Source organism: Alphaproteobacteria bacterium (genome assembly GCA_035625915.1).
GTDB lineage: Bacteria > Pseudomonadota > Alphaproteobacteria > JACZXZ01 > JACZXZ01 > DATDHA01.
In genome coordinates this window covers 1-44477 of record DASPOR010000188.1, presented here as the reverse complement: position 1 = coordinate 44477, position 44477 = coordinate 1, and the positions used below count along the sequence as shown (strand labels likewise).

Genomic DNA, 44477 nt, shown 5'->3' with positions numbered 1-44477 from the left:
CATGGCCGTGCGAGGAGTCGAAACAGCCGGTCAATCCTTCGGGCCTCTTGGGCTACGATTTTCGCAACGAGCGGATTGCGAAATACAACGACGCCTATGAGACGCTCGCGCGTGAGCTTGATGTTCCCTATCTCGATCTCTACCGGGCGCTCAGAGCCGATCCGCGTTGGCACGCGCCTTCTCAAGCGGGGGACGGCATACATCCGCCGGCGGAAGGCTATAGCCTTGTTGCCGAGGAAATCGCCGCGTGGTCGGCCTGGCGCAAGTGGCTCGATTGAGTGCCGCAGCAGCTTCGGCATACGGCCGAGGGTGCGCCCGGAAGGGAGACGCCCGGTACGAGATGCGCGCGGTGACCTAATCCCCGACCTTCACGAGCTTGCCTCGCACGACGCGGATCGGCTCGCCGTCCCGCACGTCGGTGAAGGTGAGCTCCATCCCGCCGGCGACGAGCGTGCGGTCGTAGCGCTGCACTTCGTAGCGTCCATCGGGATCGATCGTCAGCATATACACGGTGAGCTTGGTGTCCTCGAGTCGCGCCCAGGCATAGGGATTGCCGCTCATTGGATCGGGCATTTGCGTTGCATGCCATTGGGCGACGCGGCTCGGTTGGGTCCCGCCCGAGACCGGCACGAAGCTGAGCTTGTCGGCGCGGTGCTTCACTTTGGGATTTTGGACGTTGCCGCCCGCGTGCAACACCGTCGTCCAGCTGATGGAAAAGCCGTTTCCTTCGGGATGAATAACGACGCCGATGTCGCGATCTGTCACGCCGAAATAAAGGCTGTCCGCGTTTTTGGCGATCCCGCTTCCTTCATAGGTTCCGTAGAAAGCTTTGATTGTGATCGACTCTGCATCCGCCGCCGAGTGCGACAGCCCGATCAAAAGCAAGACAAGAAACCCCCACCGCACGCCCATGCGCCACCCCCCTTTTCATATCCTGCGTCCGATACATTAGCGAATTGCGTATATGCGTGCGAGGACCGCGTGGGACTGCCATTAGGGCCAGGCCGCAAGGGGGGGCAGGGACATGAGTATTGCTTCCGTATTTCCACCGGTCATCAGACCGAATCTCGTTCCCCTGTCGTAAAGCAGGTTGAATTCGACGTAGCGGCCGCGGCGCACGAGCTGGTGCGCGCGCTCGGCCGGGGTCCACGGCTCATTCATTCGACGCCGGACGATCCTGGGATACACGTCGAGGAAGGCGCTCCCGACACGGCGCGTGAAGGCGAAGCGGTCCTCCCACGGGCCCTCCTCCAGATAGTCATAGAATATCCCGCCAATGCCGCGCGGCTCGCCGCGGTGCTTCAGGAAGAAATACTCGTCGCACCATTTCCTGAAGCGCTCGTAATACCCCGCGTCGTGCGCGTCGCAGGCGGCCTTCAAGGCGGAGTGGAACGTAGCGGTATCGATCGAATCGGCAGTCATCGGGGTCAGGTCGGCGCCGCCACCGAACCAGCTTCTCGAGGTGACGACATGGCGCGTATTCATATGGACCGCTGGAACGTGGGGCGAGTGCATATGCGCCACAAGGGAAATCCCTGACGCCCAGAACCGGGGCTCCTCTTGGGCTCCCGGGATCTCCTTGCGGAATTCGGGCGAGAATTCGCCGAAGACGGTCGAGATGTTGACACCCACCTTTTCGAAGACTCGTCCGCGCATGACAGCCATCTCGCCTCCCCCGCCACCCTCGCGAACCCAGCGCTCGCGCACGAAGCGCCCAGCGGGCCGGTCGGCAAAGGCGCCGACATGCTCGTCCTCGAGCCGCTCGAACGCAGCGCAAATATCGTCACGCAGACGCTCGAACCATGACTTGGCCTCGGCCTTACGGGCGTCCATTACATTCGCACTATCGGCTTCTGCACTCATTCCACTCCCCTCATCGACCCGCCCGTGGTGGCAGCATTCCCGTCTGCCGCAACGCCTCACCGAGTACCATGGCCGCGGCAGCCGCCACATTCAAGGAGCGCAGCCCCGGGACGAGCGTGATCCTGAGGCGCGCGTCTGCGCTTGCATGGACCGCGTCGGGCACGCCCGCCGATTCGCGCCCAACCATGATCAAGTCGTCGAAGTCGTACACAAAATTCTGGTAGGCGACCTCGCCCTTCGTCGTCAGCAGCAAAAGTCGCGCGCCGGGCGCTTGATCGTGCCGCCAGGCCTCGAACCGAGAGAAGGAGCTATGCCGCGTAAGTGTCACATGCTCGAGGTAGTCCATTCCGGCACGCCGCAAATGCCGGTCGGAGAAAACGAACCCACAAGGCTCGATGAGCTCGACCGCCACACCCAAGCATGCGGCTAGCCGCATCATCGTGCCGGCGTTTTGCGGGATATCGGGTTCATAAAGGACAAGGCGCATGGCGAAGACCGCGGCTCCCTCGCGGCCTATCATCGCAGAGACAGGCACTGGCGTTCCAGCGGGTCGAACGCCCGCCCGACAGTGCGCAAAGCTGGGTCGGCCGGGCGGATTCGGTGGGCTGGTCGATACCCGCGGCGACCGGTAAAGCCCGCGCTTTGCAAGGCGGGCGATTTGCATTATATCCGACGCCCAACAGGTCAAACCGAGGGGAGCGCATTTTCGGAGTTTTCTGGGCTGGTGCGGCAGGTTGTCGCATTGTCTCGGCACCTCCGGTCTTTAGAACCAATCGCAAGGTGTGGCGCCTCGAGGTGCTGCGCCCTCGAGATCGGACATCGGGAAAGGAGCCAGCATGGCGTCAAGCGCGCAATCGGGCGCTCACGGTGCGCAGGGTGCGGGTGTGAAGCGCCGCGATTTCCTATACCTGGCAACGGGTGCGGCCGGAGCCATCGGTGCTGCAATCGCGGCCTGGCCGTTCATTTACAGCATGAACCCTGCGGCCGATGTTCTCGCCCTTTCTACCGTCGAGGTCGATCTCGCGCCGGTCCAGACCGGCCAACGCATCACCGTCAAATGGCGCAGTCAGCCCGTTTTTGTGGCCCACCGCACGGAAGACGAGGTCAAGGCGGCGGATGACGTCAATCTCGAGGAGCTTCGCGACCCACAGGCCGATTCGGCGCGCGTGAAAAAGCCCGAGTGGCTCATCATGGTCGGGATTTGCACACATCTCGGTTGCGTGCCGCTTGGCCAGAAGCCAAGCGATCCACGCGGCGAGTGGAAGGGCTGGTTCTGTCCCTGCCACGGCTCCCAGTACGACACGTCCGGCCGTATTCGCAAAGGCCCTGCACCAGCCAATCTCGCCATACCGCAATACGCGTTCTTGACCGATACAACAATCCGGATCGGCTAGGGAGTGCCATCATGAGCGAACCCGCCTGGAAAAATCCGGCCGTAAAGTGGATTGACGAGCGCATGCCGATCTTCACGGTGATGCGGCACAGCGCGATCGAATATCCGACTCCGAAGAATCTCAGCTATTGGTGGAACTTCGGCTCGCTCTCGGGATTCATGCTCGTCCTCATGATCGCGACGGGCGTCGTTCTCGCGATGCAATACACGCCGAACAGCGAACTTGCCTTCGACAGCGTCGAACGCATCATGCGCGACGTGAACTACGGCTGGCTGCTGCGCTATGTCCACATGAACGGCGCCTCGTTCTTCTTCATTGCGGTTTACATCCACATCTTTCGCGGCCTCTACTACGGCTCTTACAAGACTCCGCGGGAGCTGCTGTGGTGGCTTGGCCTCGTCATCCTGATCTTGATGATGGCGACGGCGTTCATGGGGTACGTGCTTCCCTGGGGCCAGATGAGCTTCTGGGGTGCCACCGTGATCACGAATCTCTTTTCCGCCATACCGCTTGCCGGCAAGCACATCGTTACATGGCTCTGGGGCGGCTTCGCGGTCGACAATCCGACCCTCAACCGCTTCTTTTCACTCCATTACCTCTTGCCGTTTGTGATCGTCGCGGTCGTCTTCCTCCATCTCTGGGCGCTTCATACCTCGAAGTCGAACAATCCCCTCGGTATCGACACGAAAGGTCCGCAGGACACGATTCCGTTCCATCCCTACTACACAGTGAAGGACCTTTTCGGGCTGGGTGTGTTCCTCATCGTTTATCTCGGCGTCGTGTTCTTCGTGCCGAATTTCTTCGGTGAGCCGGACAATTTTATCCCAGCCAACCCCTTGTCGACGCCGCAGCACATCGTGCCGGAGTGGTACTTCCTGCCCTACTACGCAATTCTGCGCTCAATTCCCGACAAACTTCTGGGCGTGATCGCGATGTTTTCGTCGATCTTCGTCCTGTTTGCGTTGCCTTGGCTCGACTTCTCCCGGGTGCGGAGCGCGCGGTTCCGGCCGGTTTACAAGAAGGTCTATTGGCTCTTGTTGATCGACGTGCTGGTGCTCGGTTACGTCGGCGCCAATCCTCCTGAGGGCCCGATCCTGTATGTCGGCAGGATCGCCACAGCCTATTACTTCCTGCACTGGCTCGTAATCGTGCCGCTTATAGCGCTCTTTGAGCGGCCGAAGCCGCTTCCGACGAGCATCGGCACGCCCGTGCTCGGGGCCGCCGCAGCTGCCTCCGCCCGCACAATGGAGAAGGCATGATGCGCAAGACCATGTTCAAGAAGGCTGTGTTCGCAGTCGCCGCAGCGATCAGCCTCGGCTTGACCGTCTCGGCGCGGGCGCAGGACGAGCCGCACTTTTCAAAGCAGGATTGGTCTTTCTACGGCGTATTCGGCACGTTCGATCGGCCATCGCTCCAGCGCGGCTTCCAGGTCTACAAGGATGTGTGCTCGGCCTGCCATTCCCTGCGCCTCCTATCCTATCGCGACCTCGGAGGCGGAGGTGCCATCGATGGCGGAATCGGCCTTTCCACGGACGAAGTCAAGGCGATCGCGGCAAGCGTCCAGGTGACCGACGGCCCGAACGACCAAGGCGACATGTTCCAGCGCCCCGGCCGACCGAGCGATCGGTTCGTTTCGCCATTCCCGAACGAGCAAGCGGCCCGCGCATCCAACAACGGCGCCTTGCCGCCGGATCTCTCTCTTATCGTCGAGGCGCGGCCGGGCGGGCCGGACTACGTCTACGGCATCCTGACGGGCTTCAAGGATGCACCGGCGGGATTTACCGTCAATCAAGGCATGTATTACAACGAGACCTTCGCCGGCCATCAGATTGCGATGCCGCCCCCGCTCAGCGACGGCGCGGTCACCTACGCGGACAAGACCCAAGCGACAGTGCCGCAAATGGCGCACGATGTGGTGACCTTCCTGACCTGGGCCGCCAATCCGGAACTTGAGTCGCGCCATCGCATTGGCGTGAAGGTTATCATCTTCCTCGTGATTTTGACTGGCCTGCTCTATGCCGTAAAACGCAAGGTGTGGTCAGACGTGCATTGACGATTACATCCGGGCGGGATGGGAAAGGGCCGCGACCGAAACCGGGCGGCCCTTTCTTTATGGCGCGCGATCGCCGATAACATTGCCTCGTGTGGTATTCGGATTTGAAGTTCCTGAACGCGGATGCCACCAAAATGCTAGGAACTTCAAATCCACCACGACAGGGCGAAGCGGACATCGAATTTGAAAAGCGCGAGGGAAGCCATGGCGGCACGATCGACGACACCGGGAATGCCGCCCACGATCGGCATCATCGGCGGCAGCGGGCTCTATGACATCGACGGGCTCACGAACAAGCGCTGGGTCGCAGGCGACTCGCCGTTTGGAAAGCCCTCCGACGAGCTGCTGCTCGGTGAGCTCGGCGGGGCTCGCCTCGTTTTCCTTCCACGCCATGGCCGCGGCCACCGCATTCCGCCGAGTGAGCTCAACTTTCGCGCCAACATCGACGCGATGAAGCGCGCAGGTTGCACGGAAATCGTTTCGGTGAGTGCTGTGGGCTCGCTCAAGGAGGAGCTGCCACCCGGCACCTTCGTGATCGTCGATCAATTCATCGATCTCACCTTTGCGCGCAACAAGAGCTTTTTTGGCACCGGCCTCGTTGCTCATGTCTCGATAGCGGACCCCGTTTGCAAGCGGCTTGGCGATCAACTCGAGCGAACCGCGCGCTCACTGGGGATCCCAGTCAGCCGAGGGGGCACCTATCTCGTCATGGAAGGTCCGCAATTCTCGAGCCGAGCCGAGTCGCAGCTATACCGGAGCTGGGGCTGCGACGTCATCGGCATGACGAACATGCCGGAGGCGAAGCTCGCCCGCGAAGCGGAGGTTTGCTACGCGACCGTCGCCATGGTGACCGACTTCGATTGCTGGCACCCTCATCACGAAGACGCTTCCGTTGAGACCATTGTGAAAGTGCTGCACGCAAACGCCGGAAAGGCGCGAGAACTCGTGCGCGCGGTGTCTCCTGGCCTCGGCGCGCGGCAATCGAGCTGCTCAAGCGGCTGTCACACCGCACTCGAGAACGCCATTATCACGGCGCCCGAGGCGCGCGACCCGGCACTGGTAAGGAAACTTTCGGCTGTCGCAGGGCGTGTGCTTGGGTCGTGAACGCTTAACCTCGGTTCTCCATGCGAGGGCGCACAAAGTTGCCCCCTTTATGCGGCGCGGGTCTCTTGTGCCTCCTGGCGGCCGAACCTGCATGACCCAATCGATGCACAGAAATTGGCAAGGCTCTCGGCCCGGCGCAGGCGCTTGTCGAGGGCTGCCATCGTGCGGCTCAAATCCTCGCTGTCGTCGCCGAACCAGACCCGCATGGCGGCGAGATAGACAAGTGCCAACGCTTTCGCGCGCGCGCGACCGAGAAGACCGCTACTTTGGATACCCGCCGCTTCGAGCATCCACGCCATGGAGCGCTTTAACCGCAGTCCTCCACAAAGCACACCAATCGGGTCGGCGCTGCGGTCCCGAACGATCGCCTCGATCGACTTCTTGTGGGGATTGAGCGCCTCGAAGCGGCGCATGAGGATGTCGAACATTCGGTCGCGCGGGCTCTCGCCGTCGGAAGCGCCGCCCTCGAGCACTTTACGATCTATCCGGCGCACGAAGGCCGAAAGGATCGCTTCCTTTGAGCGGTATAAACCAAGAAGCTCTGCGAGCGATAGATTCGACGCCTCTGCGATGTCGTTCATCGTAATGCGCCGCCAGCTTCGCTCGGCGGCAAGCGCCAAAGTGCGCTCGACAACTCGGTCCGCCGGATCGTCCGGGCGTCGCGAACGCGCGGTTCTTGCGGTCTTCCCCGCTTTGGCGCCGGCTCTCGATCGTCTTGCGGATCTTGTTCCTTTTGCCATTACGTCACCTCTCGAATGTCGATGCGATCCGCCCCTCGTGTGGTGGATCTAAAGTTCCTAGCATTTTGGTGGCATCCGCGTTTAGGAACTTCAAATCCCAATACCACACTCGACACAATATATCTCACGTGTGGTTTTGAATCCGAAATTCGCTCCCGGTCCCGCCCCCTAATGTCATTAATTTCGGATTCGCCACACGAGGGGCGCTACCAAGTTTAGGCGGAACCCGCGTCCTTACAGCGTCATTTGATGTTGATCACGCTGCCGCCGGTCATACGCTTGAGTTCGTCCGGAGTCAGCTTGAAGACCGCGTTGGGCGTTCCCGCCGCTGCCCAGATTTCCGCGAACTGCAGCAAGTCCTCGTCGATGAAGATTTCAAGCATTTGTGCGTGGCCGACTGGTCCTACGCCGCCAATCGCGAAGCCGGTCCGTTCGCGCACGAAGTCGGCATCCGCCTTGCCGAGCTTCTCGCCGATTACAGCCTCGATGGCCTTCTCATTGACACGATTGGGTCCGCTTGCCACGACAAGGATCGGGCGGCCGGAGCCCTTGGCGCGGAAGATCACCGATTTCGCAATCTGTCCGATCGTACAGCCAACGGCTGCCGCCGCCTCAGCCGAACTTCGCGTAGTCTCTTCGCGCTCGATCACTTGGTTCGTATACCCGAGCGTACGAAGCGCTTCTTGAACCCTCGCAGCACTTGGGCTGAGCGGTTTCGTCATCGTCGGATCACCCCCGATTTGCAAATCAAACGCTTGCCCTCTTAGGGCGCATTTCGGATTCGCCGAACTAGCCAGCAAGCTCGCGTGCGCGGCGCGTCGCCGCCGCAATCGCCTTGTCGAACAGCGGCTGCAGCCCCTCTGGCGCCATGAGGATTTTGAGGGCTTCGAGCGTCGTCCCGCCCGGGCTTGTCACGTTTTGGCGCAGTACGCTCGGCGCCTCCGTTGAGCGGTGGAGGAGTTCCCCGCTGCCTGCGATAGTGGCACGCGCAATGCGGGCGGAGAGTTCGGCCGGAAGCCCCGCCTTCACTCCGGCTTCGGTCAAACACTCGACGAGCAGGAAGACGTAGGCAGGCCCACCGCCTGACACTGCGGTCACCGCATCGATAAGATCCTCCTCATCGACCCAGGCGACGTCACCGACGGCTTGGAGAAGTTCGGTGCATTGCCCCCTTTGTGCGGGCTGCACCCCCGGTCCGGCGCAACACACGCTCATGCCGCGTCCGACGGCGGCAGGCGTGTTCGGCATCGCGCGCACGATCGCGGCGTCCGAGCCGAGCTTCGCGCGAAAGTAGGCAATCGTCTTCCCCGCGGCGATCGAAAGGAAAACGACACCAGGGCCGCCATAGCGCGCGTAATGGGGTGCCGCATCGTCCATGAACTGTGGCTTGACCGCGAAGACGACGACGCTCGGCTTGAACGATTTTTCGACAGTCTCCGGCGCCGCATGTACGTCGACGCCGTGGGTCTTGCGAAGCGCCTCCGCCGGAGTGCTGGGTTCGACCACCAACACGTTCTCGCGGGGAAGTCCCCGTGAAAGCCAGCCTGCCAGCATGGCTCCGCCCATCTTGCCGCCACCGACGAGAAGTATGCGCGCGTTCATGGCGCAACCTTATAGCGCGGAGTAACGAGGCTTGGCGAGGTGCGCCTTTCGGGCTTCGCTTCGTGGTGCCAGGTGCTGCCTGAGTGAAAGCGCGACCTTGCTCGGCAGCATTCTTGGCGAGCTACGCCTCGCCCACGCAGTCGAGCAACGCCGCGTCGATTGCCTCGCGCGGTGTCTTTCCGCCCCAGACCACGAACTGGAAAGCCGGATAGAAACGCTCGCACTCGGTGATCGCGATGTCCACGAGATCTTCGAGCTGCTCGACGGTGGGACCGTGCGCGCCACGCAGGAGCGAAGTTTGCCGGAAAATCGGCAAACCATCGTCGTCGGACACGTCGAAATGGCCCAGCCAAAGTTTCTCGTTCACGAGTGCCAGGAGCTCGTGGACACCGCCGCGCTTCCCTTTCGGGATTTTCATGTCGAGAGCGCAGGAGAAATGCATGGCGCTCAAATCCTCGAGCCAGGCGAAGTGCAAGTGGTAATCGCACCATTGGCCCGCGATATCGACGACGATCTCATCTGTGCTGCAACGATCGAACGGCCAGTCGTGCGCACTGACGATTTCCTCAACAAGATCAAGCGGGTTGGGCAGGGAGCTGTGCGACTCTGCTAGGCGTGCTGACATTTAGCCCCTCCTCTCCAACAGGTGGCCGACGGCCGCGAAATACGCCATAGCGGAGCTAAGCGTCCAACCAACAGCTAGGTTTTGTAGAGATTGCGACCACGACGTACCATGGGAGGTAGCCTGACAAATTTGTGCAATAACTTCAAGGATGCCGTTACCAGATTTTGTTATTTTTTTGTTTCAGGCTCCAAGATTTAGAGTTACCCACAATATCTTGTGGATAAATGTTCCATTAATGCATTAAACCTCTAGGGCTTGTGGGACGCATCGGCTGTACCGGGTATGGAAATCCGTGCGGTCGCCAATGCGGCTTCGAGACGGGCGATCCGCTCGGCAAGCGCTTCCTGACCGTTTCGGGCATTGACGGCCACCGCCTTGACGGCATCGAACTCCTCCCGGCTCACCAGCTCCATGTCGGCAAGAAGCCGCTCCAGGCGCTGGCGTACCAATGCCTCGATCTCGGACCTGAGGCCGGAAAATGCACCGAGGGCCCCGCTCGCAAGGCGGGCCATGTCGTCGAGAAGGCGGTTGTCGGCCTGCATTTTTCAAGCTCCTCCAAGGATATTGACCGGGACCGGTGAAGTCCGCGCCAGTATGGTGGCGCGGCCCTCGGGCTGCAACGGGGTGAAGCTTGCAGGCCCCAAACTCGCCCCCTATAAGGGGTGCCGGTATTCCCGCCGGGCCTCGCACCGACCGCGGATGCGGGGAGAGCTTCGGAAAAAGCGGCATGATCATTCTGACCGGCGGCGCCGGATTCATCGGTTCGAACTTGCTCGCCGCACTCGAGGAACGAGGTTGCCGGGAAATCGTCGTTTGCGACCGCCTGGGCGAGGGTGAGAAGTGGCGCAACCTCGCAAAGCGCGAGCTGGCCGGCTTCATCGAACCCGATCGGCTCTTGCCGTTTCTTGAGCGCAGGGCGGGTGAGGTGGATACGATCTTCCATATGGGGGCCATCTCTGCGACCACCGAGCGAAACGCAGACCTGATCGTCGACACCAATTTCACATTCTCCACGACACTCTGGGACTGGTGCGTGCGCCATGACGCACGCTTCATTTACGCGTCCTCGGCTGCGGCCTACGGCGACGGTCGTGCCGGGTTCGACGATGATGGAAGCCCAGAGGCGCTCGCGCGGCTCAGGCCGATGAACGCCTATGGCTGGAGCAAGCTACTTTTCGACCGGCGCGTGGCACGCATCATCCGCGAGGGCGGCAGGCGGCCGCGTCAATGGGCGGGTTTGCGCTTTTTCAACGTCTACGGCCCGAACGAATACCATAAAGGCGGCATGCGCAGCGTGACCCTTCAAGTTCATGAGCGCGTCGCCGCCGGCGAACCTGCGGTGCTGTTTCGCTCCCATAATCCGAAATACTCGGATGGGGGTCAGCTTCGCGACTTCATCTGGGTCGGCGATTGCGTCGATGCGATGATGTGGCTTTATGACAGCCCCCAAGTGAGCGGGCTCTACAATCTCGGCACCGGTGCGGCGCGCAGCTTCGCCGATCTCGCAGCTGCCGTATTCGCCGCACACGGCAAACATCCTAATATCCGCTATGTCGACACGCCTGCGGAAATCCGAGACCGATATCAATACTTCACCGAGGCAAAGATGGATCGCTTGAAGGGTGCGGGCTACGGGAAGCCGTTTACCCGGCTCGAGGACGGCGTTGCACTGTACGTCAAGAACTTCCTCAGTCAACTCGACCCCTATCGCTGACCCACCTCAAAGTCGAGACGAGTGTCCGCATGACCCCCCTCCATTTCCCCGATATCGATCCGGTCGCGATCAGGCTCGGCCCTCTCGCCATTCGTTGGTATGCAATTTCTTATATTGCGGGCATCTTGATCGGGTGGCGACACGTGCGGAAAATAGCCGCGTCGGCGCCCAAAATCATGTCCGAGACGCAAGTCGACGACCTCGTTGTCTGGTGCACCTTGGGGGTCGTTCTCGGCGGTCGGCTCGGCTACGTCCTCTTCTATCAGCCGAGCGCCTATCTCGCGGACCCGGTTCAAATGGTTGCCGTTTGGCATGGTGGGATGTCGTTCCATGGCGGTCTCATCGGCGTGGTCACCGCGCTCATCCTGTTCTGCAGGCGCAACAGGCTTTCATTTCGCATGGTAGGGGACGCGGTGTGCTGCGCCGTGCCGATCGGGCTCTTTTTCGGTCGTCTCGCCAATTTCGTGAATGGAGAGCTGTTTGGCCGGCCGACGGACGTTCCGTGGGGCATGATCTTTCCCCAGGGCGGGCCCGAGCCACGACATCCCAGTCAGCTTTATGAGGCTTTTCTCGAGGGTGTTGTCCTTTTCACCATACTCTTCTTCATGCGCCGTGCTGGATTGCGCAACCGACCGGGCTTCATCGCAGGCGCCTTTTTGATAGGGTACGGTCTCGCGCGTATTACGGTCGAATTCTTCCGCGAGCCCGACTCATTCCTCGGTTTCCTCGTCTTTGGCATGACCATGGGCCAGATCCTTTCGATCCCGGTCATTCTCTATGGCGCCTGGCTGATCTCGCAAGCCAAGCCATTGGCGAAAGCGGCTTGAGCGGTCTCGGTGCTCACCTCGAGCGCCTGATTGCCCTCAAGGGCCCTTTGAGCCTTGCCGAGTTCATGTCCGAATCCCTTTGGCATCCAGGCGAGGGATACTACGCGCAGAGTGCTTCCATCGGTCGTGAGGGCGATTACATAACCGCACCCGAGATCAGCCAAATGTTCGGCGAGCTAATCGGCATCTGGTGTGTCGCCACGTGGCGGGTCATGGGCCGACCGGCTCATTTCATGCTCATCGAGCTCGGACCCGGACGCGGGACGATGATGGCGGATTTGCTGCGAGCAGCTCGGGTGGAGCCGGGATTTCACGAGGCGGCGCGAATTCACCTCGTCGAGGGGAGCGCGAGGCTCCGCGAAATGCAACAAGCATTGCTGCGGGATCGGGACGTGACATGGCACGGCAGCCTCGGCGCGGTGCCAGAAGGTCCGACAATTCTCCTCGCAAACGAATTCCTCGACGCCCTTCCCGTCATGCAATTCGAGAGGACGGAGAGCGGCTGGCGCGAACGGGTCGTCGAGTTCGACAAGGCGAGCGGTCAGTTCCGCTTCGTGCGTGCGCCGCATGAAACACCTGCTGCGGCCTTGCTGCCACCCGTATTCGCCTCGGCACCCGTCGCCAGCATCGCCGAGGTTTGCCCCGCGGGGCTTAGCCTCGCGGCGTCGATCGCCGAGCGGCTCGTATCGGAAGGCGGGGCCGCGCTCTTTATCGACTACGGACCAAGCGAGAGCGCACTTGGCGCCACGTTGCAGGCATTGCGCGGGCATCGCCGCCACGACCCCTTCGACGAGCCGGGTAGCGCTGACCTGACAGCTCATGTGGATTTTGCGAATTTCGCGCGCGCCGCGTCGCAAGCGGGTGCGACATGTTACGGCCCGATCGAGCAGGCGTATTTTCTCACCCGTCTCGGCATTCGTGAACGTGCCGAGCGGCTTTCTGCGGCGGCAAGTGCGACGCAAGCGGACGCAATCCAGGCTGCATTACGCCGCTTGATTGATGATGCGGAAATGGGCACGCTGTTCAAGGCCCTGGCATTGACCCATCCCCATCTTCCAATTCCTGCCGGATTCGAACAGGCGAAATGACGGCCCCATCCCCCATCGAGAGCGAGGTGCTGACGGCTTCGGCCGGTATACGTCATGGGTTCTTCACGCGCGAGGGTGGGGTTTCGAGCGGTGCGTACGCCACACTCAATTGCGGGCTCGGCTCAGGGGACGATCCGCAGATGGTGCGAGAGAACCGCCGGCGCGCGATGGCGGTGTTTGGGCTCGGAGGCGTGGCGCTCGTCACAGCCCACCAGATCCATTCGCCGACGGCACTGGTCGTCGAAACGCCTTGGCCGCTCGATGCGCGGCCGCAAGTTGACGGGCTCGTGACCCGACGACCGGGGATCGCCCTTGGCGTGCTCGCGGCCGACTGCACGCCCGTTCTCTTCGCCGCACCCGATAGCGCCGTCGTCGGCGCCGCCCACGCGGGATGGCGCGGCGCCTTGGGTGGCATCCTGGAAGCAACGGTCGATGCGATGGTGGGCTTGGGTGCTGACCGGAAATTGATCCGTGCTGCGATCGGACCGACAATCGCGCAAGCATCCTACGAAGTGGGGCCGGAATTTCCGGCGCCCTTCTTGGCGCGCAATCCGTCGGATTCGGCATTCTTCGCACCAAGCGCGCGAGCGGGGCACTTCATGTTCGATCTGCCGGGCTATGTCGCCAGCCGTCTTGGCGCGCTCAGCCTCGGCGCCGTCGATCAGTTAGCCTACGATACGTATACGGAACCGACGCGATTCTTCAGCTATCGGCGCAACACGCACGAAGGTATCAAGGACTATGGGCGCGGCCTGTCGGCCATCGCCCTGATTTGAGGGGACGGAGAGCAGCAACATGGCAATTCATTTCGAGCGGTCGGAGCTTGCCGAAAGACGCAATCGGGCATGCGCGGCGATGGTGAAGCGTGGCCTCGATGGGCTTCTGATGTTCCGACAGGAGAGCATGTACTATCTGACCGGCTACGACACCTTCGGCTATGTCTTTTTCCAGTGCCTTTATCTTGGCGCCGACGGCAAGATGACGCTCATTACCCGCGCACCCGACCTGCGCCAAGCACAGCACACCTCGGTGATAGACGATATCCGCATCTGGGTGGATGCGCCCGACGCCAATCCCGCCGTCGAGCTTCGGGATATCCTGGCCGAGCATGGCTGCAAGGGAAAGAAACTCGGCGTCGAGTGGGAGGCCTATGGCCTCACCGCCCGCAATGGCCAGCGCCTCGCGGCGGCACTTCAGGGTTTTGCAACGCTCGAGGACGCATCGGACCTTGTCTCCCGCCTCCGCGTCGTCAAAAGCGATGCCGAACTTCGATACGTCAGGCGAGCGGCCGAACTCGCGGATGTCGCTTGGGACGAGGCTCGACGTTTGGCGGCACCGGGCGCCTTCGAGGGGGATATCCTCGCGGCCATGCTCGCGGCCATTTACAAGGGAGGGGGCGACGACCCCGCAAATGAATTCATTATCGGCTCAGGACGCGACGCGCTGCTCTGCCGTTATTACTCAGGAAGACGCAAACTCGACAGGAACGATCAATTGACCCTCGAGTTCGCCGGCACCTACCGACACTATCACTCATGCCTGATGCGCACGTTGCGCATCGGCAAGCTGCCGGCCGAACAGGCGGACATGCATAAAGTTTCGAAGGAAGCTCTCCTGGCCTGCGAGGCGGCACTGAAGCCGGGCAATCGGGTGGGCGACGTCTTCGACGCTCACGCGCGCATCCTCGATGCAGCAGGATATGGCAAACATCGCATGAACGCTTGCGGATACTCGCTCGGCACGACTTTTGCGCCAAACTGGATGGATTGGCCCATGTTCTACAAAGACAATCCAGAGATTATCGAACCAGGCATGGTTTTCTTCCTCCACATGCTCATCCTCGACAGCGACAGTGGCCTGGCGATGACACTTGGGCGCACATCCGAAGTGACCTCGCAGGGTGCGAAAGTCCTGAGCAAGGCTTCGCTCGACATGGTGGTGAAGTAGGGCGAAGGGTGGGTCTCGCTGTGATAGGATAACCCATGCCCCATCTCTTCATGCTCATGGGCTTCGCGGCTGTCATCCTCTTGTTTGGCCTCCTGGTGAGCTGTGCGGCGTGATGTGCTTCTCGCGGCGGAGTTGGCGCTTTTCTCGCTCACGCTTGCGGGATGCGACGACACCGTGCACGTATTCCAGCCGGAGCAGAAGCCGCTACCGCAAGTGGTCGCAGCGCACCGGACCGATCCCGGCGTGATCACTGTGAGTCCCGTCCACGGCCTGCCCGACCCCGTAAGTCACCAGCTGGCCGACGCGATGGCGGAAGCCCTCGGCAAGGATAGCCTGCCAGTCGTGGTTGGCGGAGGCGACGGTGCACGCGTTCTCTATAGCGTCAGCGGCTGGTTCCAGCGTGAAGCGCCGGGAGATGCCGCCGGCTCGAATGTGGGAAATGCAGGCTCTCCGATGCTCACTTGGGAGGTGCGAGACGGCGAGGGCCAGCTCGTTGGCCGACAAAGTCAAATCCTTGCGCGCGAAACCGATCCGTTCGAGCCTGACGCGCGCGCGAAGCTCCTTGCCGCGGTGGAGGGCGAGCCAGCGCGGACGATGGCCAAGGGAATCGAGGGCGACGCGCCGATTCCAAAAGGGGATCCTTCAGTGCTCGCGGTCCATAACCCGGGCTCACGCAGCCTGGTGATCACGACGATTCGGGGATCCCCCGGCAAATCCGGCGACGCGCAACTTCGTCAGGCGATCGAATACGCCCTGAAGGTTGCCAACGTGCGTCTCGACTCCGAGCGGCGGCCGGGGAGCCTTTCACTCACTGGCACCGTCAACGTCGAGGATGTATCCGGAGGCATCCAGCACATCAAGGTGACGTGGTTGGTTTTGAAGCCTGACGGCAAGGAACTCGGCCAGGTGAGCCAGGAGAACAATGTGCCCTCCCGCATCCTCGAGCGCGTTTGGGGCGAGATCACCGCCGCGGTCGCTCAGAATGCGGCAGGCGGGATCGCCGCCATTGTCGGCGAGGCAGACCAGGCAAGCGCCGGCGGCTAACCGTCTCCACAGGTTGCGGCGGCAGCCGAGGCCAGCCTCACCCGACCCAAGGTTTACAGATTTGCGTCAGATTGATATAGAGGCGCCGCAAATGTGCCGGCGGTTGCGGTAATGCTCGGCAATCATGCGGGGCACAACTGGGAGAGGGCGAAATGAAGCTCCTGAGCGGCACCGCCAACCGGCCATTGGCCGAAGGAATTGCCCATTACATCGACGTGCCAATCAGCCAGTACAGCGTGCGTCGGTTTGCAGACAACGAGATCTTCGTCGAAATCCTCGAGAACATGCGGGGACAAGACGTCTTTCTTATCCAGTCGACCTCCTACCCCGCAAATGACCACCTGATGGAGCTTTTGATCTGGCTCGATGCCCTCAAGCGCGCCTCGCCCTCGCGCATCACGGCAGTCCTACCCTATTACGGCTATGCACGCCAGGATCGCAAGACCGGACCACGCACCCCCATCAGCGCCAAGCTCGTGGCGAACCTGATCACGACTGCAGGGGCGAACCGCGTCTTAACCCTTGATTTGCACGCCAATCAGATCCAGGGCTTTTTCGATATCCCGCTCGACAACCTCTATGCCGCCCCCGTATTTTACAACGATATTCGTAACCACTATAATGGCGATGATCTGGTTATCGTCTCGCCGGACGTGGGTGGGGTTGTCCGCGCCCGGGCAATCGCCAAGCCACTTGACGCGGACCTCGCGATCATCGATAAGCGCCGCGAGCGTGCGGGTGAGTCCGAGGTCGTCAATATCATTGGCCAGGTAAAGGGCCGGCGATGCATCCTGATCGACGATATCGTCGATTCCGCTGGCACGCTTTGCAACGCTGCTCAGGCGCTCGCCGATAAGGGCGCCACATGGGTGGCGGCTTATTGCAGCCATGGGGTGCTGTCGGGCTCGGCGGCCTCGCGCATTGAGGCGTCGCCGCTTGAGGCCGTGGTCATCACGGACAGCATTCAGGCGCGCGACGAGGTGAAGGCTGCGCGCAAGATCCGCCAGCTTTCGATCGCCCCCCTGTTGGGCGAGGCGATCCGGCGGATCAGCAAGGGCGATTCGGTGTCGAGCCTGTTCAGCGAAGGCGAGGTCGCCAAGCTTTCGGGTGTCGTCTCGGATTGAAGCCCGAAGAGCATCGTAGGAATTCGGCGCGGATGGCACCCCTGGAGGCCGTCCGCCGAATGCCCGCCCTACATTGGGGCGGGGTTGGTTTGGCAAAGGAGAGTAACATGTCCGACGAATTCGTGTTTCACGCGCAGCGGCGCGAGCGGGCAGGTAAGGGGGCAGCCCGCGCCGCACGACGCACAGGGCGCGTTCCTGCCGTCATCTATGGTGCCAAGAAAGCGCCCGCCCTCGTTTCGATCGACCCGAGCGAGCTTATGCCCGAGCTTCGCAAGACCGCCTTCTTCACGAACCTCTATGACGTCGAGGTCGAGAAAGACAAGCACAGGGTTTTGGTGCGCGACGTTCAATTTCATCCCGTGACGGATCGGCCGGAGCACGTGGACTTCATGCGCGTCGACCCGACCACGAAGGTAACCGTTCAGGTTCCGGTGAGCTTCGACAACGAGGCTGCCTCGCCCGGCATCAAGCGCGGTGGGGTGCTGAATATCGTGCGCCACGAGATAGAGGTCGTGTGCCTGGCGACTCAGATCCCCCATGAGATCCGGGTCGACCTCACTGGTCTCGATATCGGCGACAGCGTGCATATTCGCATGGTCAAGCTGCCCGAGGGCGTGCGGCCTTCGATCGCGCGCGACTTCACGGTCGCGACCGTGGCGCCGCCGAACACCCAGCAGACCGAGGCTGAAATCGCGGCGACTCCAGCAGCACCAGCCGAAGTCGAAGTCATTACCGCGAAGGAAACCAAGGACAAGGAAAAGGAAGCGAAAGAGGTCGTCGAGGAACCCAAGAAGGGCAAGGCGTAACACGCGGGTTTACCCATGCGCCTCATTGTGGGCCTGGGCAATCCGGGCCCGAAATATGCCGCCAACCGACATAACGTGGGTTTCATGGCGGTGGACGCAATCGTCCGCCGCCATTCCTTTGCATCCTACCGCCGGCGTTTCCAATCGCTCTTAGCCGAGGGAGAGGTGGGCGGCGTGCGGCTCATGGCGCAATTGCCGCTGACGTTCATGAACGAGTCGGGGCGCGCGGTCGGCGAAGCGATGCGCTATTACAAGCTCGAACCCAAGGACGTGCTCATCGTCTATGACGAACTCGACTTGGCACCGGGCAAGGTCAAGGTGAGATTTGGCGGAGGAACCGCGGGTCACAACGGAATTCGCAGCATCGACGCCCATATCGGACCGGATTTCTGGCGCCTCCGGATCGGGATCGGGCATCCCGGCGAGCGGCATCTCGTGCACCCTTATGTCTTGAGCGATTTCTTCGAGGAGGATCGCGCTTGGCTCGAAAAACTCCTCGACGCCATCGCCGACGCCTTTCCGCTCCTCGCGAAGGACGAAGAAAGCCGCTTCATGACGAAGCTTGCCTTACTTATGAAACCGCCGAAACCGGCGAAGGAGACCAAGGCCGTCGACGGCGATGGCACCCCCGCGGACGAGGGTGACAGACCAAAGAATTCCGAGGATTGATATGGGCTTCAACTGCGGCATCGTCGGCCTGCCGAACGTGGGCAAGTCGACTCTTTTCAATGCGCTCACTGCGACCGCGGCGGCCGCGGCCGAAAACTATCCATTCTGCACCATTGAGCCGAATGTCGGCCGCGTCGTGGTTCCCGATCCGCGCCTCGACGTTCTGGCAAAGCTTGCCAAGTCCGAACGCGTCGTTCCCACCCAACTCGAGTTCGTCGACATCGCAGGCCTCGTGCGGGGTGCAAGCCGGGGCGAAGGGCTCGGCAACCAATTCCTCGCCCATATCCGCGAGGTCGACGCCATCGTGCACGTGCTTCGCTGCTTCGCAGGCGAGGGGGTGCATCATGTCGAAGGCTCGGTCGATCCCGCTCGCGACGCCGAAACGGTCGAGACCGAGCTAATGCTCGCCGATCTCGAGAGCACCGGGCGGCGCTTCGAGCAGGCGAGCAAGAAGGCCAAGGCGGGTGACAAAGAAGCAAAATTGCTCGCGGAACTATTGGAGCCCGCGGTTGCAGCACTCGGCGAGGGCAAGCCCGCACGCGTCGCAATGCCCGCGGACCCGGAAAGACGCCGCGCCTTTCAACGCCTCGGGCTCATCACGGCGAAGCCGATGCTCTATGTGCTGAACGTCGACGAAGGCTCGGCCGGGACCGGCAACGCATATTCGAAGGCGGCGGCCGCGCGCGCAGCCCGGCTCGGCAGCGAATCGGTCGCGATCTCGGCCGCCATCGAAGCCGAGATCGCGCAGCTCAAGGATCCCATGGAGCGCAAGGATTTCCTCAATCACCTGGGGCTCGAGGAACCGGGGCTCGACCGCTTCATCCGCGCTGGCTACGCACTTCTCCATCTCATCACGTTCTTCACCGCCGGCCCCAAGGAATCCCGCGCGTGGACCGTCGCCAAAGGGGCGACGGCCCCCGAGGCGGCGGGCGTCATCCACACCGATTTCGAGCGCGGTTTCATCCGTGCCGAGACGATCGCCTATGACGACTACGTCAAGTGCGGTGGCGAACAAGGTGCAAAGGAAGCGGGCAAGATGCGCCAGGAAGGCAAGGACTATGTCGTGCAAGACGGCGACGTGATGCTCTTCCGCTTCAATGTGTGAATCGCACGCGCGTGCGAGCCGGCTTCTTCATCCGAAATAGCGTTCCCGCATCCGCCGCGTGTAGGCGACGACGTTGGCGTGGCGAAGGGCCTCGGCCTTCATCGGCGTTTCGTGTGGCGGGCTAATCAGGTTCTCCGTGAAGGCATAGACAGTGGCGTCGACGCCGGTCGGCGCTTCACCCATGAAATAGTGCTTTTCGCCGAGCCAATCCGCCGCGCTACGGATGTCGGAAACGCCGAGCGCGTAAATCTCGTCCTGACTGTGGCGGCCGATGCCGTGGCCGTTGAGATAGCCGCGCACCTTCTTGCGGAACATCGCCGGCAGGACCGTGCGCAGGACGGGCGGCATCGAGCCGAAGAAGGCCGAATGAACCTTGGGCCAGTTGCTCTCGTCGATCCAGCGGCTATAGACCAACGCCCAATAGGTGCGTTCTTCGAACAGGCGCGCGAAGGCGTGCGCCACGGCGCGCTCGCGCCCATCGAGCCCCTTGTCGAAGTCGATGCCGTATTGCCGCTCGATATGAAGGCGGATGAACTCCGAATCGCCGATCATTTTTCCCTTATCCTCGATCGCCGGCAGCTTGCCCTTGGGGCCTTTGCCGGGATTGGTGGAGACGATGCTCTCATAGTCGAGGCCTGCCATCTTGAGGAGGACTTCGACTTTGACGCAAAAGGGGCTCGGATTCGGCACGCCGAAGGCGGTTGGAAACTGGTAGAGCTTGATCATCCTAAAATTCCTCTCGTTCTCCACCGACATCGTCCCGCCGGCACGATAGCATGCACCTAATGCAAGAATAAGCTGGCCCCCTTCGGGGCACGCGCTATCATGCCCGCCGCGAGGGGGCTTAAGGAGAGACACGAATGGGCAAAACGCTGACGCTTACCGCGCCCGACGGGCATAAACTGTCGGCCTACCGGGCCGACACGCCGGATACCGTCAACAGAGGCAAGCCGAAAGGTGGCCTTGTCGTCATCCAGGAGATTTTCGGGGTGAACAAGCACATGCGCGAGGTGTGCGACGGTTTCGCCAAGGACGGCTATGCGTCTCTCGCCCCTGCATTGTTCGATCGCGCCGAGCCGGGCGTTGAACTCGGCTATGAGGCTGCCGACATCGAGGCGGGCCGCGCCTTGCGAGGCAAGATCGAGTGGCCCGAGGTGCTCAAGGACGTGGCGGCCGCGATCAAGGCCGTTTCGGATGCGGGTCCGGTCGGCATCGTCGGTTATTGCTGGGGTGGATCGGTTGCTTGGCGTGCCGCCACGCAGCTAGGCGGACTTGCCGCGGCCGTCGGCTACTACGGCGGGCAAATCGCACCCTTCAAGGATGAGACGCCGAAATGCCCGGTCATGCTCCATTTCGGGGAGACCGACTCGTCGATCCCCCTCGCCGATGTTCAGGCGATCAAGAAGGCCCAGCCGAAGGTGCCGGTCTTTCTGTATCCTGCGGGACATGGCTTCAGTTGCGATCAACGAGCGAGCTTTGACCGAGAAAGTCATGAGCTTGCTCGTACGCGTACGCTGGAGTTTTTTGCGAGAAATTTGGTTTCAGCCAAACGGTGAGCGTGACTGGCCATCTTGAGGAGCCTTCATGGCGCTAGCCCTGACGGAGGAGGAGCGGGCGTGGGCGGCAGGCGAGAGTGTGGTACCCGCCATCGCCTTGGCCACGCGGATTGTGGCTGAGACTGCCCGATTTCTTGGCGCTGAGCGGCTTGTGCCCGTGACTTCCACCCATATCGACGGTTGTCTTTACCACGGCGACAGCGGGACGGCGTTCGCGGAAAAATTGGTTACCGATCAGGGCCGCGTACGTGTTCCCTCGACGCTCAACGTGGGTGCTCTCGACCTCCTCAATCCGATGCGCGTCCGCGGCGATCGGCACCACTATGAAATGGCGCTGCGAATGATGCGCGCTTACGAGGCGCTCGGCTGCCAGCCGACCTGGACATGCGCGCCTTATCAAGCGGGCCACAGGCCGGGGTTGGGCGAGCATGTCGCTTGGGGCGAGAGCAACGCCGTCGCCTTCTGCAACTCTGTGCTGGGGGCGCGAACGAACCGCTATGGCGACTTCCTCGATATTTGCGCCGCGATCTCCGGGCGCGCACCCTATGCCGGCCTCCACCTTACGGAGAACCGGCGCGCAAGCATCGTTCTCGAAACCTCGGCAATTTCCCCGGCACTCAAGGATACCGATGTCTTCTACCCCGTACTCGGTGCGATCCTCGGCCGCGAAGCAGGAACGGCCGTGGTCGTGGTCGATGGCCTACCCAAGGGCGTGTCGGAAGATCGCCTAAAGGCGCTCGGTGCGGCGGCCGCCTCGACAGGGGCGGTCGGGCTATTCCACGTTGCCGGCACCACGCCGGAAGCGTCCACGCTCGAGGCGGCACTGGCCGGCCAGCCCCCAGTCAAAATCGTCAACGTGACGCCCGATATGGTTAGGCGAAGCCGTGACAGTCTTTCGACCGTCACGGCCGAGAGGATCGATGCGGTGGCGGTCGGCAGCCCACATTTCTCCGAAGAAGAAGTCGTGGAACTCGAGCGCCTGCTCGGCGGTCGCACATTTGCCGTGCCATTTTATGTCTGTACCCGCCGCGATGTGGTCGAAATGCTCAAGCGGGAACGCCGCCTGAAACCGCTTGAAGACGCCGGCGTCGTCATCGTCGCCGATACCTGCGTCGTCGTCACGCCCATCCTGCCGGAGGGTGGTGGCGTGCTCATGACCAACTCGGGGAAATTCGCTCACTATGCTCCCGGCAATACCGGATGGGAGGTGGTCTATGGCAGTCTCGGCGATTGCGTCGCCTCTGCCCTCACGGGTCGCGTTGCGCGCGACGAGCGGCTTTGGCAATGACCGAAACTCCGACCCTGCTTGGAGCGCTCAAGGCGGAAAAGGTGCTTGTCGACGGGTGCGCCGAAGGCAGGATTCTGAAGCTTCGTGCGCCGATCAGCTTCTGGGGTGGGATCGATCCGGCGACGGCGCGTGTGATCGACGCGCGGCACCCCGATCGCGGAGCCTTCATCGACGGCCGTATTCTGTGCCTCCCTGGAATGATCGGCTCGAGCTCCGCGAGCGCCGTGATGCTCGAACTCCTGCGCGCCGGGAAGGCGCCAGCGGCCCTCGTGCTTGGCGAGACAGATGCTATTCTAGCACTGGGTGTCGTCGTCGGCGTCGAGATGGGCTACAGGCCGATCCCTGTGATTGAGCTGGGGAGGCACGCGCAGTCGGCCTTGCCGCAAGGGGCCTCCGCCCGAATCGACGAGGGTGGATTGATCGCCCTCCTGTAAGGTGGTCAAACCGCGTCCCGGCAAGTTTCCGGGCCTAGATACCTTGAGGCAAGGACGTCCAGATAGCGCCCGGTTTTTTTGCACTGCACAAAAATTTTGATTGACCGGGCAACGGAAAAGCATAAATACAAGCAAATGCTGCACTGCAACATAACCCGAACCCAAGGAGATACCCGATGGATAAGGCTTACAACCCGTTCGGCGAAATCGATTTCACCAAATTCATGGCCGAGCTCAAGGTTCCCGGACTGAATGTGGAGCAAGTCGCCGATTCCTATCGCAAGAATGTCGAAGCGTTGACTGCTGCGAGCCAGGCCGCTGTCGAAGGCATGCAAGCGGTCGTGCGGCGCCAGACCGAAATCATGCGCGAGTCGATGGAGGAATACGCAGCCCTTTTGCGCTCCTACGGCACCCCGACAACGCCCGAGCAAGCGGCGTCGAAGCAGGCCGAGCTCGCGAAGCACACTTTCGAGAACACATTTGCTCACATGAAGGAGATCGGCGAGTTGATCGCCAAGGCGAACAGCGACTCGCTCGACGTCATCAACCGGCGCGTCTCCGAAATGCTCGAAGAGGTCAAGACCCTCACCGCCAAAAAGAAGGGAAAGGCCGCGTGAAGCACCCGCCGCGCCTGCGCGCTTGATCGACGACAAGGCGGTTCGAGCAGAAAAATCGAAACGTGTCCGCTGTACCTCGGAGTCAGCCCGTTGCGGGCGGCTTGGCCGCGAGCAGCTTTCGCCGCTGAAGCGGCGTTGCTTTCGCATCTCTTCCAAGGACTGACGGGCGCAAATCGCTTTTCAATCGAAGCCGGCTGGGATTGAAGCCGGGCGGCTGCGATGTTAGCGTGCGCCGCCATGAATACGAGGCGAGGCCATGGAGCAAATCGCGTATGGGGAATTCGAGCGGGTCGACATTCGCGTCGGCACGATCGTTGAGGCAGAGCCCTATCCCGAGGCGCGCAAGCCCGCCTTGAAGCTGCGGGTCGATTTCGGGCCTGCAATTGGAATCAAGCGCACCTCGGCTCAGATCACCAAACATTACCAGGTGCACGAGCTGGTCGGTCGACAGGTTGCTGCGGTGGTCAATTTCCCGGTCAAGCAAATTGGCAAGGTGATGAGCGAAGTGCTGGTCCTCGGCTTTCCGGATGAGGGGGGCGAGGTCGTGCTGGTGTCGCCGACGCACGCAGTCCCCAATGGCGGAAAGTTGTTTTAAGGCAATTGCTTCGGCCGAAGACGCCCCGGTGTCGACCTTTCATTCCGGCCGGAGCGAAGTGGAGAGCCCGAAACTGCGATGATGGACGCCCGCTTCCGCGCGCGGACAATGGTGACGAAGCTTAAAAGCCGAGGCGCTAAACACATTTAGGCGGTCGGGAGTAGCAAATGGCAAAGCGCTGGAAACGGCGGCCCGAAGGATCGAACTGGGGCGATTTCGGCGAAGACGACCAGCTCGGCCGCCTCAACCTGCTCACCCCCGAAAAGCGGCGCCAAGCCGCGGCGGAAGTGAAAGAGGGTCACGCCTTCTGCCTTTCGCTTCCCCTCGATTATCCCGGCGGGAATGTGCTCAACCCCCGCCGTCACCCCCCGCGACTTTTTGCGACACTGCGTGGGGATGCGCAAAACTACAACTTTCCACTCAAGAACACCGATCCGAATTTGACAGACGTACTGAGCGACGATGCGGTATTCCTCCATACTCAATACTCGACCCAGTGGGACAGCTTCGCCCATGCCGGCAGCCTATTCGATGCTGACGCCGACGGCGTGCCCGAACCCGTCTATTACAACGGTTGGCGAGCCGGGGAGCACGTGGTGGGTACGTCCGCCAGGCTGGGTGCGGAAACTTGGGCGCGCTTCGAAGGCGTTGGGGCCAAGGCGCTTGGCATCGAGAATTACGCGGCGAACGGCATCCAAGGCCGCGGCGTCCTCATCGATCTTCACGCGCATTTCGGCCGGGCACGGAAGCTCGTGGGCTATGATGATCTGATGGCCGTCCTGCATGCCGACAAGGTCGCGATTGAGCCAGGTGACATGGCGCTGATCTATACTGGTTTCGATGACGTCATCCTCGAAATGAATCGCCGGCCCAATTCACATGACCTCGAGAACTCCTGTGCGGCACTCAATGGTCGTGATCCAAGGCTGCTGCAGTGGATCACCGACAGCAACGTGGCGGCGCTGATTTCTGACAATTACGCAGTCGAAGCATTTCCTTCCGCACCGACGAACGGGCAGCATGCGGCACTGCCGCTCCACGAACATTGCCTATTCAAGCTCGGCATTCCGCTTGGTGAAATCTGGTACCTTTCGGAGCTGGCCCGCTGGCTCCGCACGCATGGGCGGAGCCGGTTCCTGCTGACGGCGCCACCACTTCGATTGCCGGGTGCGGTCGGCTCTCCGGTGACGCCTATTGCGACGGTTTGATGTGACCACCATGCTTGAGTGCACTGACTGTCCATTCGCCGCCCTTGCCTTTCGCGGGCGCTATGTTTCGAGGCCGCAACTCCCACTTCGAGAAGGCGAAACGAAATGCCGAACGTGATCGAGAATCTGCGCACGCTCTATCCCACCATCGAACCTTACGACAAGGGCTGGCTCGACGTGGGCGATGGCCATCGGGTCTATTGGGAGCGAAGTGGCAACCCGACGGGCAAACCCGCGATCTTCCTGCATGGCGGGCCGGGCGCTGGGTTTTCGCCACACCATCGCCGGCTTTTCGATCCGGGGCGCTACAATGTGCTTCTTTTCGATCAGCGAGGCTGCGGCAAAAGCACGCCTCACGCCTCCCTTGACGCGAACTCGACCTGGCATCTCGTCGCAGATATCGAGCGCCTGCGAATTATGATGGGGGTTGAGCGATGGCTGGTATTCGGCGGGTCGTGGGGTTCGACGTTGGCGCTGTCCTACGCGCAGAAGCATCCTGAACGCGTCAGCGAGCTCGTGCTTCGCGGCATCTTCACGATAAGGGCGGCGGAAATACGCTGGTTCTACCAGTCAGGCGCCTCGCTCATCTTTCCCGACAAGTGGCAACATTTCCTGGCACCGATTCCGCCGGAAGAACGTCATGATCTGGTCGCTGCATATCGGCGCCGATTAAACGGCGCGGACCGTGACGAGCAGTTACGGGCGGCCAAGGCGTGGAGCGTTTGGGAAGGCGAGACGGTGACGATGCTTCCCGATCCGTCGCTTTCGAGCCACCACGCGGACGATGCCTTCGCCCTCGCCTTTGCGCGCATCGAGAACCATTATTTCTCAAATAAGGGGTTCCTCGAAGAAGGCCAACTTCTGCGCGACGCCGACAAGATCCGGCACATCCCGACGGTCATCGTGCATGGCCGCTACGATATATGTTGCCCGGCGACGACTGCGTGGGAACTTCACGAAAAATGGCCGGAGGCGGAGTTTCACATCGTTGAGGGTGCCGGGCACGCCTACAACGAACCCGGGATCCTCGACAATCTCATCAAGGCGACCGATCGCTTCGCGGGGAACGGCTGAGTGGAGGCCGACCCTCGTCGGTTAGACGCGATTGGCGGCACTAAGCGGCGCGCTTGATCCACGCCGAAAGGCGATGGCGCATCAAGTCCCAGAGGACGTGCCCGCTATTCGCTACCCAATTGAGCTGGACCACACGACGCGGGCCGATATAGGGTTTGTGGCCGTGAAAGGATCGGTCGCTCCGCCGGAACGCGAGAAGAAGCCCAGCCTCCGGCGGAACTTCGAGCGCGTAATCCTCAAGATCGGTAGAAGAGCGCAGCAGGCGCAACCTTCCCCCCTGCGCCTCCCACGGCTCGTTCAGATAGAGAAGCACCGTGACAATCTTGCTCCTCGAATCCGTGTGGATGCCACCGTCCCGCGGGCCGCAATTGCCCCGCACCGTAACCATGGTGGGCCGGCCCGATAAGTCGACGCCAAACTTGCCCTCGATCGCGTGGCGAAAATCGGGCCCCTCAAGCGCCTTGAGGAGGTTCGCAAAGCCTTTTCCGAATGTGACCTTGCTTACCGGGAAGCTGCCTGGCTGATCGATGCGGGGATACGCATCGCGGATGGGGCCGATCGCTTCAGGACGAACGAAATTGGGCACCATCACGAATTCATACGGTTCCTTGGAGAGGGGGGTCGCGTCAAGGCGATCGAGGTCGAGTAAAGTCATTCCATATCCCGCTGAATGTCCGGGCCGGTTTGGCGGCCGGACCCTATCACAGGAGTGCCGGGAGCGGGAACTCGGTATTTCGCCGCACATCTCGCCTGGAAGCGCCGATTGCGGATGTGCACCCGTTGCCCGCAGGTTCGTTAAATGGGCAGGCGCACGCGCGCCCGGAGCCCACCAAGGGGTGAATCGTCGAGGACGAGTTCTCCGCCGTGTCCCCGCACGACATCGCGCGCGATGGTAAGACCGAGTCCGACTCCGCCAGTCTCAACATTGCGCGACGGATCGAGCCGGACGAACGCCCGAAACACAGCCTCGCGCTGATCGCGGGGAATGCCGGGTCCGTCGTCGTCGACCAGGATTTCGATTGCGTCTTCCCGCCGCCCGGCGCGCACCTGAATGTGCCGACCATATCGCACGGCATTCGAGACGAGGTTCATAAGTCCCCGTTTGATGGCCTCGAGGCGAACGGGGACGATGAGATGCTCTTCCGTATGGAGGTCGATCTTCGCTCCCTCCTTGCGGGCACCCGCCACGACTTGTTCAAGGACTGAGGATAAGTCCGCGGGCTCGGGCGCTTCCGTGCCCTCGCCGCGCGCAAACGCGAGATAACCCTCAATCATCTTTTCCATGTCGGCGACGTCGGCCTTTAGCTCTTCCGATTCGACGCTATCGCCTAGTAGGGCAAGCTGCAGCTTCATGCGCGTGAGCGGCGTACGCAAATCGTGGGAGACGCCTGCCAGCATTTCAGTACGCTGTTCGATCTGGCGCTTGATGCGGTCGCGCATTTCCATGAAGGCAGAAGCGGCTTGGCGCACCTCTGCGGCACCCGCCGGCCGGAAATTCGGCACGTCGCGGCCCTTACCGAAACTGTTCGCCGCGGCGGCGAGGCGTCTGATCGGCCGAATCTGGTTGCGCATGAAAATGGTCGCAATCGAGACGAGCACCAAGGATGAGCCGACCATCCACAGAATGAAAATATAGGTGGTCGGACTGAACAATCGCTTGCGCGTCGTCGTGGCGATCAGCAGGCCGTCCGGCAGCTGCACGCTGATTTCGATGTCGCGGTCGAGTTCGCTCGTATCAATGTCGAAGGGGCGATTGATGCGGTCCTCGAGATAGGGAATCAGCAAGCGGTCGAGCGAATCGGGCGGCAAGCGCGTTAGGTCGGGGTTAATCCGAGCGTCGGGTTGGAAGCGCGCCCGGATCCCCATGCGTTGATCGGCAACCCCGAGAATCCATTGGCGGCTCGCTTCGTCATGGTGCTCCTCGAGAAAACCCACGATGACGGCAACGTCGCCGGCGAGGGTGGACGCGAGCTGGCGGGTCACCGTGTCCCAATGGCGTTCGTAGAAAATGTAAGTGGACACGACCTGTAGCAACACGAGCGGTGTTACGATGATGAGGAGTGAGCGCCCCATCAGCGAGCGAGGAAGATAGCGCTTCGCCCGTTGCATCAACGCGTCTGGCAAACCCCGCACAGTGACGCTCCGCTTCGTTAATTCGGCACCGATTCCATATCACCTCGTCGCACTCCAAGCCATCCTGTGTTATGCCACCGACCGCCGATTGGGGTCGCAGACCCAATCGGTCAAAACGCCGGGATCGAGCCCGGTCGCGGGCGGCGCCTTACCCCGCAGGTTGAATCATCCACACAACTTCTCAATCGGGCCGCAGCAAATAGCCCTTGCCGCGAACGGTTTGAAGATAGCGCGGTATGCGCGGATCGGGTTCGATCTTGCGTCGCAGTCGAGTGACCTGAACGTCCACCGTTCGCGCGCTACCGGACATATCGCTTTCTGCCGCGAGGTGTCGACGTTCGAGTGGCTCACCCGCGTGGCTCGCCAGAACCTTGAGTAGCCGTGCCTCGCTTTCGGTCAGCTTGATTAACTCGCCGTCACGGGTCAATTCCTCGCGACGCAAATCGAACACAAAGGCGCCGAGGCGTACCTGTGTGAGTGGTTCAAGTGCAGGTTGAGTCGGCACACGACTCAATATCCGCTGAATACGAAGCACGATCTCGCGCGGCTCGAACGGCTTCGGCAGATAATCGTCCGCACCTCGTTCGAGACCTCTGATGCGGTCGCGGGATTCGCCCATTGCGGTGAGCATGAGGATCGGCACCTGGCTTTTGCGGCGCAACGATTCGGTGAAGTCGAGCCCGTTTTGGCCCGGCATCATGACGTCAAGCACAATGAGATCGAAGGCAAGGCCTTCAAGCTTCGCCCACGCTTCGACGGCATTCCCGGCCGTCGTGACTCGAAACCCGTTCTCGGACAAATAGCGGCGCAGAAGCTCGCGCAGGCGTTTGTCGTCATCGACAACAAGGACGTGAGGGGCGTCGTCGGTCATTGTCGGAGTATAGCAGGGGAGTGGGACGGCCGCCTATTGCGGGGCACGAAAGCGGGTCTGGTCGCGCTCGTTGACGAGCTGAAGCAGGACTTGGCGAAATCCCTCAACCGCGTCCGCACCGGCGTTGCGGAAGGCGCGTGCGAACCGCTCGCGCTGACGGCGTGTGAGCGCGTCTTCGATGTCGATCCCCTTTGCCGTCAATTCGAGGCGGCGCTGCCGACGGTCGTTCGGGCCCGGCTTTTGGAGTACAACGCCCTCGCGCACAAGCTGCCCCAGCACGCGGGAGAGGCTTTGCTTGGTGATCTTGAGGATGTTCAAAAGCTCCGTCACGCTGATGCCGGGATAACGGCCGACGAAATAGATCACCCGGTGATGAGCGCGCCCGAACTTATGCCGCGTCAACAATCCGTCGGGTTCCGCAGCAAAGTCGCGGTAGGCAAAGAACAAAAGTTCCATGCCGCGCCGAAGCTCTTCCTCGCGCAAGAACAGTTGATTGAAACCCGATTTTAAGTCAGCCACGTTGACGTATATGCCGCCTAATGTTACGTCATGCAAGACATTCCCGTCGGCGCCGGATCGCAAAGGATGCGCCGATCTGAATTTGACAAAGGGCGGAACGACATGGCGCTTATTCCTTTTGACGATCGTGATGGAGAGATCTGGTTCGACGGCAAACTCGTTCCGTGGCGCGATGCGAAGGTACATGTCCTGACCCACGGACTTCACTACGCAAGCTGCGTCTTCGAAGGCGAGCGTGTCTATGGCGGTATTATCTTCAAGCTCACTGAACACACCGAGCGTCTGGTAGCGTCGGCGCGCGGGCTCGACTTCGAGATTCCTTGGTCGGTCGAGGAAATCGATCGCGCTTGCGATGCGGTTGTAAAGGCGAATGGTATCGTCGACGGCTACGTGCGGCCGGTCGCTTGGCGCGGCAGCGAAGTCATGGGGGTATCCGCCCAGCAAAGCAAAATTCATCTCGCAATCGCCACCTGGCCGTGGCCGTCCTATTTTTCGCCCGAGGCGCGCATGAGGGGGATTAGGCTCGGATGGGCGAAGTACGCCCGGCCGTCTCCGAACACGGCGCCGACGTCGAGCAAGGCGGCCGGCCTCTACATGATCTGCACGATCAGCAAGCACGCAGCCGAGCGCGCGGGCTATGCGGATGCGCTCATGCTCGATTGGCGCGGGCGCATCGCCGAGGCGACGGGTGCGAACGTCTTCTTGGTCCAAAACGGGGAGCTGCACACGCCGACGCCGGACTGTTTCTTGAACGGCATTACGCGCCAGACCGTCATCGGACTTGCAAAGGATCGCCAGATCAAGACCATCGAACGCGCCATCATGCCCGATGAGCTTGCCAAGACCCAGGAGGTCTTCATCTGCGGCACCGCCGCTGAGGTGACTCCGGTCGCCGAGATCGGCGAATACAAGTTCGAGGTTGGTAGTGTCACGCGGACTTTGCTCGAGGATTACGACAAGCTCGTCCGGCGGTGGGGAAAACCGAGTGCTGCGTGAGTGCTTCGCGCGCAGGCGCTAGGATCAATGCACATGCCCCTCGGGCGCCGGCTCGCGCGGCGGTTCTTTGTTGAGCGTCTCGATCTCGCGGCGCAGGATTGCGACATCGCTCCAGCCTTTTTCCTCTGATGGCAGCCACCGCGCGCGAAGATACCCGGCGCGGTCGATAAGGAATTCCATGTGCCGTGGAACGGGCAAGACGCCCTCCCCGGTTGGCACGCGACGGAACAGCGTGTAAGCCGCGACGACATCGGGGTTGGCATCGGCAAGGATCGATGGACTTGCTAAGGAACCCGGTTGTCCTTCGGTCGCGGCATCGGTCGTCATCGCGATCGCGATGATTCGCGTGTCGAGTACCGCCAAGGACGGTTTTGCGGATTCGAGGGCTTCGAGCCGCGCCATTGAGTCGGGCAAGCTGTAAAGGACCAGCAGCACGTTCGTTCTGCCGCGGAGGCTTTTCAACGTCTCTTGATTTTGATTCAGAGGCTGAAAGAAAAAATCGGGTGCGACGATCGGTCGGAACGGTTCGACCGCGGCGTCCATGCCGTTCGATTGCTCGGCGTCCGTCTGCGCACGGAGAAAATTTATCGTGTCCCAGCGTGCATCCACGTCGAGTCGATCGTCGAATCCAGGCATGGGAGTTCCCTCTATGCCATAGCTTATCCACCAGAAAAGCGTACCGGCGCCGTGATGAAGGAGATGCGCACCCGTAAGATCCGATGGCTTTATCGGCAGCGAGTCCGCCAACCGCCCATCGCCGTAGCCGTATGCGCCATGGCACGCGGAACAGTTGGCGTCATAAGCCTGCTCGCCTCGTCTTATTGATTCCGCGTCATAGGCGACGGGCGAGTGATAAAAGCTCGTCGGATAAGCATCGGTCAGGAGGTAGGGTGCCGGAAGCGCCAACGCCGCCCCCAACATGACAAGCCCGCCAAGAGGAGTCCACCAAAACCGCTTGAGCAGTCCCCAGATTATTCCGCCGATGCCGCCGAGCGCGAGGAGTACCGCGAGGATGAACTTGGCCTCAAGCTCAGGCGTGACCACAAGGCCGACGGTGTCGAGTTGATAGGGGAACGGCCAAAGCGGCTCTTCGTGGGCCGCGGGCGTTGCCGCGACGAGAGCGCCCACCACGCAAAGCAAGATGAGACCGAGTCCAGTTTCGATGGTCGAATTCCGTCGGAGTGCCTGGAGGGTCGCGCGCGCGTCCCGCGCCGACGATGAAGATGAATCGAGCCTGGGCGTAAGACGTTGGCGATTGATCGCCGCCACCGTCAGCATGATGGCCAAAATGCCGAGCTTCAAAAGCAAAATCCAGCCGTACGTGGTGCCCACGAGTGCGATTACCGAGCCCACGAGATACCAGCTATTCACGGTACCCGTCAGCAGCAGGAGCGATACACTGACAATGCCAAGGGGCGAAAATTGTACAGCCGCCTCGTGCGCGAGGCGGAGACCGTATCGCACCTTGGGATCCCCCGCCCGGGCTAGCATGAAGACAAACCCCGGCAAGGCGCCAAGCCAGGCGCCGGCCGCGAGAAGATGCACCATGTCCGCGCCAACGCGAAAGGCGCCTTCGGCTCCGGTGCCGTCGTTGGAATGGCCGATGTAGGCGAGTGAAGCCAGGAGTGCCGCAGCGAGCAGGGCGGCAAAGCATTCGCCTGCGAGACTCTCCTTCTCGCGCCGTCGTAAGAGCAGAAAGCCGAGCACGGCGGCAAGCAATGCGGTCACGAAAATCCGCACCAACCAGATATGACCGAATTTGGTCTGGGTAAGCACTGCCCCGAGAATTTCGGGTCGCAATGCGTCCGGAAGCGGCTGCCCGCTCATCCCGGCGGCGGTCATCCAGAGATTTAGCACGGTCGTCGCCGCCCCTGCGACAGTACCGCCAAGTGCCAGTCTCAAAAGAAATCGCCGCAGCTTCGGCCGTTCCGCATGCTCGTTCGAGACGCGCCGGAACGCCGGGCGAGCCACGACGAACGCGCAGGTAAAGGACCCGAACGGGAGCACAACGCTCGCATAGTGGCTTGCCCGTGCCGCAGCGCTCAGGAAATAGAGCGTATCCATCGCATACCTGACCGATGAAGCCCGATCAAACGCCCTTTGGTCACGGCTCCACCTTGAAGGTGAAATTTCCCGAAGTCTGGTGTGTGTCGACAGACGTTACGCGCCAGGTCACTTTGTAGGTTCCGGGTGGCAAATTCGGCAGCGATACCGTCAGTTGCTTATTGTCGTTTGGATCGACCGAGGCGTTGCCCTTGTCGACGCGTTTTCCGCTCGCGTCCGTCACTTCAATCGTGCTGAAGGCCGGTTCGACCCCCTGAGTAAGCCATATTCGCACCTCGGGTGGTGAGCCGTGCGTGGTGCTGCCGACTGCAGGACTAGCGCGGTCGAGGAAAGCATGGGCGAATGCCGCCGCGGTGCCCAAGGCGAGGGCGACTGCGGCGAGAAGAGGGAGAGATCTTTTCTGCATGATCAATTTCCAAAGATCGGTTTGCCGATAGTGTCAGGGAAGATGTCGTCGAGATAGAGATGGAATTGAGCGATGGCGCCCACGTTCGTCTTGGTGGCGCTTGTGGCGGGAATAAGCGCCTCGAGGCCGAGCTGCCACGCGTCCCCTTCATAGAGAACGCCCGGTGCGATGGTTCCGGTGACCGCACCGCCCGGCGCTCCATTCGACGGCACGGTAATCGAGTATTCGACGATCGGAATCATTCGACTGACCATTTCGGGCAGGCCCATGTCCTTCACGTGCTGTTGCAGGTAAGGAATCGAGTATTGCAGCGAGCCGCCGATGATCCATTGGTTGGCCTGCGCGGTGGTCTGATCGGAAACCTGATACTGGAACTCACCCGTGATCGCAAACGGACGCAGAATATCAACCGGCAGATCGCCCAGGCCCTTGCCGACATAAATGGTTGGCGTGGTGCTTCCGATGGGATTGTCGACGGTGGAGGAGCCTGTTCCGCCGAACGTCCGTATGACGCCGACAGACGTCAGGATTTCATGCTCCGGGTTGACGTAGAGCTTGTATTTCAAGGTGAACGCCGGATCTTGCCATCCGCTTGCATTGGTGCCGTCGTCGAAGTTCAGAACCGTGTAGTCGAAATTGAAATTCACGCCGAGGTCTTCGGTGATGGTCTTGTCCCATTCGGCGCCGTAGTCGAACTCCCGCGAGCCGACATTGCCGTTGGTGGCACTGTTGTGGATCGTCGAAAACGTCGGCAATGACAACTCGTCGCCAACCGCAGGGTCGTCGATGACGATCGTCGCAGGGAATACGCGATCGCCCGCAACGCCATGCGCTGAAGCAGGCGTCCCATCGGCGAGCATCCCAATGCAACACGCGGCGAGCGTTGCGGCCACGGCACTCGCTACGAAGCAAAGTTGACGGCCATTCGTGCGACGAAAGCGTTCAACCCTCTTCTTCGTCATAGTAGGGCTGGACAAACTTCGAGTTCCGGTTTTCCGCGTCTCCAATTCAGAAGGTATCGGCGACGGACCGTAATATGCGTCGCCAAGATGCGTTAGGGTCGCATGCTTCCGAGTTGCACCACTGGCGCACACGGCACTTACCCCAGCCCCTATCATTTTCATTGTTTTTCTCCAAACCACGAAGCCGATCGATCACCCGGGCACGATCGGACGTTCGACATTGAATGCGCTGCGGCAACGCCCGGACGCAATACGGCCCGACGCGCGGCATCCGCGCGATGGTGCGCCGGCGGCCGCCGGCCTTTGGGATTAGGCGTGGTAGGGAGGTGCTCTCGGCTGAACGTGCGTTCGTGCTTCGCTTCGCTTCGCGTCGACGTCGGCAATATGCAGCTGCGCTAATTTGACGACGGTTGCCGGAGCGAATGCGATCGTACTGGCAATAAATGAAGCGGAAACGACCGGCGACGACTGGCAAATCTGGCAATCCGGATGCTTGACCCGGTCATTGGCGTTTGCGGGAACTGACTGCCCGGCGGCATCGCCTGAATGGTGGCGATGGCGGGATATTGCCGCCGCGTCGTCCGGCTCTTGGGCGCCATCGTGTCGATGGAAAGCGAGATCGTGATTGTGGGCGGGCAACGATGCGACGCCCGGCGGCAGCACAAGTCCGACCCAGCCATCCTCGTCCACATGAATGTGGCTGGCGACGAGGAATATCTGGAACAGCAGGCCGAAGGCCGCGAACCACGAGATACCCATGCGCGCGGCTGCCGCTGCGGCGGCTTGGGGGGCGGCTGGCTGCGACGCTCGTCGTCTCAATCTGGTTCCCCGATGACCGTACCGGTTTGGCGGGCATAATACGCCCTTGCCGGGAATGATCGAGCGCGTGGCGAAGTTATTCCAGTCACGACTGGATCATATGCAAGCGAGTTGATCCGAACTCATGCGGCGGCGTCGGGCTTTTTGCCGGGTTTCGACCAGGCGGCCGCGGCTACTTCATCCTCATTGCGCGCGTCGACCCAACGTGAACCTGTCGCCGTCTCCTCGATTTTCCAAAAGGGCGCTTTGGTCTTGAGCCAGTCGACGAGGAAGCGGCACGCTTCGAACGCTGCTTCGCGATGCGCTGCTGCGGTGGCCACCAACACGATTCGCTCGCCGGGCTCGAGCCGGCCATAGCGATGGATGATAAGCGTTGCGTCGAGCGTCCATCGCGCGCACGCCTCGGCTTCGATCTCCGCGAGTTTCTTCTCGGTCATGCCGGGGTAGTGCTCGAGCGTCATCGAGCGCACCGAACTGTCCTTGGCGATGTCGCGCACGAGGCCGACGAAAACGACAACCCCGCCGATCTCGTATTTGCCCTTGGCGAGCGCTTCGATTTCCTTGCCAGGATCAAAATCGGCCGTTTGCACGCGAATCATCGCTAACCCCCAGTGACCGGGGGAAAGAGGGCAACCTCGTCCTCGGCGCTGAGCGGATGATCTGCGTGGACATATTCGAGATTGACCGCCACACGGACTACGGACAAGTCCCTGAGGGCCGCGGCATAGCCGGGGCCACGGGTCCTTAGCCAATCAAGCAGCGATGCCACATTCGTGACGGAATCGGGCGGTGTGACCTCCTCGGCGGCAATACCGGTACGCTGCTTAAGCCATGCGAAGTAGAGAAGCTTCATCGGCTCACCTCGCTGAAGGGCAGGAAATCGACCATGCTCCCGGCGTTGAGGTGGGTCAAGCTCTCCGGCAACTCGACGAGGCCGTCGGACTCGACCATAGAGGTCAGGATGCCCGCGCCGTCGCGAGGAAATTTCCGGGCGGTCAAGGTACCGGAACCGTCCGCGATTAAACGTGCACGAACCCATTCGCGACGTCCGAGCTTTTTCCTATGCTCGAAGTCGGCGCGCACGCGATAGAGTACGGGGTCGATCTCCCTCGCACCCAGGAGTCGCAACAGTACAGGGCGCGCGAAGCGCAGGAACGTCACCATCATCGCAACGGGATTCCCCGGTAGGCCGACGAACACCTTGCCCCGAATTTGTCCTAGGGCAATCGGCCGGCCAGGCTTGATTGCAAGGCGCCAAAAATAGATGCTGCCGAGCCTCTTGAGCACCGCTCCGATATGATCTTCCTCACCGCGCGACACCCCACCCGACGTGATGATCGCGTCGTACTCACTGGCAGCGGCATCGAGTGCCGAAGCAATCACCTCGCGATCGTCGTCAAGTATGCCGAAGTCGCCCACGCGGCAGCCGAGGCGCTTCAGGAGCGCCATGAGCGTGAAGCGATTGGCATCGTAGACCGCGCCGGGCGGGGCCTCTGCCCCCGGCTCACGGAGTTCGTCGCCCGTCGAAAACAGCGCGACCGCAAGGGGACGCCGCACGTCGAGCCGGGTGAGGCCAAGGGATGCCGCGGCGCCAATGTCCTGGGGCCGGAGACGCTGCCCGCCGTGAAGGACGATCGAGCCCGCCGCGATGTCCTCGCCGGCCCTTCGACGGTTGGCCCCACCCTTGATTCCGGGGCGAAGTGCAACCACGTCGCCTTCGATGCGACAATCCTCCTCCATCATCACGGTGTCGGGTCCGGCGCCGCCGGTGGGCCCGTTAGGCATTGCCGCACCCGTGAAAATGCGCAGCGCGGTGCCACGTGCCTGGACACGCGTGAACGGATGGCCCGCGGCGGCGCGCCCGATCACCGGAAGTCGCGTTTCCTTTTCGATGTCGAGATCATCGAAATAAACTGCGTAGCCATCGACGGCGGAATTGTCGTGAGGAGGCACGTTGCGTGCGGCGACGAGATCGCCGGCCAAAACGCGGTCGAGCGCTTCCGCCAGCGGCACAATTTCCGGCTCCGCCACCGTCGCGACCCGGTCCGCAAGCAGCGCCAGCGCTGCATCGACACTCATCAGCGTACCGCCGTGGGCGAAACAATCATCGCTGAGCTGCGCCATCGCCTAGGCTACTCCCTGCTTCCGAGCGGCCAAGCCCGTGTGCGTCACGATGAAATCCGCAATCGCCCCGATATCGTCGATGCCGATGACCGGTACATCGACGCCGTCAATCCGCGTATCGCTTGCGATTGCCACAACCGAGGGGTCTTCACGGCAGAGGAGAGGCTTACCGACCGAGGAGCGATAAACCTCGAGCTTGTCGTGAAGGTGGTTCTTGAAGCCTTCGATGATCAACAGATCAACCGGCGTCATGTGCGCGATGAGTTCCTCGACACTCGCCTCCGCAGCGCCGCGCAACTCGTGCATCAACGCCCAGCGTTTGGCTGAGCTTACCATCACCTCGGTAGCGCCCGCCTCGCGGTGAGCATGACTATCCTTGCCCGGTTGGTCGACATCGAATGCGTGGTGGGCATGTTTCATGGTCGAGACCGCGAGCCCACGTCGGCCAAGTTCTGGCAGTATCCGAACGAGGAGCGTCGTCTTCCCGCTTCCGCTCCACCCCGCAAGGCCAAAAACCTTCATCGCAAACCCGTCCGCGCAGCAGAATTAACCCGGCTTTTTCGGAACGCCCGCAAAATAGCGCCATAGGATGCAACGCGATTGAATCAGGGCATTCTCCTGCCACCCAACCTCGAACCGCCTTGGCGTGGTTCAGCCCAAGCCCATCGCGGTCTCACCATAGGCTATCCGGCGCGGTTTCCCCAAAGTCAAGGGCGGGGCAGGGGGTCGGGGTCCCCGGCTCAGGAATTGGCGGCCTTCGCACCGTTGACGGGCCGCTTTGCAGAGGATTTGGGCTTGGGCGGCGCGGGGGGCGCTCCCGCGTCGAGGTGTCGAAATCCGAGCCTCAGATAGTCGTAGCCGGTGACAAGCGTCAAGACTGCGGCTGCCCATAGCCCGACGATACCGATCTCGGTGGTATGCGGCACGATGACATCCCCGGCGTCGCCGACGATCAGGAAGCCGATGGCAATCATTTGAATCGTGGTCTTCCATTTGGCCAGCGTGGAAACCGGGACGCGTACCTCGATTCCCGCAAGAAACTCGCGCAAGCCTGAGACGAGTATTTCCCGGCATAAGATGAGGATCGCCGGCAACAGCGTGAGACCGCCGATCCGGTCGAATGCCGCGAGCAGGAACAGCGTGGTCGAGACAAGGAGTTTGTCGGCGATGGGGTCGAGAAGGGCGCCGAGTTGCGACTGCTCCCGCCATGCGCGCGCGAGATAGCCGTCAAGATAGTCGGTGATCCCCGCAAGGATGAAGATGGCGAGTGCCGCCCAACGTGCACCCTCGCCGGGGAGCCAGAACAGCGCCACGAGGAGTGGGATCAACCCGATCCGGGAGAAGGTCAGAATATTGGGGACGCTCGTAACCATGTCTAGAACGCTCCGCGCAACCGATGGCGATTTTAGGACCCCACCCGGCGAATGGCCATAGGGAGCTAAGCCTCAGGGTGGAAGTGATCGTAAATCCTTTTGGCGACGTTTTTGTTGATTCCGGGGGCGGCTTCGAGATCGGCGAGGCCTGCGCGCGCCACGCTCTTGGCGGAGCCGAAGTGATGAAGGAGTGCGCGCTTGCGCTTGGCGCCAATGCCCGGAATTTCATCGAGCAGTGACTGGCCGATCGCTCTCGCGCGCTTGGCGCGATGCGTGCCGATGGCGAAGCGATGCGCCTCATCGCGCAGGCGCTGGAGAAAATAGAGGACTGGATCGCGGGGCTCGAGCGATATGGGTTTGCGGTCCGGAATGAAGATTCGCTCCCGGCCTGCGTTACGGTCCGGACCCTTTGCGATGGCGGCCACCGCCACATCGCCGACTCCGAGATCTGCGAGCACGCCAAGTGCGGCGTTGAGCTGGCCGAGGCCGCCATCGATTAAAATGAGGTCGGGCCACTGTCCGCGCGCTCGCTCGGGATCTTCCTTGAGTGCGCGGGCAAAACGGCGAGTCAAGACCTCGCGCATCATGCCGTAATCGTCACCCGGCGCTATAGCCGACAGCGGACGTTCATCAAGCTTATCCTCGGCTCCCACCTCGGATTCCAATTCTCTCGATTCTTCGCGCCCACCGTCGGCCGCTGCGGTTGCCGGCGGTTGCATCGCAGTCCTTATGTTGAATTTTCGATAGGCACCTTTCATGAAGCCCTCTGCTCCGGCAACGATCATGGCACCGACCGCATTTACGCCCATGATATGGCTATTGTCGTAGACCTCGATGCGCTGAGGGGGTGCATCGAGGCCCAGGGTCGCGGCCAGCCCCTCGAGAAGCTGGCGCTGGGACGCACTTTCACCAAGATGACGGCCATGGGCTGCCTGAGCGTTGGCGAGGGCGTGCTCAACCATGTTGCGTTTTGCGCCGCGCTTGGGGGTTGCGAGCTCGACCCTGCGCCCTGCGCGCACGGAGAGTGCTTCCTCGATGAGCGTCTGCTCAGGGACATCGTGGCTCAAGAGGACAAGCGTGGGGGGCGGCTTGTTCTCATAGAATTGACCGATAAAGGCGCCGAGCACGTCTGTCACCCCAAGCGATTTCTCATGCCGAGGGAAATACGCGCGATTACCGTAATTTCGCCCCGCACGGAAGAAGAAGACCTGAACGCAGGTGATTCCTCCGCCCTGGTGAGCGGCAATGACGTCGGCCTGCTCGACGCCGGCCACGTTGATATCCTGGCGGGCTTGGATTTGGGTCAGGGCGCGGATTCGATCTCGATAGATCGCCGCGGTCTCGAAGTCGAGCGCGTCCGCCGCTTCCTGCATTTGGCCCGAAAGACGACGCTGGATCTCCTGGCTCTTGCCGGAAAGGAAGCCGCACGCCTCACGCACGAGATTATCGTAATCATCGTGGGCGATTTTTCCGACACATGGGCCGCTGCAGCGCTTGATCTGGAATAGGAGGCACGGGCGCGTTCGGGCCGCGAACACGGTGTCGGCACATGAGCGGAGCAGGAAAGCTCGCTCAAGTGCCGCCAATGTCTGGTTGACGGCGCCCGCCGAAGCGAACGGCCCGAAATACTCCCCCGGCCGGCTACGCGCTCCCCGATATTTTGTGATCTGCGGCCATTCGTGATCCCCTGTGATGAGTATATAGGGAAAGCTCTTGTCGTCGCGGAGGAGGACGTTATAGCGGGGTGCATGGCGCTTGATCAGATTGCTCTCAAGAAGAAGCGCCTCGACCTCGGTATGGGTCGTGATCACTTCGACACGAGCAACCTCGGCAACCATGCGTTGAATGCGATAGGAGAGGCGCGGGAGTTGGGTATAGCTCGCGACACGCCGCTTGAGGTCCTTGGCCTTGCCGACATAGAGGACGTCGCCTCGGACGTCGAGCATGCGATACACACCTGGCGTCTCGGGCATGGTCCTGAGTGCTGCGGCAATCGTCTCGCTTCCGCGCGCAAGACTGCCCGGATCCGACAAGCATTCGCCGGCCTCCACTGCCACGTCATTTGTGCCCGGGCCCGTCGCGTCGACATCTGCGTCTTGTCGATTTTCGATCATCGTGTCATTTTCAACGCGCCCCACTCCGGGTCAATATTGGCCTGGTGAACCGGCGGCGGCGCAATAACTGCCAAAAAAACTCAATCAAAGCATAACGAATCCAACGAGATCGAAAATCACGCCGCAACCCCGAGTCGGATATCCACGATTCTTGTGGATAAGACTGTCGAAAATTTGTCCCTGACCAATCACGAGTCAAATGTACCAATGATTTGACGTATATGCCCAAAAAATAGGCATGGCTTCCAAGTAACTGACAATGAATAATTATTTTGAAGTCAAGCGTAAACAATCTGTCAAACTCGGGATTCCCGCTGAAATGTCCTAGTGTTGCAAGAATGCATGTCTGGCTGTGCAAAACCTTGCCCGGCATTGACAAGCAATTCGTTCATTTAAGTTATTATCTTGCCCTAATAATATGCAAAGCATTCCATTCCTGTCCGTGTTGCAACTCTGCGTGTTGATCGTGCCGTTTCGCATTTTGCACAACCAAAGATTTCCTGCCCATGCGGTAACCCGAGCATTGGAAGGCCTCTCGCGGGCGCCGGGAATTCGGAATACTTGCGCCTTATTCCGGCAGCGGCGTCGACGGGGGCCAGCCCAAATGCTGGCCCCCGTCGAGCGCCAACATCTGCCCGGTAAGTGCAGGCGACACGAGAATGAAACGTAATGCCGTCGCGATCTCGTCGAGGCTCGCGCCACGTCCAAGTGGTGTCGAGCGCCATTGTCTTTCGAACTGCTGCTCGGTTTGCCGGCGGCTTGGCAATACGGGTCCAGGACCGATCGCGTTCACGCGAATGCGGGGTGCGAGCGCCATAGCGAGCGTGCGCGTCAACGTCCATAGCCCTGCCTTGCTTACGGTATACGATACAAAATGCGGTGTTAACCGCCAGACGCGCTGATCGACCATGTTGACGATGACGCCTTCAGCACCCTGCGGCAATGCCCGCGCCAATGCTTGGGACAGCGCAAAGGGCGCGCGCAGATTTATTTGCATATGAAGGTCCCAGCTTGCTCGCGTCGCGTCGAGGGCCTCGTCGCGCTCGAAGGCGGCGGCATTGTTGACGAGCACGCCGAGCGGACCAAACGCTGCGACGGCTCGGGGGACGAGGTTCGCTGCGTCATCCTCCTGTGCGAGGTCAGCCGAGAGTGCTATAGCGCGCCCACCGGCGTTCTCGATTTCCTCGACCAGTTTTTGGGCATCGTGGGCGGAGTGCCGATAGTGTACGGCAACAGCGAATCCTTCCCGGGCGAGCTCGATTGCCAGGGCGCGCCCAATGCGCTGGGCGGCTCCGGTCACCAAGGCGGCCTTGGGCACACGCTGCAACGCAGTCGCATCGTTCATGGAGGCGACCATGGCGGAAGCCGAACGCCCTGGCAAGCGCCGCTCGCCCCAGCGCGGCGTTTCAATCGGACCGACCTGCCGGCACGCCGCAGATCAGCCCGCGAGCGTCAGTGAAATCGCCTCCCGGCCCTTCGGGGTCGCCACGACCCGCATCGAGACGCGTTGGCCTTCCGCCAAGTTCTGCAGCCCGGAGGATGACAGGACCGAAATGTGGATAAACACATCCTTGCCGCCATCCTCGCCCGCGATAAAGCCGAAGCCCTTATCGCCGTTGAACCATTTGACCGTGCCGACAAGTTCGACGGCCGTAGATGGATCCGGAGCGGCCCGCGGCGCCCTTGGAAAACCCGTGCCGCCAGCAAAGCCCGATCGCGGCGGCGAAGCGGTCGCGGTGGTGTTATCGACCTCCATCACCTTTGTGACCTGCTGGCCCTTCGCACCGCGACCGACCTGGACGCGAAGTTTTGCGCCAGGCGATACCGCGTCGTGGCCCGAAGCTTGGAGGACCGCGATGTGCAGAAACGCATCGCCCGACCCATCAGCTACCTCGATAAAGCCAAAGCCCTTGTCCGGGTTGAACCATTTGACGGTTGCGTCGATCACCGGTCCGGTCGACGCGGGCGGTTCGCTCATTCCACCCGCATTGAACTGCCGGGGCATCGGCCGGCTGCTGCGAGTTTCAAACGAGGGGAATGCATCATCGTCGAAGCCACGCTTGCGCGGGCCACGGAAATCTCTACCTCTGCCCATACTGCTTGCTCTCTTCCCTTGCCGGCCTCCGTCGTGGAATCCCCCGCGCGGCGCCGAAATCGCTTACCAAGAACGCCCTATTTAGCACGGCTAATGCCGGCTTTGGAGACCGAATCTCTCCGATCACCGAAGCCAGATATTAGACTCTGGTTTGGGTTGAATCCACTGTATGGCGGCAATGGTTCCGCGGCAACCTCCACTATCCTTACATTTGCGGCTTGTCGTGGTCGATTGTGCCAACCGATCGCGCCCATGCCGGAACTCGCCTTGACGGTCGGATCCAGGGCCGGGTTCGTCGACATTGCGCCATACCGGGGCTGCGGAGCCCGAATCGTTCGTACCATCAAATCCATTGTGACCCGAAGCAACCCATCGTTCATTCCGAGTGTCCACGCCGAGTGAGTGCGAACGCGAAGGCGCTTACGGCAATCGAGATGCTCACCAATATCACGCCGAGCGCAAGTGCTAACGGCAAGTTGCCTTTACTGGTCTCCAAGGTGATCGTGGTCGTCATCGTGCGCGTGACGCCGGCGATGTTGCCGCCAACGATGATGATGGCGCCGACCTCGGAGATCGCCCGGCCGAAGCCCGCGAGGAACGCGGTGAGCAGCCCCGCGCTGCTCATTGCGATGAGTTCCGGAATCGCGCGCAATCTCGAAGCCCCGTCGGCGCGCAGCGAATCGCCGTAGGCGGCCCAACGCTCCGCGACAGTGCGATGGACGAGGGCGGTAAGAATGGGAACCACGAGAATTGCTTGCGCCACGATCATGGCCGTCGGCGTGAAAAGGATACCGAAGGCGCCGAGCGGCCCCGCTCGCGAGAGCATCAGATAGACGAAAAGGCCGATGACGACGGGGGGCAGGCCCAGGAGCGCATTGAACAAGACGACGATCGTCTCCCTGCCTCGAAATTTTGAGATCGCCAGTGCCGCGCCGAGCGGCAGCCCGATCACGCCCGCGGCCGCCACGGCGGACAGGCTGACGAAAAGGGACAGACCGACGATCCATAGCAGATCGCGGTCGAAGCCCACGACCAGTCCAGCCGCCAGTGCGAATGCGCTCGAAATATCGTTCACGCCGGGAGCATACGGTCAGCGGCTCCGCCTGGCGCCCTTGCCGCGATGGGTTCCGGGCTTCCCGGCGGAGGAGCGGCCGAGATTGTGTGCTGCGATTGCGCGCGCCAATCGGTTATTCTCGCCACCCGCCTGGCCGATGCCAAGCTCCAACGCTTCGAGGCGCCTGATCTCGTCCCGCAGACGTGCCGCCTCCTCGAACTCGAGGTCGGCGGCCGCGGTGCGCATGCGCTTTTCAAGGTCGGCAATGTGGGTCTTGAGGTCTTTGCCGACGAGATGCTTGGTCCCTTCGTCGCCAGTCGAGACTGTCAAGTGGTCCCGCTCGAATACGCTGTCGAGAATGTCGGAAATGCCCTTCCTGATGCTTTCGGGGGTGATGCCGTGCGCCTCGTTATAGGCGGTCTGCTTCGCGCGCCGCCGCTCGGTCTCCTTGAGCGCCCACTCGAGCGACC

General features: G+C 61.5%; 50 protein-coding genes. 23 read left to right on the top strand and 27 right to left on the bottom strand.

Features of this window, described 5'->3' with window-relative positions:
- The coding region (locus tag VEJ16_14850; protein HYB10944.1) for a GDSL-type esterase/lipase family protein at window positions 1-278 on the top strand (278 nt) is incomplete at its 5' end.
- Window positions 279-354: 76 nt separating this feature from the next.
- Here the strand turns inward: VEJ16_14850 and VEJ16_14845 are convergent.
- The 3 genes from VEJ16_14845 to VEJ16_14835 form a co-directional block, all read right to left on the bottom strand.
- Window positions 355-912, bottom strand: a complete 558-nt coding sequence (locus tag VEJ16_14845; GenBank protein ID HYB10943.1) for a hypothetical protein — start codon at window positions 910-912, stop codon at window positions 355-357.
- An 81-nt stretch (window positions 913-993) separates the two neighbouring features.
- A complete protein-coding gene (hemF, locus tag VEJ16_14840; GenBank protein ID HYB10942.1) occupies window positions 994-1863 on the bottom strand; it encodes an oxygen-dependent coproporphyrinogen oxidase in 870 nt (289 codons plus the stop codon).
- A 10-nt stretch (window positions 1864-1873) separates the two neighbouring features.
- Window positions 1874-2350, bottom strand: coding sequence for a tRNA (cytidine(34)-2'-O)-methyltransferase (locus tag VEJ16_14835; protein HYB10941.1), 477 nt, complete (start codon window positions 2348-2350; stop codon window positions 1874-1876).
- Between the two features lie 349 nt (window positions 2351-2699).
- Between VEJ16_14835 and petA the strand changes: the two genes are divergently transcribed.
- The 4 genes from petA to VEJ16_14815 all read left to right on the top strand — a co-directional run bounded on the left by petA (window position 2700) and on the right by VEJ16_14815 (window position 6414).
- Window positions 2700-3257, top strand: coding sequence for a ubiquinol-cytochrome c reductase iron-sulfur subunit (petA, locus tag VEJ16_14830; protein ID HYB10940.1), 558 nt, complete (start codon window positions 2700-2702; stop codon window positions 3255-3257).
- A gap of 8 nt (window positions 3258-3265) precedes the next feature.
- Window positions 3266-4516, top strand: coding sequence for a cytochrome b/b6 (locus VEJ16_14825; GenBank protein HYB10939.1), 1251 nt, complete (start codon window positions 3266-3268; stop codon window positions 4514-4516).
- The gene (locus VEJ16_14820) at window positions 4513-5310 is read left to right on the top strand and encodes a cytochrome c1 (protein HYB10938.1); all 798 of its coding nucleotides are present in this window, start codon (window positions 4513-4515) and stop codon (window positions 5308-5310) included. The genes VEJ16_14825 and VEJ16_14820 overlap by 4 nt, the downstream gene beginning before the upstream one ends.
- A gap of 204 nt (window positions 5311-5514) precedes the next feature.
- Window positions 5515-6414 (top strand): S-methyl-5'-thioadenosine phosphorylase, encoded by a 900-nt coding sequence (locus VEJ16_14815; GenBank protein ID HYB10937.1) that lies wholly within the window; start codon window positions 5515-5517, stop codon window positions 6412-6414.
- 47 nt (window positions 6415-6461) lie between these two features.
- Here VEJ16_14815 and VEJ16_14810 read toward each other — a convergent pair whose 3' ends face one another.
- From VEJ16_14810 to VEJ16_14790, 5 genes are all read right to left on the bottom strand, one after another.
- Window positions 6462-6995 carry a hypothetical protein gene (locus VEJ16_14810; GenBank protein ID HYB10936.1) on the bottom strand — a complete coding sequence of 178 codons (534 nt, stop codon included), beginning with the start codon at window positions 6993-6995 and terminating at the stop codon, window positions 6462-6464.
- Window positions 6996-7396: 401 nt separating this feature from the next.
- Complete coding sequence (locus VEJ16_14805) at window positions 7397-7876, bottom strand: YbaK/EbsC family protein (protein ID HYB10935.1); 480 nt, start codon at window positions 7874-7876, stop codon at window positions 7397-7399.
- Window positions 7877-7943: 67 nt separating this feature from the next.
- Complete coding sequence (gene proC, locus VEJ16_14800; protein HYB10934.1) at window positions 7944-8756, bottom strand: pyrroline-5-carboxylate reductase; 813 nt, start codon at window positions 8754-8756, stop codon at window positions 7944-7946.
- 121 nt (window positions 8757-8877) lie between these two features.
- Window positions 8878-9381 carry a YbjN domain-containing protein gene (locus VEJ16_14795; GenBank protein ID HYB10933.1) on the bottom strand — a complete coding sequence of 168 codons (504 nt, stop codon included), beginning with the start codon at window positions 9379-9381 and terminating at the stop codon, window positions 8878-8880.
- A 248-nt stretch (window positions 9382-9629) separates the two neighbouring features.
- Window positions 9630-9923, bottom strand: a complete 294-nt coding sequence (locus VEJ16_14790; protein ID HYB10932.1) for an accessory factor UbiK family protein — start codon at window positions 9921-9923, stop codon at window positions 9630-9632.
- 185 nt (window positions 9924-10108) lie between these two features.
- Here VEJ16_14790 and rfaD point away from each other — a divergent pair, with 185 nt between their 5' ends.
- From rfaD to ychF, 10 genes are all read left to right on the top strand, one after another.
- A complete protein-coding gene (gene rfaD, locus VEJ16_14785; protein HYB10931.1) occupies window positions 10109-11095 on the top strand; it encodes an ADP-glyceromanno-heptose 6-epimerase in 987 nt (328 codons plus the stop codon).
- 29 nt (window positions 11096-11124) lie between these two features.
- A complete protein-coding gene (gene lgt, locus VEJ16_14780; GenBank protein ID HYB10930.1) occupies window positions 11125-11922 on the top strand; it encodes a prolipoprotein diacylglyceryl transferase in 798 nt (265 codons plus the stop codon).
- Complete coding sequence (locus VEJ16_14775; protein HYB10929.1) at window positions 11919-13010, top strand: SAM-dependent methyltransferase; 1092 nt, start codon at window positions 11919-11921, stop codon at window positions 13008-13010. Before lgt ends, VEJ16_14775 begins: the two co-directional genes overlap by 4 nt.
- Window positions 13007-13786, top strand: a complete 780-nt coding sequence (gene pgeF, locus VEJ16_14770) for a peptidoglycan editing factor PgeF (protein ID HYB10928.1) — start codon at window positions 13007-13009, stop codon at window positions 13784-13786. The genes VEJ16_14775 and pgeF overlap by 4 nt, the downstream gene beginning before the upstream one ends.
- A 19-nt stretch (window positions 13787-13805) precedes the next feature.
- Window positions 13806-14957 (top strand): Xaa-Pro peptidase family protein, encoded by a 1152-nt coding sequence (locus VEJ16_14765; GenBank protein HYB10927.1) that lies wholly within the window; start codon window positions 13806-13808, stop codon window positions 14955-14957.
- A gap of 102 nt (window positions 14958-15059) precedes the next feature.
- Window positions 15060-16001 (top strand): hypothetical protein, encoded by a 942-nt coding sequence (locus VEJ16_14760; protein ID HYB10926.1) that lies wholly within the window; start codon window positions 15060-15062, stop codon window positions 15999-16001.
- 152 nt (window positions 16002-16153) lie between these two features.
- Window positions 16154-17125: a ribose-phosphate pyrophosphokinase gene (locus VEJ16_14755; GenBank protein ID HYB10925.1), complete on the top strand. Its 972-nt coding sequence runs from the start codon at window positions 16154-16156 to the stop codon at window positions 17123-17125.
- Between the two features lie 107 nt (window positions 17126-17232).
- Window positions 17233-17931, top strand: a complete 699-nt coding sequence (locus tag VEJ16_14750; GenBank protein HYB10924.1) for a 50S ribosomal protein L25/general stress protein Ctc — start codon at window positions 17233-17235, stop codon at window positions 17929-17931.
- 15 nt (window positions 17932-17946) lie between these two features.
- A complete protein-coding gene (gene pth, locus VEJ16_14745) occupies window positions 17947-18600 on the top strand; it encodes an aminoacyl-tRNA hydrolase (protein ID HYB10923.1) in 654 nt (217 codons plus the stop codon).
- A gap of 1 nt (window position 18601) precedes the next feature.
- Window positions 18602-19705, top strand: a complete 1104-nt coding sequence (ychF, locus tag VEJ16_14740; protein ID HYB10922.1) for a redox-regulated ATPase YchF — start codon at window positions 18602-18604, stop codon at window positions 19703-19705.
- Between the two features lie 27 nt (window positions 19706-19732).
- On the opposite strand, the gene VEJ16_14735 is transcribed toward ychF, so the two are convergent.
- Window positions 19733-20431, bottom strand: a complete 699-nt coding sequence (locus VEJ16_14735) for a glutathione S-transferase family protein (GenBank protein ID HYB10921.1) — start codon at window positions 20429-20431, stop codon at window positions 19733-19735.
- A gap of 134 nt (window positions 20432-20565) precedes the next feature.
- On the opposite strand from VEJ16_14735, the gene VEJ16_14730 reads away from it, so the two are divergent.
- The 7 genes from VEJ16_14730 to pip all read left to right on the top strand — a co-directional run bounded on the left by VEJ16_14730 (window position 20566) and on the right by pip (window position 26477).
- Window positions 20566-21261, top strand: coding sequence for a dienelactone hydrolase family protein (locus tag VEJ16_14730; protein ID HYB10920.1), 696 nt, complete (start codon window positions 20566-20568; stop codon window positions 21259-21261).
- A 28-nt stretch (window positions 21262-21289) separates the two neighbouring features.
- Window positions 21290-22549 (top strand): aconitase X catalytic domain-containing protein, encoded by a 1260-nt coding sequence (locus VEJ16_14725; GenBank protein HYB10919.1) that lies wholly within the window; start codon window positions 21290-21292, stop codon window positions 22547-22549.
- Window positions 22546-22983 (top strand): DUF126 domain-containing protein, encoded by a 438-nt coding sequence (locus VEJ16_14720; protein HYB10918.1) that lies wholly within the window; start codon window positions 22546-22548, stop codon window positions 22981-22983. The genes VEJ16_14725 and VEJ16_14720 overlap by 4 nt, the downstream gene beginning before the upstream one ends.
- Before the next feature lie 176 nt (window positions 22984-23159).
- Window positions 23160-23600: a phasin family protein gene (locus VEJ16_14715; GenBank protein HYB10917.1), complete on the top strand. Its 441-nt coding sequence runs from the start codon at window positions 23160-23162 to the stop codon at window positions 23598-23600.
- 256 nt (window positions 23601-23856) lie between these two features.
- Window positions 23857-24195 (top strand): tRNA-binding protein, encoded by a 339-nt coding sequence (locus VEJ16_14710; GenBank protein ID HYB10916.1) that lies wholly within the window; start codon window positions 23857-23859, stop codon window positions 24193-24195.
- A gap of 167 nt (window positions 24196-24362) precedes the next feature.
- The gene (locus VEJ16_14705; GenBank protein HYB10915.1) at window positions 24363-25403 is read left to right on the top strand and encodes a cyclase family protein; all 1041 of its coding nucleotides are present in this window, start codon (window positions 24363-24365) and stop codon (window positions 25401-25403) included.
- Window positions 25404-25517: 114 nt separating this feature from the next.
- Complete coding sequence (pip, locus tag VEJ16_14700; protein ID HYB10914.1) at window positions 25518-26477, top strand: prolyl aminopeptidase; 960 nt, start codon at window positions 25518-25520, stop codon at window positions 26475-26477.
- Between the two features lie 40 nt (window positions 26478-26517).
- On the opposite strand, the gene VEJ16_14695 is transcribed toward pip, so the two are convergent.
- From VEJ16_14695 to VEJ16_14680, 4 genes are all read right to left on the bottom strand, one after another.
- Entirely contained in the window at window positions 26518-27132 is a 615-nt protein-coding gene (locus tag VEJ16_14695; protein ID HYB10913.1) for a 2OG-Fe(II) oxygenase, read from the bottom strand.
- A gap of 140 nt (window positions 27133-27272) precedes the next feature.
- Window positions 27273-28586, bottom strand: coding sequence for an ATP-binding protein (locus VEJ16_14690; protein HYB10912.1), 1314 nt, complete (start codon window positions 28584-28586; stop codon window positions 27273-27275).
- Window positions 28587-28791: 205 nt separating this feature from the next.
- Window positions 28792-29481, bottom strand: a complete 690-nt coding sequence (locus tag VEJ16_14685; GenBank protein ID HYB10911.1) for a response regulator transcription factor — start codon at window positions 29479-29481, stop codon at window positions 28792-28794.
- A gap of 33 nt (window positions 29482-29514) precedes the next feature.
- Entirely contained in the window at window positions 29515-30000 is a 486-nt protein-coding gene (locus tag VEJ16_14680; GenBank protein HYB10910.1) for a MarR family transcriptional regulator, read from the bottom strand.
- Window positions 30001-30102: 102 nt separating this feature from the next.
- Between VEJ16_14680 and VEJ16_14675 the strand changes: the two genes are divergently transcribed.
- On the top strand, window positions 30103-30996 hold the full coding sequence (locus VEJ16_14675) for a branched-chain amino acid aminotransferase (GenBank protein ID HYB10909.1): 894 nt from the start codon (window positions 30103-30105) through the stop codon (window positions 30994-30996).
- A gap of 24 nt (window positions 30997-31020) precedes the next feature.
- On the opposite strand, the gene copD is transcribed toward VEJ16_14675, so the two are convergent.
- From copD to VEJ16_14605, 14 genes are all read right to left on the bottom strand, one after another.
- Window positions 31021-33060, bottom strand: a complete 2040-nt coding sequence (copD, locus tag VEJ16_14670) for a copper homeostasis membrane protein CopD (protein HYB10908.1) — start codon at window positions 33058-33060, stop codon at window positions 31021-31023.
- 40 nt (window positions 33061-33100) lie between these two features.
- Entirely contained in the window at window positions 33101-33466 is a 366-nt protein-coding gene (locus tag VEJ16_14665) for a copper resistance CopC family protein (protein HYB10907.1), read from the bottom strand.
- Between the two features lie 2 nt (window positions 33467-33468).
- Window positions 33469-34428 carry a hypothetical protein gene (locus tag VEJ16_14660; GenBank protein HYB10906.1) on the bottom strand — a complete coding sequence of 320 codons (960 nt, stop codon included), beginning with the start codon at window positions 34426-34428 and terminating at the stop codon, window positions 33469-33471.
- 309 nt (window positions 34429-34737) lie between these two features.
- On the bottom strand, window positions 34738-35247 hold the full coding sequence (locus VEJ16_14655; protein ID HYB10905.1) for a hypothetical protein: 510 nt from the start codon (window positions 35245-35247) through the stop codon (window positions 34738-34740).
- A 122-nt stretch (window positions 35248-35369) separates the two neighbouring features.
- On the bottom strand, window positions 35370-35846 hold the full coding sequence (locus VEJ16_14650; GenBank protein HYB10904.1) for a molybdenum cofactor biosynthesis protein MoaE: 477 nt from the start codon (window positions 35844-35846) through the stop codon (window positions 35370-35372).
- A 2-nt stretch (window positions 35847-35848) separates the two neighbouring features.
- Window positions 35849-36100 (bottom strand): molybdopterin converting factor subunit 1, encoded by a 252-nt coding sequence (gene moaD, locus VEJ16_14645; protein ID HYB10903.1) that lies wholly within the window; start codon window positions 36098-36100, stop codon window positions 35849-35851.
- On the bottom strand, window positions 36097-37371 hold the full coding sequence (gene glp, locus VEJ16_14640; protein HYB10902.1) for a gephyrin-like molybdotransferase Glp: 1275 nt from the start codon (window positions 37369-37371) through the stop codon (window positions 36097-36099). The genes moaD and glp overlap by 4 nt, the downstream gene beginning before the upstream one ends.
- 3 nt (window positions 37372-37374) lie before the next feature.
- On the bottom strand, window positions 37375-37893 hold the full coding sequence (gene mobB, locus VEJ16_14635) for a molybdopterin-guanine dinucleotide biosynthesis protein B (protein HYB10901.1): 519 nt from the start codon (window positions 37891-37893) through the stop codon (window positions 37375-37377).
- A 218-nt stretch (window positions 37894-38111) separates the two neighbouring features.
- Complete coding sequence (gene pgsA, locus VEJ16_14630; GenBank protein HYB10900.1) at window positions 38112-38744, bottom strand: CDP-diacylglycerol--glycerol-3-phosphate 3-phosphatidyltransferase; 633 nt, start codon at window positions 38742-38744, stop codon at window positions 38112-38114.
- A 65-nt stretch (window positions 38745-38809) separates the two neighbouring features.
- Entirely contained in the window at window positions 38810-40717 is a 1908-nt protein-coding gene (gene uvrC, locus VEJ16_14625) for an excinuclease ABC subunit UvrC (GenBank protein ID HYB10899.1), read from the bottom strand.
- A gap of 709 nt (window positions 40718-41426) precedes the next feature.
- A complete protein-coding gene (locus VEJ16_14620; protein HYB10898.1) occupies window positions 41427-42203 on the bottom strand; it encodes an SDR family oxidoreductase in 777 nt (258 codons plus the stop codon).
- A gap of 93 nt (window positions 42204-42296) precedes the next feature.
- Window positions 42297-42836 (bottom strand): cold shock domain-containing protein, encoded by a 540-nt coding sequence (locus VEJ16_14615; GenBank protein HYB10897.1) that lies wholly within the window; start codon window positions 42834-42836, stop codon window positions 42297-42299.
- Window positions 42837-43329: 493 nt separating this feature from the next.
- Entirely contained in the window at window positions 43330-44028 is a 699-nt protein-coding gene (locus VEJ16_14610; protein ID HYB10896.1) for an ABC transporter permease, read from the bottom strand.
- A 15-nt stretch (window positions 44029-44043) separates the two neighbouring features.
- On the bottom strand, window positions 44044-44477 hold a 434-nt coding region (locus tag VEJ16_14605; GenBank protein ID HYB10895.1), incomplete at its 5' end, for a UvrB/UvrC motif-containing protein.

Coding starts and splice junctions, on each gene's coding strand:
- VEJ16_14845 (HYB10943.1), bottom strand. CDS start 912: ATGGGCGTGCGGTGGGGGTTTCTTGTCTTGCTTTTGATCGGGCTGTCG.
- hemF (HYB10942.1), bottom strand. CDS start 1,863: ATGAGTGCAGAAGCCGATAGTGCGAATGTAATGGACGCCCGTAAGGCC.
- VEJ16_14835 (HYB10941.1), bottom strand. CDS start 2,350: ATGCGCCTTGTCCTTTATGAACCCGATATCCCGCAAAACGCCGGCACG.
- petA (HYB10940.1), top strand. CDS start 2,700: ATGGCGTCAAGCGCGCAATCGGGCGCTCACGGTGCGCAGGGTGCGGGT.
- VEJ16_14820 (HYB10938.1), top strand. CDS start 4,513: ATGATGCGCAAGACCATGTTCAAGAAGGCTGTGTTCGCAGTCGCCGCA.
- VEJ16_14815 (HYB10937.1), top strand. CDS start 5,515: ATGGCGGCACGATCGACGACACCGGGAATGCCGCCCACGATCGGCATC.
- VEJ16_14810 (HYB10936.1), bottom strand. CDS start 6,995: ATGAACGACATCGCAGAGGCGTCGAATCTATCGCTCGCAGAGCTTCTT.
- VEJ16_14805 (HYB10935.1), bottom strand. CDS start 7,876: ATGACGAAACCGCTCAGCCCAAGTGCTGCGAGGGTTCAAGAAGCGCTT.
- proC (HYB10934.1), bottom strand. CDS start 8,756: ATGAACGCGCGCATACTTCTCGTCGGTGGCGGCAAGATGGGCGGAGCC.
- VEJ16_14795 (HYB10933.1), bottom strand. CDS start 9,381: ATGTCAGCACGCCTAGCAGAGTCGCACAGCTCCCTGCCCAACCCGCTT.
- VEJ16_14790 (HYB10932.1), bottom strand. CDS start 9,923: ATGCAGGCCGACAACCGCCTTCTCGACGACATGGCCCGCCTTGCGAGC.
- rfaD (HYB10931.1), top strand. CDS start 10,109: ATGATCATTCTGACCGGCGGCGCCGGATTCATCGGTTCGAACTTGCTC.
- lgt (HYB10930.1), top strand. CDS start 11,125: ATGACCCCCCTCCATTTCCCCGATATCGATCCGGTCGCGATCAGGCTC.
- pgeF (HYB10928.1), top strand. CDS start 13,007: ATGACGGCCCCATCCCCCATCGAGAGCGAGGTGCTGACGGCTTCGGCC.
- VEJ16_14765 (HYB10927.1), top strand. CDS start 13,806: ATGGCAATTCATTTCGAGCGGTCGGAGCTTGCCGAAAGACGCAATCGG.
- VEJ16_14755 (HYB10925.1), top strand. CDS start 16,154: ATGAAGCTCCTGAGCGGCACCGCCAACCGGCCATTGGCCGAAGGAATT.
- VEJ16_14750 (HYB10924.1), top strand. CDS start 17,233: ATGTCCGACGAATTCGTGTTTCACGCGCAGCGGCGCGAGCGGGCAGGT.
- pth (HYB10923.1), top strand. CDS start 17,947: ATGCGCCTCATTGTGGGCCTGGGCAATCCGGGCCCGAAATATGCCGCC.
- ychF (HYB10922.1), top strand. CDS start 18,602: ATGGGCTTCAACTGCGGCATCGTCGGCCTGCCGAACGTGGGCAAGTCG.
- VEJ16_14735 (HYB10921.1), bottom strand. CDS start 20,431: ATGATCAAGCTCTACCAGTTTCCAACCGCCTTCGGCGTGCCGAATCCG.
- VEJ16_14730 (HYB10920.1), top strand. CDS start 20,566: ATGGGCAAAACGCTGACGCTTACCGCGCCCGACGGGCATAAACTGTCG.
- VEJ16_14725 (HYB10919.1), top strand. CDS start 21,290: ATGGCGCTAGCCCTGACGGAGGAGGAGCGGGCGTGGGCGGCAGGCGAG.
- VEJ16_14720 (HYB10918.1), top strand. CDS start 22,546: ATGACCGAAACTCCGACCCTGCTTGGAGCGCTCAAGGCGGAAAAGGTG.
- VEJ16_14715 (HYB10917.1), top strand. CDS start 23,160: ATGGATAAGGCTTACAACCCGTTCGGCGAAATCGATTTCACCAAATTC.
- VEJ16_14710 (HYB10916.1), top strand. CDS start 23,857: ATGGAGCAAATCGCGTATGGGGAATTCGAGCGGGTCGACATTCGCGTC.
- VEJ16_14705 (HYB10915.1), top strand. CDS start 24,363: ATGGCAAAGCGCTGGAAACGGCGGCCCGAAGGATCGAACTGGGGCGAT.
- VEJ16_14695 (HYB10913.1), bottom strand. CDS start 27,132: ATGACTTTACTCGACCTCGATCGCCTTGACGCGACCCCCCTCTCCAAG.
- VEJ16_14690 (HYB10912.1), bottom strand. CDS start 28,586: ATGCAACGGGCGAAGCGCTATCTTCCTCGCTCGCTGATGGGGCGCTCA.
- VEJ16_14685 (HYB10911.1), bottom strand. CDS start 29,481: ATGACCGACGACGCCCCTCACGTCCTTGTTGTCGATGACGACAAACGC.
- VEJ16_14675 (HYB10909.1), top strand. CDS start 30,103: ATGGCGCTTATTCCTTTTGACGATCGTGATGGAGAGATCTGGTTCGAC.
- copD (HYB10908.1), bottom strand. CDS start 33,060: ATGGATACGCTCTATTTCCTGAGCGCTGCGGCACGGGCAAGCCACTAT.
- VEJ16_14665 (HYB10907.1), bottom strand. CDS start 33,466: ATGCAGAAAAGATCTCTCCCTCTTCTCGCCGCAGTCGCCCTCGCCTTG.
- VEJ16_14660 (HYB10906.1), bottom strand. CDS start 34,428: ATGACGAAGAAGAGGGTTGAACGCTTTCGTCGCACGAATGGCCGTCAA.
- VEJ16_14650 (HYB10904.1), bottom strand. CDS start 35,846: ATGATTCGCGTGCAAACGGCCGATTTTGATCCTGGCAAGGAAATCGAA.
- moaD (HYB10903.1), bottom strand. CDS start 36,100: ATGAAGCTTCTCTACTTCGCATGGCTTAAGCAGCGTACCGGTATTGCC.
- glp (HYB10902.1), bottom strand. CDS start 37,371: ATGGCGCAGCTCAGCGATGATTGTTTCGCCCACGGCGGTACGCTGATG.
- mobB (HYB10901.1), bottom strand. CDS start 37,893: ATGAAGGTTTTTGGCCTTGCGGGGTGGAGCGGAAGCGGGAAGACGACG.
- pgsA (HYB10900.1), bottom strand. CDS start 38,744: ATGGTTACGAGCGTCCCCAATATTCTGACCTTCTCCCGGATCGGGTTG.
- uvrC (HYB10899.1), bottom strand. CDS start 40,717: ATGCCCGAGACGCCAGGTGTGTATCGCATGCTCGACGTCCGAGGCGAC.
- VEJ16_14620 (HYB10898.1), bottom strand. CDS start 42,203: ATGAACGATGCGACTGCGTTGCAGCGTGTGCCCAAGGCCGCCTTGGTG.
- VEJ16_14615 (HYB10897.1), bottom strand. CDS start 42,836: ATGAGCGAACCGCCCGCGTCGACCGGACCGGTGATCGACGCAACCGTC.